This is a genomic window from Alteromonas sp. ALT199 (genome assembly GCF_018619335.1).
Lineage (GTDB): Bacteria > Pseudomonadota > Gammaproteobacteria > Enterobacterales > Alteromonadaceae > Alteromonas.
In genome coordinates, this window is record NZ_JAHHDX010000152.1 from 1 (window position 1) to 57,671 (window position 57,671).

At 43.6% G+C, this 57,671-nt stretch carries 54 protein-coding genes; 22 read left to right on the forward strand and 32 right to left on the reverse strand.

Annotated elements, in window-relative coordinates; genetic code table 11:
* Positions 1–291: 291 nt before the first annotated feature.
* Positions 292–2,556, forward strand: a complete 2,265-nt coding sequence (locus KL866_RS17085) for a TonB-dependent receptor (protein ID WP_214996151.1) — start codon at positions 292–294, stop codon at positions 2,554–2,556.
* 436 nt (positions 2,557–2,992) lie between these two features.
* A complete protein-coding gene (locus KL866_RS17090) occupies positions 2,993–3,325 on the forward strand; it encodes a hypothetical protein (protein WP_025256250.1) in 333 nt (110 codons plus the stop codon).
* A 7-nt stretch (positions 3,326–3,332) separates the two neighbouring features.
* Here the strand turns inward: KL866_RS17090 and KL866_RS17095 are convergent, their stop codons facing one another.
* From KL866_RS17095 to KL866_RS17140, 10 genes are all read right to left on the reverse strand, one after another.
* Positions 3,333–3,953, reverse strand: coding sequence for a DNA-binding response regulator (locus tag KL866_RS17095; RefSeq protein ID WP_025256249.1), 621 nt, complete (start codon positions 3,951–3,953; stop codon positions 3,333–3,335).
* The gene (locus tag KL866_RS17100; protein ID WP_025256248.1) at positions 3,950–5,179 is read right to left on the reverse strand and encodes a sensor histidine kinase; all 1,230 of its coding nucleotides are present in this window, start codon (positions 5,177–5,179) and stop codon (positions 3,950–3,952) included. The genes KL866_RS17095 and KL866_RS17100 overlap by 4 nt, the downstream gene beginning before the upstream one ends.
* A 16-nt stretch (positions 5,180–5,195) precedes the next feature.
* The gene (locus KL866_RS17105; protein ID WP_025256247.1) at positions 5,196–5,525 is read right to left on the reverse strand and encodes a multidrug efflux SMR transporter; all 330 of its coding nucleotides are present in this window, start codon (positions 5,523–5,525) and stop codon (positions 5,196–5,198) included.
* A gap of 27 nt (positions 5,526–5,552) precedes the next feature.
* The gene (locus tag KL866_RS17110) at positions 5,553–6,149 is read right to left on the reverse strand and encodes a DUF7010 family protein (RefSeq protein ID WP_025256246.1); all 597 of its coding nucleotides are present in this window, start codon (positions 6,147–6,149) and stop codon (positions 5,553–5,555) included.
* Positions 6,150–6,277: 128 nt separating this feature from the next.
* Positions 6,278–7,660, reverse strand: a complete 1,383-nt coding sequence (locus KL866_RS17115; protein WP_409173994.1) for an MFS transporter — start codon at positions 7,658–7,660, stop codon at positions 6,278–6,280.
* Between the two features lie 19 nt (positions 7,661–7,679).
* Positions 7,680–8,255, reverse strand: a complete 576-nt coding sequence (locus KL866_RS17120; RefSeq protein ID WP_025256244.1) for a BON domain-containing protein — start codon at positions 8,253–8,255, stop codon at positions 7,680–7,682.
* Positions 8,256–8,277: 22 nt separating this feature from the next.
* Positions 8,278–8,874 carry a phosphoheptose isomerase gene (locus KL866_RS17125; protein ID WP_025256243.1) on the reverse strand — a complete coding sequence of 199 codons (597 nt, stop codon included), beginning with the start codon at positions 8,872–8,874 and terminating at the stop codon, positions 8,278–8,280.
* Between the two features lie 177 nt (positions 8,875–9,051).
* On the reverse strand, positions 9,052–10,140 hold the full coding sequence (locus KL866_RS17130) for a glycosyltransferase family 4 protein (RefSeq protein WP_025256242.1): 1,089 nt from the start codon (positions 10,138–10,140) through the stop codon (positions 9,052–9,054).
* 159 nt (positions 10,141–10,299) lie between these two features.
* Positions 10,300–10,641: a YraN family protein gene (locus KL866_RS17135; protein WP_025256241.1), complete on the reverse strand. Its 342-nt coding sequence runs from the start codon at positions 10,639–10,641 to the stop codon at positions 10,300–10,302.
* 4 nt (positions 10,642–10,645) lie between these two features.
* Complete coding sequence (locus KL866_RS17140) at positions 10,646–12,661, reverse strand: penicillin-binding protein activator (RefSeq protein WP_214996153.1); 2,016 nt, start codon at positions 12,659–12,661, stop codon at positions 10,646–10,648.
* A 141-nt stretch (positions 12,662–12,802) separates the two neighbouring features.
* Here KL866_RS17140 and rsmI point away from each other — a divergent pair, with 141 nt between their 5' ends.
* Positions 12,803–13,639 (forward strand): 16S rRNA (cytidine(1402)-2'-O)-methyltransferase, encoded by an 837-nt coding sequence (rsmI, locus tag KL866_RS17145; RefSeq protein WP_025256239.1) that lies wholly within the window; start codon positions 12,803–12,805, stop codon positions 13,637–13,639.
* Between the two features lie 106 nt (positions 13,640–13,745).
* Positions 13,746–14,009: a hypothetical protein gene (locus tag KL866_RS17150; protein WP_025256238.1), complete on the forward strand. Its 264-nt coding sequence runs from the start codon at positions 13,746–13,748 to the stop codon at positions 14,007–14,009.
* A 76-nt stretch (positions 14,010–14,085) separates the two neighbouring features.
* On the opposite strand, the gene KL866_RS17155 is transcribed toward KL866_RS17150, so the two are convergent.
* The 5 genes from KL866_RS17155 to KL866_RS17175 form a co-directional block, all read right to left on the reverse strand.
* Positions 14,086–15,441: a CsgG/HfaB family protein gene (locus KL866_RS17155; RefSeq protein WP_025256237.1), complete on the reverse strand. Its 1,356-nt coding sequence runs from the start codon at positions 15,439–15,441 to the stop codon at positions 14,086–14,088.
* 252 nt (positions 15,442–15,693) lie between these two features.
* Positions 15,694–16,824: a carboxynorspermidine decarboxylase gene (gene nspC / locus KL866_RS17160; RefSeq protein ID WP_025256236.1), complete on the reverse strand. Its 1,131-nt coding sequence runs from the start codon at positions 16,822–16,824 to the stop codon at positions 15,694–15,696.
* A gap of 190 nt (positions 16,825–17,014) precedes the next feature.
* Positions 17,015–18,217, reverse strand: a complete 1,203-nt coding sequence (locus KL866_RS17165) for a saccharopine dehydrogenase family protein (protein WP_025256235.1) — start codon at positions 18,215–18,217, stop codon at positions 17,015–17,017.
* 229 nt (positions 18,218–18,446) lie between these two features.
* Positions 18,447–18,857 carry a hypothetical protein gene (locus KL866_RS17170; RefSeq protein WP_025256234.1) on the reverse strand — a complete coding sequence of 137 codons (411 nt, stop codon included), beginning with the start codon at positions 18,855–18,857 and terminating at the stop codon, positions 18,447–18,449.
* A gap of 184 nt (positions 18,858–19,041) precedes the next feature.
* Positions 19,042–20,079, reverse strand: coding sequence for an AraC family transcriptional regulator (locus KL866_RS17175; protein WP_251140127.1), 1,038 nt, complete (start codon positions 20,077–20,079; stop codon positions 19,042–19,044).
* A gap of 99 nt (positions 20,080–20,178) precedes the next feature.
* Here KL866_RS17175 and KL866_RS17180 point away from each other — a divergent pair, with 99 nt between their 5' ends.
* The 3 genes from KL866_RS17180 to add all read left to right on the forward strand — a co-directional run bounded on the left by KL866_RS17180 (position 20,179) and on the right by add (position 22,697).
* Positions 20,179–20,607 carry an SRPBCC family protein gene (locus KL866_RS17180; RefSeq protein WP_025256232.1) on the forward strand — a complete coding sequence of 143 codons (429 nt, stop codon included), beginning with the start codon at positions 20,179–20,181 and terminating at the stop codon, positions 20,605–20,607.
* The gene (locus KL866_RS17185; protein ID WP_025256231.1) at positions 20,594–21,406 is read left to right on the forward strand and encodes a sterol desaturase family protein; all 813 of its coding nucleotides are present in this window, start codon (positions 20,594–20,596) and stop codon (positions 21,404–21,406) included. The genes KL866_RS17180 and KL866_RS17185 overlap by 14 nt, the downstream gene beginning before the upstream one ends.
* A 277-nt stretch (positions 21,407–21,683) precedes the next feature.
* Entirely contained in the window at positions 21,684–22,697 is a 1,014-nt protein-coding gene (add, locus tag KL866_RS17190) for an adenosine deaminase (RefSeq protein WP_025256230.1), read from the forward strand.
* A 70-nt stretch (positions 22,698–22,767) separates the two neighbouring features.
* Here add and KL866_RS17195 read toward each other — a convergent pair whose 3' ends face one another.
* Together KL866_RS17195 and KL866_RS17200 are read right to left on the reverse strand one after the other, a co-directional pair.
* A complete protein-coding gene (locus KL866_RS17195) occupies positions 22,768–23,013 on the reverse strand; it encodes a DUF4282 domain-containing protein (RefSeq protein ID WP_214996155.1) in 246 nt (81 codons plus the stop codon).
* 173 nt (positions 23,014–23,186) lie between these two features.
* A complete protein-coding gene (locus KL866_RS17200) occupies positions 23,187–24,110 on the reverse strand; it encodes a 1-aminocyclopropane-1-carboxylate deaminase/D-cysteine desulfhydrase (RefSeq protein ID WP_214996157.1) in 924 nt (307 codons plus the stop codon).
* A gap of 201 nt (positions 24,111–24,311) precedes the next feature.
* Between KL866_RS17200 and KL866_RS17205 the strand changes: the two genes are divergently transcribed.
* The gene (locus tag KL866_RS17205; protein ID WP_251140128.1) at positions 24,312–24,875 is read left to right on the forward strand and encodes a chalcone isomerase family protein; all 564 of its coding nucleotides are present in this window, start codon (positions 24,312–24,314) and stop codon (positions 24,873–24,875) included.
* Positions 24,876–24,932: 57 nt separating this feature from the next.
* The gene (locus tag KL866_RS17210) at positions 24,933–25,493 is read left to right on the forward strand and encodes a DUF3833 domain-containing protein (RefSeq protein WP_214996159.1); all 561 of its coding nucleotides are present in this window, start codon (positions 24,933–24,935) and stop codon (positions 25,491–25,493) included.
* A gap of 160 nt (positions 25,494–25,653) precedes the next feature.
* Here KL866_RS17210 and KL866_RS17215 read toward each other — a convergent pair whose 3' ends face one another.
* From KL866_RS17215 to aceK, 3 genes are all read right to left on the reverse strand, one after another.
* Entirely contained in the window at positions 25,654–27,054 is a 1,401-nt protein-coding gene (locus tag KL866_RS17215) for a HAMP domain-containing sensor histidine kinase (protein WP_214996160.1), read from the reverse strand.
* The gene (locus tag KL866_RS17220; RefSeq protein ID WP_025256224.1) at positions 27,051–27,731 is read right to left on the reverse strand and encodes a response regulator transcription factor; all 681 of its coding nucleotides are present in this window, start codon (positions 27,729–27,731) and stop codon (positions 27,051–27,053) included. Before KL866_RS17220 ends, KL866_RS17215 begins: the two co-directional genes overlap by 4 nt.
* Positions 27,732–27,997: 266 nt before the next feature.
* Positions 27,998–29,737 (reverse strand): bifunctional isocitrate dehydrogenase kinase/phosphatase, encoded by a 1,740-nt coding sequence (gene aceK / locus KL866_RS17225; RefSeq protein ID WP_214996161.1) that lies wholly within the window; start codon positions 29,735–29,737, stop codon positions 27,998–28,000.
* A 179-nt stretch (positions 29,738–29,916) separates the two neighbouring features.
* Here aceK and KL866_RS17230 point away from each other — a divergent pair, with 179 nt between their 5' ends.
* Positions 29,917–30,315 (forward strand): response regulator, encoded by a 399-nt coding sequence (locus tag KL866_RS17230; protein ID WP_025256222.1) that lies wholly within the window; start codon positions 29,917–29,919, stop codon positions 30,313–30,315.
* A gap of 87 nt (positions 30,316–30,402) precedes the next feature.
* Here the strand turns inward: KL866_RS17230 and arsB are convergent, their stop codons facing one another.
* The 6 genes from arsB to KL866_RS17260 all read right to left on the reverse strand — a co-directional run bounded on the left by arsB (position 30,403) and on the right by KL866_RS17260 (position 35,385).
* Positions 30,403–31,443, reverse strand: coding sequence for an ACR3 family arsenite efflux transporter (gene arsB, locus KL866_RS17235; protein WP_025256221.1), 1,041 nt, complete (start codon positions 31,441–31,443; stop codon positions 30,403–30,405).
* Positions 31,444–31,466: 23 nt separating this feature from the next.
* Positions 31,467–32,234, reverse strand: coding sequence for an arsenical resistance protein ArsH (gene arsH, locus KL866_RS17240; RefSeq protein WP_214996162.1), 768 nt, complete (start codon positions 32,232–32,234; stop codon positions 31,467–31,469).
* Positions 32,234–32,701: an arsenate reductase ArsC gene (locus tag KL866_RS17245; RefSeq protein WP_214996163.1), complete on the reverse strand. Its 468-nt coding sequence runs from the start codon at positions 32,699–32,701 to the stop codon at positions 32,234–32,236. Before KL866_RS17245 ends, arsH begins: the two co-directional genes overlap by 1 nt.
* A 133-nt stretch (positions 32,702–32,834) precedes the next feature.
* Positions 32,835–33,179, reverse strand: a complete 345-nt coding sequence (locus tag KL866_RS17250) for a metalloregulator ArsR/SmtB family transcription factor (protein WP_214996165.1) — start codon at positions 33,177–33,179, stop codon at positions 32,835–32,837.
* Positions 33,180–33,316: 137 nt separating this feature from the next.
* The gene (locus KL866_RS17255) at positions 33,317–33,967 is read right to left on the reverse strand and encodes a hypothetical protein (RefSeq protein ID WP_251140129.1); all 651 of its coding nucleotides are present in this window, start codon (positions 33,965–33,967) and stop codon (positions 33,317–33,319) included.
* A gap of 260 nt (positions 33,968–34,227) precedes the next feature.
* Positions 34,228–35,385: an S-(hydroxymethyl)glutathione dehydrogenase/class III alcohol dehydrogenase gene (locus KL866_RS17260; RefSeq protein WP_118492683.1), complete on the reverse strand. Its 1,158-nt coding sequence runs from the start codon at positions 35,383–35,385 to the stop codon at positions 34,228–34,230.
* A gap of 187 nt (positions 35,386–35,572) precedes the next feature.
* Between KL866_RS17260 and KL866_RS17265 the strand changes: the two genes are divergently transcribed.
* The 6 genes from KL866_RS17265 (at position 35,573) to ung (ending at position 45,121) form a co-directional block, all read left to right on the forward strand.
* The gene (locus KL866_RS17265) at positions 35,573–36,451 is read left to right on the forward strand and encodes a LysR substrate-binding domain-containing protein (protein ID WP_214996169.1); all 879 of its coding nucleotides are present in this window, start codon (positions 35,573–35,575) and stop codon (positions 36,449–36,451) included.
* Positions 36,452–36,532: 81 nt separating this feature from the next.
* The gene (locus KL866_RS17270; RefSeq protein ID WP_214996171.1) at positions 36,533–39,076 is read left to right on the forward strand and encodes an excinuclease ABC subunit UvrA; all 2,544 of its coding nucleotides are present in this window, start codon (positions 36,533–36,535) and stop codon (positions 39,074–39,076) included.
* A 377-nt stretch (positions 39,077–39,453) separates the two neighbouring features.
* Complete coding sequence (gene thrA, locus KL866_RS17275; RefSeq protein ID WP_025256210.1) at positions 39,454–41,919, forward strand: bifunctional aspartate kinase/homoserine dehydrogenase I; 2,466 nt, start codon at positions 39,454–39,456, stop codon at positions 41,917–41,919.
* A 147-nt stretch (positions 41,920–42,066) separates the two neighbouring features.
* A complete protein-coding gene (thrB, locus tag KL866_RS17280; RefSeq protein ID WP_214996173.1) occupies positions 42,067–43,011 on the forward strand; it encodes a homoserine kinase in 945 nt (314 codons plus the stop codon).
* A 155-nt stretch (positions 43,012–43,166) separates the two neighbouring features.
* Entirely contained in the window at positions 43,167–44,450 is a 1,284-nt protein-coding gene (gene thrC / locus KL866_RS17285; protein ID WP_214996174.1) for a threonine synthase, read from the forward strand.
* Positions 44,450–45,121, forward strand: coding sequence for a uracil-DNA glycosylase (gene ung, locus KL866_RS17290; protein WP_025256207.1), 672 nt, complete (start codon positions 44,450–44,452; stop codon positions 45,119–45,121). The genes thrC and ung overlap by 1 nt, the downstream gene beginning before the upstream one ends.
* Positions 45,122–45,209: 88 nt before the next feature.
* Here ung and KL866_RS17295 read toward each other — a convergent pair whose 3' ends face one another.
* The 3 genes from KL866_RS17295 to tal form a co-directional block, all read right to left on the reverse strand.
* Positions 45,210–45,386, reverse strand: coding sequence for a DUF3545 family protein (locus tag KL866_RS17295; RefSeq protein WP_081765847.1), 177 nt, complete (start codon positions 45,384–45,386; stop codon positions 45,210–45,212).
* Positions 45,387–45,750: 364 nt separating this feature from the next.
* Positions 45,751–47,400, reverse strand: a complete 1,650-nt coding sequence (pgi, locus tag KL866_RS17300) for a glucose-6-phosphate isomerase (protein ID WP_025256206.1) — start codon at positions 47,398–47,400, stop codon at positions 45,751–45,753.
* A 15-nt stretch (positions 47,401–47,415) separates the two neighbouring features.
* Positions 47,416–48,375: a transaldolase gene (tal, locus tag KL866_RS17305; RefSeq protein WP_025256205.1), complete on the reverse strand. Its 960-nt coding sequence runs from the start codon at positions 48,373–48,375 to the stop codon at positions 47,416–47,418.
* Between the two features lie 386 nt (positions 48,376–48,761).
* Between tal and yaaA the strand changes: the two genes are divergently transcribed.
* The 3 genes from yaaA to KL866_RS17320 all read left to right on the forward strand — a co-directional run bounded on the left by yaaA (position 48,762) and on the right by KL866_RS17320 (position 52,743).
* On the forward strand, positions 48,762–49,538 hold the full coding sequence (gene yaaA / locus KL866_RS17310; protein WP_025256204.1) for a peroxide stress protein YaaA: 777 nt from the start codon (positions 48,762–48,764) through the stop codon (positions 49,536–49,538).
* 295 nt (positions 49,539–49,833) lie between these two features.
* A complete protein-coding gene (locus tag KL866_RS17315; RefSeq protein WP_025256203.1) occupies positions 49,834–52,227 on the forward strand; it encodes a TonB-dependent receptor domain-containing protein in 2,394 nt (797 codons plus the stop codon).
* Between the two features lie 159 nt (positions 52,228–52,386).
* Positions 52,387–52,743 (forward strand): RNA-binding protein, encoded by a 357-nt coding sequence (locus KL866_RS17320; protein ID WP_025256202.1) that lies wholly within the window; start codon positions 52,387–52,389, stop codon positions 52,741–52,743.
* 46 nt (positions 52,744–52,789) lie between these two features.
* Here the strand turns inward: KL866_RS17320 and KL866_RS17325 are convergent, their stop codons facing one another.
* Positions 52,790–54,061, reverse strand: coding sequence for an MFS transporter (locus KL866_RS17325; protein ID WP_025256201.1), 1,272 nt, complete (start codon positions 54,059–54,061; stop codon positions 52,790–52,792).
* Positions 54,062–54,588: 527 nt separating this feature from the next.
* Here KL866_RS17325 and KL866_RS17330 point away from each other — a divergent pair.
* Genes KL866_RS17330 through KL866_RS17340 form a run of 3 tightly spaced genes read left to right on the forward strand, consistent with a single transcriptional unit; the run spans position 54,589 to position 56,184 of the window.
* Positions 54,589–55,128 carry a helix-turn-helix domain-containing protein gene (locus KL866_RS17330; protein WP_311236160.1) on the forward strand — a complete coding sequence of 180 codons (540 nt, stop codon included), beginning with the start codon at positions 54,589–54,591 and terminating at the stop codon, positions 55,126–55,128.
* The gene (locus tag KL866_RS17335) at positions 55,125–55,847 is read left to right on the forward strand and encodes an AzlC family ABC transporter permease (RefSeq protein WP_025256199.1); all 723 of its coding nucleotides are present in this window, start codon (positions 55,125–55,127) and stop codon (positions 55,845–55,847) included. Before KL866_RS17330 ends, KL866_RS17335 begins: the two co-directional genes overlap by 4 nt.
* The gene (locus tag KL866_RS17340; RefSeq protein WP_214996176.1) at positions 55,837–56,184 is read left to right on the forward strand and encodes an AzlD domain-containing protein; all 348 of its coding nucleotides are present in this window, start codon (positions 55,837–55,839) and stop codon (positions 56,182–56,184) included. Before KL866_RS17335 ends, KL866_RS17340 begins: the two co-directional genes overlap by 11 nt.
* Before the next feature lie 35 nt (positions 56,185–56,219).
* Here KL866_RS17340 and KL866_RS17345 read toward each other — a convergent pair whose 3' ends face one another.
* Both KL866_RS17345 and msrA read right to left on the reverse strand, forming a co-directional pair.
* Positions 56,220–56,741 (reverse strand): DUF421 domain-containing protein, encoded by a 522-nt coding sequence (locus KL866_RS17345; protein ID WP_214996178.1) that lies wholly within the window; start codon positions 56,739–56,741, stop codon positions 56,220–56,222.
* A 114-nt stretch (positions 56,742–56,855) separates the two neighbouring features.
* The gene (msrA, locus tag KL866_RS17350; RefSeq protein ID WP_214996180.1) at positions 56,856–57,458 is read right to left on the reverse strand and encodes a peptide-methionine (S)-S-oxide reductase MsrA; all 603 of its coding nucleotides are present in this window, start codon (positions 57,456–57,458) and stop codon (positions 56,856–56,858) included.
* Positions 57,459–57,671: the final 213 nt, after the last annotated feature.

A 57,671-nucleotide genomic window follows, 5' to 3' on the forward strand; every position in this document is an offset into this window, starting at 1 on the left:
AGATCGTAATCTAACGGTAACATATCGTTCCAGTCTTCAAGCCTAAATTCTACTACTGAGTTTTGGAAGATTGGAAAAGTAATTACTACTTTTAAAGCAGAGTTTTATTGAAAGTAAGTTTGTAATGTTTAATTGCGACTTACTTTTTTATTGCCTGTAATCCAGTATTAGCACAAGTTTATGTGTGCCTTCTAAGTCAGTGAGTTTAGCCTTTTAAAGTTCCAAAGAAGAACTTGAAGCAGCCTATAACAACAAATTTATACCTAACACTCACGCAAAAGGGGTTACACCATGAAAACCAATACTGACGTGTCTAAGACACTCGCCAGTAAGCTTTCACCTGTCGCACTAGCAGTAGCGATGGCCGTTCCAGCTCTTTCAAACATTGCCGTTGCTCAGGAAGCTGAAGCAACTGAAGAACAACAGTTTGAAGCCATTACCGTTACCGCGACGAAACGCCCTCAAGTTATTTATGAAGTGCCAATTGCTATCAGCGCCTTCGACGGCGACAAGCTAGCTGCTCAGGGGATAACAGACCTAACTGACGTTGGTAAGTTTGTACCGAACCTAAACGTAACTGGCTTTTCAGCAGGCCACACGTCTTCTGTAAACCCATTCATTCGTGGTATCGGTCTTCAAGATCACCTTATCACTACTGATCCTGGCGTAAGCGTATATGTTGATGGTGTTTACTTAGGCCGTCAGGTTGGACAAAACTGGAGCTTGAACAACATTGAGCGTATAGAGGTGCTTCGTGGTCCTCAAGGTACCCTATACGGTCGTAACTCTATTGGTGGTGCGATTAACATTATCACTAAGGAGCCAGACCAAGGCGATGTAACTAAGATCAATACTGAGTTTGGTACACGTGGTCGCGTTAAAGCAGATCTTTTTGTGAACCATGCTTTATCGGAAACTGTTGCGTTCAACATGAATTTGGCATTCAACAAGCGCGATGGTCTTGGCGAATTCATTAACGTGCCAAACGCTGAATACGATGTTGGTGAGACTGAAGATATTTCAGGTCGTGTTTCACTTAAGTGGGAGCCATCAAATGACTTCCGTATGGTATTGACCGCAGATGCTAACAACGGTGACGGCGGTTTACGTCCGTATACAGTACTTATTGATGAAGTAGGCTCAGATCGCTACTTCGGTGGTCAGAATGGTGTTGGCGTACCGTTACGTAACACAGATGTAACGCCTGAAGGCGCTGATATCTACGATAATGCAACAGGTTCTGAAGCGGTAACTGGCGTATCAAACGAAGCACGAGGTCTTTCACTAACTACTGAGTGGGACATCAATGATGACTACACCGCTAAAGTGGTAGCGAGCCAGCGCACCTCGAAGTACAAAGCGGGTCTTGATGATGACGGTACAATTTATTCGTTAGATCAGTTCCCTGAGCGCGGCGAAGCAGATCAAACATCAATCGAGCTTCAGCTTAACGGCTATATTAATGAGTACACAGATTTTGTTGCGGGCCTTTATTACTTTAACGAAGAAGGTAGCAACCGCCAAGGTGACGACTCTAACTTTGATGGCGGTCCAAACTTACTTGCGCTAGACCAAGAAACCACCTCTAAAGCTGTATATGTAAATGTGCGTCACGACTTAACTGATGAGCTGAGTGTATCTGGTGGTCTTCGCTACACCAAAGACGAAAAAGAAGCGTCTGCGAACGTATTCTCAGCACTCGGAACTATTTATGATTCAAACGATTGGGATGAAGTAACCTGGGAGTTAGCTACAAACTATACGTTTGAAAATGGCATGACAGGTTATGCAACTATTCAGTCTGGATATCAGTCGGGTCAGTTCCCTGCACGCCCTTACTGCCTGATAGGTGAGTTCTTTGGTGCAGGTGGCTTTGATGATATCGAAGGTGCGCAAGCAGCAGTTCGTGCAAATAACTGCTTTACAGCGTCTGACAACATTACCGCTACTAACTATGAAGTGGGTATTAAGGGTCGCGTTAACGATTACTTCGATATCAGTGTTGCCGTATTTAATACTGAGTTTGAAGACCTGCCTTACCAGGTAAGTACTGTGAGTGAAGGCGGTTTTGACACAGCAAACCTTGTTGTAGAGCAAACTTCTCGTGGTATTGAAGCGGATGCAACGTTTAGCTATGGAAACTTTAGCATGATGACCAGCATTGGTTATATGGATGTTGATGTGGAAGAGCAAAATGGGATTAGCCCAGTAGCGCCACTTACACCAGACCTTACGTTTGCAATTGGTCCGCAATATACCTTCGAGCTAGATGGTGGCGATTCTATCCGCGTACGTGCAGATTACTCGTACCGCGCAGAAATGTACGGCGAACCAACTTCTGCTCCTGAGCGTATGACTAAGTTAGACAGCCGTGAGCTAGTAAACTTTGACATTGCCTATACACCAGCAAACGATGCTTATACCGTAGCGCTTTACGGTCGAAATATTTTCGATGAGCGTTATGACAATGCGCGCTTAAATACAGGTGACTATATCCTGCAAATTCTTAGCAACGACGCAAGCGAGTTTGGTGTTAGATTTTCAACTGAATTCTAATATCTACAATTAGTTATAATAAAAAGCCAGTCTTAAGACTGGCTTTTTTTTCTTGTTTTATTTTCATTATTAGCATAGTTTTAAAACTGTGTTGAAACTGGATAGTAATTATAGTGAGATCAAATATACTTTTTTGTATCAGCGTACTTATTACCTCAGGTTTGCTCTTTAGTTGCACTTACACTGTGTATTTACCTGAGGATGAAACAGGTAATGGAGCTAACAACGAAAGGGTAGCGACAGCCAACTCTGAGTATGGTAACCGGTGCCGCTACGGTAGTAACGGCGAGTACGGCATATGTCCAACGGCAAATGGTGAAATGGTTGGAACATCTTGCTCTTGCCCTACACCTTCTGGGCAAATTATGGGAACGGTGTCGAAATATTAGATGTGCTTTACTGTGCGTAGAGCCTTTCAATCATACGGAGTCCAAGCGTGGGGTTGCTTACCAATTTTAAGAAGTCGCGGTTAGAAAAAAAATTTAAGAAAAACGAATGGGTAATCATTCAGCCTATTCCGTTCGCTCAATTTGAACAACTTATTGTTGACCATGTAGACACAGGTTGGGAAATTGAAGACGACTATGAGAGGCTCGCTGAAACTACTCTCAAATGGCAGTGTGAATTACGCAAAGGGACAAGTATCTTAACCTGCATTTGGTCCTCAAAGCAGAAAGGTATTGTATATGGTCCTGAGCGCGTGCTTTCTGGTTTGTCTGAAAAGCTTGGCGTGCCGGCATCCACGACAATTACTTCAACGTGGTTTTAAGTCTCTATTATAGCCAACCTTTTTGTTTGGCGATGCGGGCTGCGTCTACACGGTTAGTCGCATCAAGCTTTGATATCGCTTCTGAAAGGTAGTTTCTTACGGTGCCTTCTGATAAAAATAAAGACTGTGCGATATCTTGGGTCTTAAGCCCTTCTGAGGCCAGCTTAAGTGCTGCCATTTCTTTTTGCGATAGCGGGTTGTTGTCATCAAGTGCCATGATGGCAAGTTCAGTTGAAATTACCTTTTCTCCAGCAGACACTTTGTGAATAGCATCTATCAAGTAGTCGCTGTCAGACTCTTTTAAAATAAACCCCTTAACCCCTAAACTTAATGCGCGCTTTATGTAGCCCGGTTTGGAAAACGTAGTCATCAATACCAGCTTGGTACTAAGGTTTTGTTTTGTAACGTAAGCGGCTAAATCTAGACCTGACACCAGCGGCATTTCAATATCGCTTAAGATGATATTTGGAGCAGGGTGAGCACTTAAATAGTCAATTGCTTCTTGCCCATTACTGCATTTGGCAGCAATGGTTAGTTCGCTCTCTAATGACAGAAGCATGGCGATGGCATCACGAACCAAAGACTGATCTTCAACGATTAAAATAGTAGTCGTAGCTTTTGAATTCATCGTACCGCCTTTATCGACGAAGTTTGGTCAAGGTCAAGCTGAACTATAGCAGTAGGGTGGGGTACTAAGGAAAGGTCCAAATTTGCATGTATAGACATTGCGCGTTCTCTAATTCCCATTAATCCGTTTCCTTCTTTGATTAATGCACTGTTCTCGACAACGCCATGATCTTTGTAAGTCATTTTCACGGTTTCACGGTTAACGTCAAGTCTAAGCGAAACCGTGTTACCTTTTGAATAGCGCAATGTATTTGTGGTTAGTTCTTTGATAATAAGCGCAAGCTGACTTTCTTGTTTTGCATTTAATCGTGCCACAGCGCCACCTTCTATTTCGGTCGTCACATTAAAACCGTTTTCTTCTAATAATGCCTTATCTTTTGCTACCTCATCACCGAGAGAAAGCTGCTTTATACCTGACACCGTTTGACGAATATCACTTAGTAATGCTTGAGACAGTTGCGCCAGTGCTTTCACCTCCAGATGAGCGTCTGCAATTCTATTCTTACTAATAAGCTTATCTGCTAGTTGTGCTTTTAACGAAATAGAACTGAGCGCATGACCCGCAACATCGTGTAAGTCTCGACCTATTCGTTCGCGCTCAGCAATTGCAGATAATACCCTTAACGCTTTAGCCTGCTGGCCTTCTTTTAGGCCATGAAGGGTTTCCTTACGCTCCATAACGCCAAAACCAAACAATACCAAGCTGTTAATTATTGAAGCGCCCAAGAGAAAATGTGCATTTTCAAACATTGTAATGTTTAGAGTAAAAAGCACGATCATCATTATGCCTATACTTATTAACCCTGTTTTAAGCGAGTTGTAATAGCCAACAATAAACGCAATGAAGCCGATAATGGTTGCACCGCCTGGATTTTGAAAACTGCATGCGACAGAAAGCAAAAACATGACCAATAAAAAGGCAGGCAGAACTTTAACAGGCTGATTTATGGCCTTGATGTAAAGAATGACAAAGCTAACGTACCCCAGGGTTTGAAGTAGCCATGTTTCGATAGGAAGTGGGCGGGACATAATAAGAGGAACAAAGAAGAACAACGAAAAAAACAAGCTTCCGAGCGACCAGCGCTTTTTGCGCCCACTTGCCAAAAGCGGCATTTCAGAAGCTGTATTCTCGTTACTCATGCAGGCGCTGGCGTCATCCATATGAGTTGTGTTGTCATCCATACGAGCAACGCTTTTGTTACTGTTTATGCCTTTATCGCTTAGCATTGTGAGTACTTCGTCCTTACTGAAATACAACGGCTGACTTGCTAGTAATTAGCAAAGTGCCTGAGATTATTAACATAATACCCAGCACGGCATAAATGTCGAAAGTTTGTTTCCAAAATATGACTGATGCGGCGGTAATCAGCGCAATCCCCATGCCTGACCAAATTGCATAGGCGACGCCAATTCCCATGTTTTTTAAAACCATGGCAAACAAGATCCCCGACACGGTATAGAAAAATATAGCGCCGTAGCCAAAGGCCCACTTTTCCCATCCGTTCGACATTTTGAGCAGCATGGTAGCGGTAACTTCGGTGATAATAGCAACTGCCAAAAGTAAGTAAGTCATAGTATGTTCCTTCTCAATAAATTGAAATTAGTTAGATTGAGTTTTTTGAAAACGGCGTTCAAGAGTGATTAGCGACACAATGTAAACTGCAACAATGACAGCCGAAATTGCTTCTACCCGTGCTTCAGGAAACAGGTACCAGGCGACAACAATGCCGAAGGTTCTTGCGAGGGTATGAAAGTAGCCAACCCAATGCTCGATAGCCCACGATAAAGGCATCCACATCAGGCCGGCAAGAATACCAATACTTAATGGCAGGGTTGTGTGGTCGATGGTCGATACGGGAAGCGCAATGGCAAACACCATGAGACTCATGAACATTCCCACAAAGAACAGACGGTCGAAACTGTTCTTTGTCATTTTCTTGTCAAAAAAACGTTCACCGGTAAGGTAGGAAAGCCCTGCACCCAAATAGAAAATGGCGCCAGTACCAAGATATAGCATCCACGTTATTGTTACTTCAGATACAAAGGGAGCACTAATACCAAGCAGCGCCCAAACAAGGGTGCCCGCTAGCGGCATGGCAATAAACCTTTTCCTTTTGAAGTCTTCGCGCTGTTGTTCTAGCGAAAGAGGGTTGCTCTGAATACTGGCTGTAGAAGGGTGGTGTAATATATGTTCCATGTGCTTTACCTAGTGTTGTAACTTACGATAGGTAAAGTATGCAAAAGTGTCTTAGATAGCGTTAGTCACAAACGTCACCAATCGCATGTGACATTTGTCATCAGTTTTTATTGGTAAAGATGAAGTATTTAAGTTTGTTGCGTATTTTTATTTTTTCGTTTATTTAAAACAGAATTACCATCTTCTTTTGACAGCTTCAAACTGTCGTAAATGCTGGTCAACGCTAGCCCCGCCATAAATAGTAGAGCGAGCGAAAAGGTTTGTAAGTCGGGTGTCGCAGAACTTTGGCCCAGTACAGCTGCGGCAATGGCAATAGCGAGTGCTGAAAGAGTAATGCCTAATCCTCGGTTCATCTGCATTAAAATAGCGCCCAGCGTATTGGCGTCACGCATTTTATTGGTCGGAACATCAGCAAAAGCGATAGTGTTTATTAATGTAAGGTGCATAGAACGTGTAACACCATTTAAAAATAAGATTAGAGCTATGACCAATGAAGAGGTGTTATGATCAACAAAAGCTAACGCTACAAATCCAAGAGAAATAAACACACCATTAACTATAAACGCGCGCTTAAATCCAAATTTATTCATTATCCACGTGGTGGCGGGTTTAATGGCCAGGTTCCCAGCAAATAGCCACAGTAATAATGACCCAGCTTCAACAGGTGAATAACCTAAACCAAGCTGTAGCATTAGCGGCACAAGAAATGGCGCACTACCTAGCGCCACGCGCACAACAGAACCGCCGTAAACAGAGAGCCTAAAGGTTTTATGCTGCATAGCGTCAAAGGAAAACAGCGGGTTTTTGGCTGTTTTCACATGTTTTACTGCAAATGCCATTAGAACTAAGCCAATAGCGATAATACCTAGCGATTGCAGAAGTTTGTCGCTAGTACTGGCAAGAAACTCAATTCCAGCCATGAAAAGTGCAAAGCCGACACCTGTAAGTAAAAAGCCTTTTATATCGAATTTACCAACATCACCCTTGGTATTTTTTAATAGGTATAGAGATGCGAGAATAGCGATAATACCCAGTGGAATATTCATATAAAAAATCCACTGCCAGCTAAAGTGAGTTGCTATATAGCCGCCAAGCACAGGGCCTAATAGCGGTGCACTTAAGGCGGGCCATGTAATAATAGCTACGGTTTTTACCAGTTTTTCTTTAGGCAAATCACGCAATACGACTAACCTGCCAACCGGCACCATCATAGCACCGCCTAAACCTTGAAGAATACGTGACAAAGTAAATTCAAATAAGCTGGAACTCAGACCACACAGCACTGAGGCCACTGTAAACACCGCGATAGCGGCAATAAAAATAGTGCGAGCACCAAATTTATCAGCAGCGTAACCGCTTAAAGGGATAAACAGCGTGACGGCTACCAAGTAGGCCGACACACCAATAGACAGGTGAGCTGCCGGCACACTAAAATCGGCAGCGATTACGGGAAGTGCCGTGGTAATTACTGTGGCATCTAAAATTTCCATAAAGAGTGCCCCTGCAACCAAAAGGGCAGTGGCAAGCTCTCTATTTAACAATTTCAAAGGCCCTAACAACGCGAGCTACACCCGTAATGTTACGGGCGATATCAACCGCTGCTGTTGCTTCCAGATTGGTTAATCGCCCCATTAAGAATACTTCTGAATCTTGCACAACCACTTTAACTTGAAGCGCTGGGACGCGTTCGTCGGCGACTATTTTGGTACGTACTTTCGACGCAAGCCAGATATCGTTAGCTTGTGTACCGGCGCCTATCGGCTCTCCAATACGAATTTGATTGTGAATTTTTTTAATGTAGCTTACGTCCTGTGTACGCCTAACGGCCTCGTCTATAAGCTCTTGATTAGGCGCTTGCCCAGTAAGCAATGCTACGCCGTTATAAACATCAACTTGTAGGTTAGTTTGTTCTTTAAGCGCATCGCTCTTCGACCATTGATACGACACCGCTGCATCGGCATTTTGATCGTCAAGTTGTGTACCTACTGTACGTCGGTCGTTAGCGACCTTTGCTGCCATTGCACCGGCTGCGCCAACGGCTACTACGCACCCTTGTAATGTAAGAATTAGGGCTAATAAAGAACCCAATAGTCCTAGGTTTTTCACTTGTTTACTCATATTTACTAAATTACTCATCACCGTGGTTGGCAGGGAATAAACTATCGTCAATGCACTCACATAAATTGTGAATTACCAGCAAATGCACTTCTTGTATACGCGCGGTACGGTTAGAAGGAACGCGAATTTCTACGTCATGCTCGCTAAGAAAGCCTGCCATCTCACCGCCGTCTTTACCTGTAAGCGCAACTATCGTCATATCGCGAGACAGCGCAGCTTCCATTGCTGCGATAACATTGCGGGAATTACCGCTAGTAGAAATAGCCAGAAGAATATCGCCAGGCTGACCTAAAGCGCGTACCTGTTTGGCAAATATTTCGTCGTAACTATAGTCATTAGCGATAGATGTAATGGTGGAGGTGTCAGTGCTTAATGCAATAGCAGGCAGGCTAGGACGGTCGCGTTCGTAACGGTTTAACATTTTTGATGAAAAATGCTGTGCGTCGCCAGCAGATCCGCCATTACCGCAGCTCAGTACTTTATTGCCCCTTATTAAGGCTTCAACAATCATGTACGCCGCTTTCTCAATATGCTCTGGTAATATTTCCGACGCTGCTATTTTTGTCTGAATGCTCTCGGTAAAGTTTGCTTTTATCTGTTCAATCATGTGTCGTCTCTTTATTTTCAGCTGACTACGGGCTACGTTTAACGGCTGCTGCACGCTTTTACAAAGTACTGAAAAACACAATGGCCTGTATCTGTGAAATGTTTTCTAAAGCCTTGCTCTTTTAGTTCGTAACTACAATTTGAGCACCAATTTTTAGTGCTATGCAATAAGCGTCGTTTATTGAAGTGTGCGAAAAAACTCAACCAAGTTTCTGGCTTCATCTTCAACTTTAAAATTTTTCACAACGTGTTCGCGACCTGCTTTGCCCATTTCAGCAAGTTTATCCATATCAGAAAGAAGTAAATCCATATGTTCAGTTACAGATTGCTGATTTCTAGTAGGTACTATATACCCATCAATGCCTGGTCTAATGATATCTTCCCACGCGCCTGCCTGTGTTGCTAGTACAGCAGCGCCAGCACTCATGGCTTCTGGTACGGTTAAGCCAAACCCTTCGTTGTAGCTAAGCGCACTAACTAGAGACAATGCACTGAATATTTTAGGAATTTGTTCAAACGGTAATTCACCAGTGAAAACGATTCGTTCGGTCAAACCGGCTTCACGAACTTTTTCTTTGAGCTGGCTTACAAATTCTTGATTACTTGAAGATATGGCGCCTACTACTACCGCATTTACATCAGGGTATTTAGGTAGCACTTTGATGCAAGCTTCCACAAAAAGGTGAACCCCTTTTTGCTCCCTCACTCTCCCTAAAATACCTATACCGTATTTGCCACCGTAACCTAGTGCCTGCCAAGCTTCTTGCTTGTTTTCTGCCGGTGTGTAGTTGTCAATTTGTACACCGTGAAGATTAATTTTGGCAGGGGGTTTGTTTAGGTATTTTGCGGAGCGGTTACTCATCGCAATAACCGCGTCCATCTTATTACTTAACCATACCGTTGAGGATGAGCGCTTACGTTGAGCGGCTGAGCTAAATACAAGCTTTATTTTCGCGCGAAAAACATATTTCAGAAGCACTCCCTGAATCATTTCATCAACACGACGAGCATGAAAAATTCGCCACTTACCGTTACTTAAAGGGTGCCGACACATTTTTGCGACATCCCAGAATGTAATCGTCATCGATGGATCTGGGACAAAGTGTTTACCCATGATCCGCAAATTAATCATCTGCTTTTGAATTGATGTCACTTGCAGCATAGTAGACGTTACACCAGAAAAGTTGGCGCTTGAGTTACCAACTATTAATTCTATTTCTTGGTTATCAACAGTGCTTGGCGAAATCTTGTTGTTGGGGTGACTCATTATTTGTAGGAACCTAAGAAACTCTCATCAATTGGATGAAGGCTTATAAAACTAAAATAAAACAAATGAAACGCTTTTATCATAAAGACGTTGTCATTTATTCTCGAATGTTTTTACATCCAACACACTTAGATAGTGCTTTTAAGGTAAAGTCGGCCTTTAGCCTACGTTCTTCAACCATTGAAGGTTGCTTCCGTCTATGGCGATAACGTCTATTCTTAAAGGTGTAGATGCCGGATTTAAGCCATTATCTAACAAATAGAAATCAAACGCAGCCTGAATTCGTTGCAGCTTTTTAGTTGTCACAAATTCCAACGCACTGCCAAACTGATTTCGCTTTCGATACTTAACTTCAATACACACAATGGTATGTCCGTCTTGCATTACAATATCTAATTCGCCACGTCGCGTATGGTAATTTCGACACAGAATGTTAAGGCCTTGTTCTTCAAGATATTCACAGGCTTTATCTTCTGCAGCACTCCCTTGCAGTTTCGACATGTCTTTACTCCGAAAGCATCTGTACTTTTTCGTTACGGATCATAGCTTGGGGCTGCTGACGTATGACTTCACCTTGTTGGTTAAGTGAAAGGGTGCCAGTTAATCCCTCGTGAGACAGGTATTTAAGTGTGTTTAGCATTCCGAGTTGTGGAAGCAACTGGTAAGCGTCAAAACCAAACGCAAACAGGCGCTTCTGCATAGTATTTTGATTTTTCCATGCAAGCTCTACTTCCTGCTGTAAAGTTTGCCATTTATGTGAAGGCATCAACCAGGGCATATCAATAAAGTGAACATTCTGTAGATCACGCCATTGGTTTTTACCGCTGTCGTAATCCATAGAACGAGACGTGGCATAAACGGGAACTTGCTTGCCATCGTATGGGTTTAAACTTGCTTCAATAATTGGGTTTAGCAACTCGGTGTCTTGGGGTGAAGCAAACGCTATTATGGCGTCAATATCACGCCTACTGCGTGGCATGTTGTACACTTCGTCGTTTGTCATGTACTCAATTTGATTAATGCGGTCATTGCTTTGGGCAACATCTAGCGCTTGAGTGATGCCTTCGCGAAGGGAATTGCTGTCGTTAAAAGTAACTGATGTAATATTCGTGCGAAGTTTATTCTCTCTACTATTAAGCGCCTTCCAGTATTTTTTAAATGTGGCGTCCATCCGCTGATACAAATTACTTTGAGCGGCAATGACTATTGGAGCACGATATCCTTTGTTAAAGATAAACTCAGCAAGTTGCTTCGCTTCATCTTCAGGTGCTAGCCCAAAATAATTAAGCGACGTAGGCAGGTCCATTGCACCCAACTCACCTTGCGTATCGGAATTGCCTAGCTTTCCACCAAACGTATTTGAATCGCCATTTAGTGCTGAGTCAGTAGTTGTAACTAGCGTATCACTGGTTGTGGTATCGTTTGTGGCTACGGGGTCTGCTAGTTCTTCTGGACGATTCAACGCCAGTACGTTAACCCCAACTGGTAAATTAGGAATTAAGCTCTCTACGGTATCTTTTAGCAGTGGACCGACAATGAATTTAGTGTCGCCAATTTCACTAAGTAGATGCTGGGTATCCGCCCCGTTCGTATCAATAAAACGTAGGCGTGGCAGGAGGTGTTCGTCTTGGCGTTTTTCAACATCGGTGTAATAGGCTGACATTATGCCATTTTTTACTACTTGCCCTGAACGCGCTAACCGACCAGAGAGTGGCAGCAATACTGCAATATTATTGGCGCCAGCGTCGGTAAGCTGTGTTGCTTTAAGCACATTATCAGGCAAGGTCGTTTCTAAAATGTGGCCGCGATAAACTTGCTGAAAATTTTGAAGCTCTTTTGCCAATGTAGCAGGCGATGAGGCATTCGCCTCAGTCAACTCGCGAAGCGTGATGAAAGGTGATAGGGCGGGATACGCTTTTCCAACGCTAGGCAGCGTCTTCGTCGGTATGGAGGTCAGCCACTGCCACACCTGCTGTACTTTTTCTTTGTCTGATAAATTAGTTTGTAGCACGCTATTTGCTGCTGCGGCAAAATTTCCTTGCTGCGAGTACAACTGAGTTTGAAGCTCTGCTTTTTGGAAGACGGTTTCGCCGGTACTGTTTACGTCATCCAACATTGCCAGCAATTCTTCTGCCGGGGCGTCAGGCATTCCCGCGTAGGCCTTAGTAAACAAAAGGGTATAGTAAGATTGATTTACTCCTGAAATCCCATCTTCTTTTACTTCATACAGTACTTGTTGCGCCAATACAGGCTGTTGGTTTTGGAGATATAAATCGGCAGCTTGAAGCAGTAGCGTATTACGTCGCTTTTTATCGCGGGTGCGCTCCCACAATTTCTTGGCTTCTATAAGTTTATGCTCTGGTGTAACGTTCTCTTCAACCTGCGTGGTTTCAACTGGAGTGGGTTTTACCACCACAGGCTCTGACTGTGTTTTAGGCGTGCTTCCACAACCCGATAACACCAACACCGAAGCAACGGCTGATAGTGTAAAAAATTTTCCAGCTTGTCCAATATGACGCACAGTTTCATTCCTTTTACATCGTTATAGGCCAAGTTTATCTTAACCAGTATGAAAATCTACGCTTGCCAGCATAAACTGGACTAATGGCGTGATACACTTATCGAATAATCTTCAAAATTAACGTAAGACTAAACCACTGTTATGACAGACACCGCAACCCTATATATTGTTCCTACGCCTATCGGCAACTTAGAAGACATGAGTGCTAGAGCAATTCGCGTATTAAGTGAAGTAAACTGGATCGCTGCAGAGGACACCCGTCATAGTGCGCGACTTTTACAACATTTTAGTATTGGCACCAAAACTCTTTCGTTACACGAGCACAATGAAGACAAGCGCACGGCCATGCTATGCGAACGCTTAAAAAGTGGGGAGTCAGTGGCATTAATAAGCGATGCAGGAACCCCGCTTATTAGCGATCCTGGCTTTGTTTTAGTACGCAAGTGTCGTGAGCAAGGTATTGCGGTTAGCGCATTACCGGGACCATGTGCGGCAATAACCGCATTAAGCGCTTCAGGGCTGCCAACAGACAAATTTATATTTGAAGGTTTTCTACCCGTTAAAACACAGGCAAGAGAAGGCGTGCTCTCAGCGCTTTTAGATAGAACTTTCACCACAGTTTACTATGAAGCGCCTCGTCGAATTTTAGACACGGTTAACGACGTTCAGCGTGTGTTAGGCGAACGCCACATTGTCGTAGCGAAAGAGTTGACTAAAACCTTCGAAACCTATGTGAGTGGCAGCGCACAAGACGTTATTGATTATCTCAATGCCGACGCCGCCCACCAAAAAGGGGAGTTCGTTGTGATGATTGGTCCGGCTAAGGTAAATGAGCAAGCGATTCCCAGTGAAGCAATGTCACTGCTAAATACTCTGTGTGAACATATGCCGCTGAAAAAAGCTGCAGCCGTAGTAGCCAGCCATTATGACTTGAAAAAGAATGCGCTATACCAAGCCGGACTCGATGCAAAGGCGTAAGTCGCTTTAAAAAAAGAGTGATCTTAAGCATTATTGGTGAAATACAAAGTAGTAGGTTCTACGCCAGCCTTTTTGACGAATGGGCTGAATGCTAAAGGAGGCGCAAATGATAAAGACACTTAAGATCACTATGTCCGATGGCAAGTGGCTAGTTGATATATTTTCTCAAGCAAACGACTGTGGTGTTTACGATTTAATTCATCCAAATAATGTTACGGACGTCTCGTTAAACGAAGGCGAAATGTACGGCTTTCGCTACAGTTTGCAGGGTAAGCCAGGAACGACCTTTAAAATAGAATTAGGTGATGACGTGTTAGCGGAAGGAGAAATAGATAAAGCTGAAACCGCTTCGGGCAGTGGAGTGGTCTAGCTATAGTTCTTTACTCCTACCAATATTATTGAGAGCCGAAGCCGCAATTTGCGGCTTCAGTTTCAATGCAAAAAAACTATATACCTTCTGGGAACAGACTTTCTTTTGTTACGACCTGTATGCTTTCAATAACGTTGCGAACGTCGTCATCGAGCTTTTCATTACGAAGGGCCAAGGCTCTGTTGCGCTCAAAAAGTTCTGTGTGGCTTTCTAAGCGTTTTCCCATCTTTCTCCATGCTTGTACCCTAGCCTCATATGGCCACGCTTCAAGTTCAATGCGATGAGAGTCTAGCTGAGTTAAGAGCATAGTAGCAGCTGCCGCCATGGACATGCCGCCAGGCCAATTAGGGTTATTATTCTCTGGGTCGAAAGAAACAAATGCAGTCATTAACGGGCCATAGTTTTTCAGCCAGTCGTAGTACCTATTGAAGGCTTTCTCATCGTACTCATCTACATCAAAGTTATAAGACCTGCGATCTGAGACGGTGACCCTAGAGGGAGTATTGTCAACATAAACGGCAGTGGTTGTTGTTGAGGTCGTTATCGCTGGCGCATCGGTAGCGTCTGGCATGGCATCATCTGCCCCTCCTACGGTTAACCTTCCACCTTTTCCTAGCCCACCTTCGACCTCTTGCGCTTTGTACGAACGAAGCGCGATTACCATCTGGTTAAAAGAATCAGCAAATGCGGTAACCAGCATTTTTCCTTCAGGCGTTTTCGAGAAGCCTCCAGCGCCACCGGCTGCTGCGCCAGCAAACATGCCGCCAAACAAGCTAAAGTCGTGATTCGCAGCACTACCTGTTGCAGCAGAAACTTGAACACCTGAACGGTTATCAATGAGCAGTAAAGAAGTAGCCGCTTCGTTCTTGCTAAAACCTCCGCCAACGATAGAGCCTAATGTGCCAAAAAGTGCACCTGCTATCGCTTTACCACCTTGTGTTTTTTCTGCAAAAAGAACTGAGGGACTGAGCGTGTAATCCGCCGCTACCATTTGACCGCCGCCAATGTTAGAGCCTGAGCGAAGTTGCCCTGACTGCATGAGTTGGCGTTCAGTGTTCATTGCATTCATAGCGCGGCCGCGCTCAACAATAACAAAACAGTTAGATTGTTGGATCATTAGTCTGATAACAGGAATGGTACTACCGAGTTTCGGATAGGTCCTACGATACTCTGACCACCAAGGCAAGCTGGTATCTTCAAAGACGCTTAGTGTACCGAGTGTTTCGTCACAACTTTCCAATTGCGCATTATTGTTTGAAGCATTAGCGCCACCAGCACCACCACTTACTGCGCCTGAGCTCCCTCCTCCCATAGAAGGTGTTGTTGACATACAGGCTGTGGTTAAAAACAGCGCACTAAGCGCAGATACAATAGGTTTGGCAAATGTGTGAACTTGAGTTGCACAGTTTGAGCCTAGATTATTCCTCTTCACAATCAATTCCTCTGATAAAGATAAGATATAACCGAGACAGGCAATTTTTGATGGTTTGATACAACACCTGAATTCGGTGTTGAACAAAAGACGACGGAGATTAAAGACTCACCTTCTACGAAGCTGGTAGGTCGAAATTCCCTTTTGACTACTCAACATCCTCAAAATAGCACTTGAGAAGATAGGGGACAAGCATATTGATCAAATTATGATCAATATGCCTTTCGTATACCTTTTACTGATGGGTTAAATTTAGGACAAACGGCCTTTAAAGTCTTCGTAGCTAAATTCACGAACCAGTTCAAAATCGCCGTTAGCACGCAAAATACCTATGGCAGGGTGCTCTACACCGTTAAAGAACGTGGTTTTTACCATAGTATAGTGCATCATATCTTCAAACTGTAAGCGATCGCCCGCCTTCAATGGCGCGTCGAATGAATAGACATCAATAACGTCGCCGGCGAGGCAGGAATTACCACCAAGTTTAACGTTATACGCTTTTTCTTCTGGCATACCTGCACTTAAAATTGCTGGGCGATAGGGCATTTCTAGTACATCAGGCATGTGTGCAGTGGCTGAAATATCCAAAATAGCGATATCCCCGTCGTTTTCCACCATATCAACGATTTCACAGATTAAAGGTCCTGTTTGCCAAGCAACAGCAGAGCCTGGCTCAAGAATCACGTCTAAATGTGGGTAGCGCGCTTTAAAGTCTTTTAGCGTTTTAATAAGGTGCTCAACATCATAACCCTCGCGGGTCATTAGATGTCCGCCGCCTAGGTTCAACCACTTTAATTGGCCTAACCATTTGCCAAAGCGTTTTTCAATGGCTTCAAGCGTACGTGCAGTAGCAAAAGAATCACACTCACAAAGGTTGTGGCAGTGGAAACCTTCGATACCCGACAAATCTACGCCTTCTAGTTCACTAGCACGTATGCCTAAGCGTGAACCCGGTGCAGCGGGGTCGTAAAGTGGCGTATCAGCTTCTTGGTGCTCAGGGTTTATGCGAAGGCCTAACGAAACGTCAGCTAGCACGTCTTTGTGGGCATGCCACTGGGTCAGACTATTAAAAGACAGGTGGTTGACAAGGCCCGCAAGCTCCTTCGCGTCATTAACTTTGTACGCAGGAGAATAAGCGTGGACTTCTTTGCCCATTTCTGCAGCAAGTTTCGCTTCCCATACCGAGCTTGCTGTTGCACCGTGTAAATACTGTTTAATAATGTCGAAGCATGACCACATTGAAAAGCCTTTCAGCGCCAAAATTATGCGTGCGCCAGATTCGTCCTGAACCCGTTTCATTAGCTCAAGGTTTTTAATTAATTTTGATTCTTCGAGCACGTAGCAAGGAGAGGGGATATCAGTGCGTTGAGTTAAATCGGTCAATGGGATAAAGCTCCAAAAAATAAAACTGCTTACAATGTTAATGAGGCGTCTAATGTATTACATAACGGGTCTTAGCTCAAAAATCGGCTGGCTAGTGCAGCTTAACAACCTAGGATAATTTGAGTTATTTCGAATGCAGTTATAGCGTTAACAAAAAAGGGCGCTTAATTTAAGCGCCCTTGGGTATCGATTATTTAGTGAAAGGGCTGCTTTCACATTCAAGAACGTGCCATGGAAGGCCGTGCTCGTTAAGCATATCCATGAATGGGTCTGGGTCGAATTGTTCCATGTTCCAAACGCCCGACTCTTTCCATGTACCGTTAAGCATAAGTGCCGCGCCAATCATTGCTGGAACACCTGTAGTATAAGATACCGCTTGTGCGCCCACTTCTTCGTTACATTTTGCGTGGTCACAGTTATTGTAGATAAAGATGGTTTTTTCTTTACCATCTTTAATACCTGTGATGTAAGTACCAATGCACGTCATGCCGCTATAGCCTTCAGCAAGTGAACCTGGGTTAGGAAGGACTGCTTTTAAGAACTCTAGCGGTACAATCTTCTGGCCTTGGAATTCAACTGGCTCAATGCTAGTCATACCAATGCCTTCAAGTACGCGAAGGTGGTTAAGGTAAGCATCACCGAAGGTCATCCAAAAACGTGCGCGCTTAAGGCTAGGGAAGTGCTTAACAATAGACTCTAGTTCTTCGTGGAACATTAGATAAGAAGCACGAACACCAATGTTTTGGTAGTCTAAGTCTTCACGTACGCTTAGCGGATCGGTTTCTTTCCACTCACCGTTTTCCCAAAAACGACCGCGCTGGGTAATTTCACGAATGTTGATTTCAGGGTTGAAGTTTGTCGCGAAGGCCTGACCGTGATCGCCGCCATTACAGTCCACAATATCGAGATAGTGAATTTCGTCGAAGTAATGTTTCGCCGCGTATGCGGTATAAACGTTTGTCACACCTGGATCGAAACCACTGCCAAGAAGCGCCATAATGCCCGCGTCTTTGAACTTGTCTTGGTAAGCCCACTGCCATGAATATTCGAATTTTGCTTCGTCTTTTGGCTCGTAGTTGGCTGTGTCTAAGTAATCAGTATTAGTTGCAAGACACGCATCCATGATAGGAAGGTCTTGGTATGGCAATGCAAGGTTGATTACTAGGTCTGGCTTTACTTTATTGATCAGTGCTTCAACTTCTTTTGCATTATCTGCATCAACAGCGAAAACATCTTTTACGCGATCAGCACCTACTTCTTGTTGTAGCGCTTCACACTTAGATACTGTGCGACTTGCTAAGTAAATTTCGTCGAAATGTTGCGGTAAACGTGCACATTTTTTCACGGTTACCGACGCAACACCGCCAGCACCAATAATTAAAACGCGAGACATAATAACTAATCCCTAATTTTGCTAATGAATTTTGGGCTGAATGCTAGCAGACCAATGGGATTTGGCAAGCAAAGACAGCCTTCGATAGGACAAAAATTTTTAATCGTAACAACGAATGTAAAAGGTAGCGCACACGTTACGTGACGCTACCTTTAAAAACTACAGAACTAAATGAATAATGTTTGCACCAGGGTATATGAAAATCAACATTTCCCGAGCAGTTGTTATCCTAACGTGTGACAGTGTCGATAGGTGGTGAAATTACAATTTTACCGTCAACTTTATAGTAAGGGTAAAGTATAAGTCGTTCTTCATGATTTGGTGTTGTAGTTGCAATGGCTATAGCGTCAAGCGTTTTACTGTCTTGAGTGTTAACTGCCGCCGCATACACCAAAACGCTGTAACTATTTGTGTCGGTGGTGGTATCGATTACTCGCCATTGCAGCTGTTCTATAAGCTGCGACTCGCGTTTCTTAATTCCAGTTTCGTCGGCGAAAATACAGCCAATTCGACCGTTTTCGTAAATAGCTGCAAAAGGGTAAAACACATCGCACACCGGTAACATAAGTTCACATAGATTAAGTGATTTAGATACTAGAGCGTTTAACTGCGTTGGCAATGTAACTGGACGTTCGATCATAATGTATCTCCTGTGAGCTAGCGTTGCTGTACACTTGCTAATACCTACGCTTTCACAGTCACATTAGTTTAATAATCGCGATTCCGATAGCACAAATTGCCCATTCAGACTAAAAGTCTACAAGGCACACGCCGCGTAATGTTCCACAAAAGCCCCTGTGACACGGGTTAAAAGCGAAACCTTGTTAGCCGTTTGATTTTAGTTTTTTCTGATATTTAAGTGGCGTAGTGGAAAACCATGTTTTAAATACATGAGTAAATGACGACTGTTCCTTAAAGCCTAATAAACTTGCTGTATCGGCAATAGTATGGCGCATTAGCAAGTCGTCTAGGCGTGCTTTACGTTCAGTATCGAGAATTTGCTTAAAGCTGGTGTTACTTTGCTTCAACTTACGCTGAAGTGTACGCGGGCTTATAAATAGGGCTTCGGCCATCCGCTTTTGATCACAGCCTTTTAGCGTTGTATTGGCCTTTAAAAGCGCAACGACTTTATTGCTGATGTTTTCGTGTGCATTACGGTTAATATTGCTTTTGTTGGCCTCAACAGATTTCTCCTCTGTGCTCTGGCTTAGTTCTTCTTCGGTCAATTTGACAAGTGCGCTGAACATTGCCTTATTCTCGCTGGTAAACGGGACATATAGCAGTTGTTGAGGAAAAGTAATGGTGTTGGCTTGTGCACAATCTACTACCTCACAGCCAAACCACTGCGCTAATGTGTCCTTTTCCGACATACTTAAAGGAAAAGTAAAAGTAACGGCGTTCAGTTGGCTGGCTGCCCCCAGAATTTTATAGACGGTTGCTACCCAGGCTGTGGTGTTGCGCAATACCATTTGCCTGCAATCTTCGCTTTTGGGCACCCATTCAACGCGGGCATCTTCAGACTCAAAAAACACGCTTGTTGTGCCAATGTCAGCGACTAAAGCATCAAACCGGGTAAGCGCGCTAATCGCTTGAGCTAAGTTTTCACAACTCTCAACAAGGTACCCCAGCACCCCGTAATCCCTTGCTTGAATTTGTTTGCCTAACTCAAAACCAAATAATGAACTGTTGGTTAATGCTGCCCCTTGATTTAACAGTTCGACATATACTTCCATAGAAATGCGGGACGAATCGGCAAGTGAACTATGCTTTTGAGTAAGTAGCGAAAGCTTGTCGGTAGCCACCCCTGAGCTAACCAAATAGCTCACTGTACTTTGAATGTAGGCTGAAGAAACAGATGGCATAACTTTGTCGCAAAATAACAAAAAATCTGACGTATTAACGCAAGATAAAATATGAATGTCAATTTAAGCTGATAACCATCAGAAAAGGAAATATCGTAGATGGTCAACGTTTACTATCAGAAAAATATTACTGCTACGCCACAAGTGCTTCACGACGCGCTGCTTGACCATAAGAATTTAAGCGACTTTTTTAATGCATCGTTTAAGGTATTAAAGACAGAAAATCATGGTGAGGTTAGCGGCGGTAAAGGCTGCGTGAGAGAAGTGACTATCCTTGGCGTTCGCTTTAAAGAGGAGATTATTCAAGCCGATGCAAATGGCATTGAGTACCGGGTTGTTGACGACTTTCCAGTGAAAGCGCACAGGGGGGTTATCAGATTTTCCGCACAAGGCTGTCAAACGAAGGTTTCCTATCGTATTACCTGTCGTGCGCCCTGGTATATGCCCAATTGGTTGTTAACGCACCTTCTACAAAACGATATCGAACAGTGTTTAGACAAGTTAGGAGCACGCTTTGATCCCTGTTGAACTTATTTTAGTTGGCTTAAGCCCGGTTTTCTTGCTGTGTGTTTTTTTGGAGTTCAAAAAAGCACGGCAGTTTTATAGCGTAAAAGACAGTGTTAACAATGCCTTACTTGCAATGCTTCATCAGGGCTCTGATGCTTTGGTATTGCTGCTATTAATGCCTTTGTTTATTTGGTTACACCAGTTTTCGTTGTTTAACATAGAGCTTACGCCGGTATCACTCTTTGCAGGGTTTATCCTTCAAGACTTTTTGTATTACTGGTTTCACCGCGCCTCTCACAACATACACTGGTTTTGGCTAGCGCATGTAGTACATCACAGCTCAACGAAAATGAATTTCACCACGGCCTTTAGACAAAGCGTTTTGTATCCGTTTGTGGGCATGTGGCTCTTCTGGGTACCTATGATACTCATTGGTTTTTCGCCCAGCCTAGTTTTTTCCATAGTTGCTATTAACTTGGCCTATCAGTTCTTTGTACATACCCAAACAATTGGAAATTTAGGCTGGGTAGAGCGAATATTCAACACGCCTACTCATCACCGTATTCATCACGCAACGAATAAACCCTATATTGATAAAAACTACGGTGGCGTGCTTATCATCTGGGATAAGTTATTTGGCACTTTCGTTAAAGAAGATAAAACCATAACAACAAAGTACGGCATAGTTGGAAAGGTGCCTGAGGATAACCCTCTTAGCGCCAATTTTAATCAAATAGGAGTGCTGCTTAAACAACTTCAGCATGCTAAAGGCGTAAAAGCAAAGTTTAAGCTGCTATTTGGCTACCCTGTTGCTGATTGATAAGGTGCTTCTCTTATCTAAGAGCAATAATCCCCGAAGCTTTCAATGTGCACAGTATTATCCTTGAAAACGCACCAAAATAACGCAAATAGACCAACCACACGAGACTAAGCCTGAATACTACATCTAAGTAAGTTCCGTAATACAATAGAAAGCACCTTAGTACGATATAAACTTTCTTAGGCGCATTTTTTGCAGCCACAATGTACTTGGTAACAACATCCATCCTTGCCAAATTTAAAAGTAAATAAAAACACGCGAGTAGTAGGGGAGTTAAATGAGAAAGTTTATAGAAAATATGCCAAAAGCTGAGCTTCATGTTCATATTGAAGGAACTCTTGAACCCGAGTTAAGTTTTTCTTTGGCACAGAAAAATAAGGTTGCACTAAAAGCCAAAACACCTGAAGAAATGATAAATGCGTATGATTTTTACGATTTACCTTCTTTCCTCGATATTTACTATGCGGGTATGAGCGTGCTTATAGAAGAGGATGACTTCTACCAACTTACGATGGCATACCTTAAGAAAGCGGCTGAAGAAAACATTGTATATGTAGAACTATTCTTTGACCCGCAGGCTCATACAATTCGGGACGTGCATTTCGATACGGTTATTAATGGGATACATGCAGCGCAAAAAGACGCGCGCACTAAATTGGGCATAGAAAGCCAGCTTATCTTATGTTTTTTGCGAGACATGTCGGCAGAATCAGCAATGGAACATCTGAATCTAGCGAAGCCTCATCTCGATAAACTGGTGGGTGTGGGTCTTGATTCTGATGAGAAAAACAATCCGCCACTAAAGTTTGCTGAAGTATTTTCACAGGCGCGAGACTGGGGACTCAAATTAACCATGCACTGCGATGTTAATCAAGACAATACGCTAGAACACATACGTCAGGTTATAGAGGATATTGAAGTTGACAGAATCGATCATGGTGTGAATATTCTCGAATCTAATGTTTTATGTGAGCTTGCGAAATCGAAAGGGTTAGGACTTACCGTTTGCCCGGTTTCAAACAAGTTTGTAGTTCAATCGCTTACCTCAAGTGAATTGAAACAAATGCTTGATAAAGGATTGCTGCCTAGTATCAACTCGGACGATCCCTCTTATTTCAGAGCCTATTTGAATAAGAACTTAATTGCTTTACAAGAAGAAGGGCAATTCAGTAAAGAGCAGATAGTAACACTCGTTGAAAATAGTTTTAAAACAAGTTGGCTCTCTGAAAAGCGTAAGTTGGAATATTTAGATGCGCTAACGCGTTACACTGAGACTACTGCCGTAGCGTAACTTTTGCTTCAGGCAATTCGTTTTTGACTAAGGGTTCTGCTCTACGCAGTACCCTTAGTAAGAAGTAAAATTACTCTTTATTAGCAATTTTTTGAAGATTGCTGTGAATCTTGAAGAGAACGATAAGTAGTTCACACCAAATTCTTGCGCCAATACATCCAGATACAATGATAAATAGACCGTATACAAAACTAGCGTCGTACCCCACAAACATTGTCGTTACGCCACTTACAACTGACCCTAAAAGCAGCAGCCAATATACAAAAGTAATTATTTTAGGGGTGAGCATTGAGTCGAAAAAGAGAACATCTTTCATAATCATTCCTTGATGAAGTTTGCAGGTCGCAAGCTTTAATTTTAATGCCGCATCCTGCGACAAACTTCTTGTTGTTATCGTTGGTTTATTATTTATAAGTAATGTGAGCAAGCTCACGAACTTAGTTGTATCACTCAAACGAAGCTAAAACAATACTTTGTTATAACAATACGTTACCTTGCGCCTTGCAGGCCACCTGTGTGCAATATAATAATGCGTGAACCGTCCTCAAACTTGCCTTTAGCCAGCATATCTTTAACCGCCCAGAAGGCTTTTCCTGAGTAAACCGGCTCTATGTCAAACCCCATGGAATCATTAAAGTCGTAGCAGAACATTTGAAGTTCATTCGGCGCTTTGGCGTAGCCGCCAAAATGATAGTTATGATCGATATGCCAATTTGTCTGATGATTTGATATCGGAAGAAATTGCTTAACCAGCTCCTCTAAATAGCTTTCACCTTTGAGTACGCCAATGCCAATAGCTCTGTTAAGAGAACGAAAGTCAGTAGCCGTTGTACTATTACGTTTATTTAATGCATTCACTATTCCCGCCAAAGTCGCTCCACTTGCGACAGGCGTAATTATGTAATCGAAATCTATCTCAATTTCCTCAATCATATCTTCTATCCCTTGAAGCGCCTGTGCTTGGCTTCCGCCCTCGGGAATGATGGTTGCGTCAGGAAAACGCAGCTTTAGTTCATCTAAAAAGGCTCTATCGTTACGCTTTTTGTAGGTAATTCTGTCTACATATTCAATGCGAGTTTTCCACTGCATTAAGTCTCTTATCATTGGCGATGGTTTAGCACTGTAGTCGCCGCGAACAATGGCGGTAAAAGGAATTCCAAGTTTATAGCAAGCAAAGCCTAACGCATGGAGGTGGTTTGAAAAGCCACCGCCAAAACTTACAACAGCATTTGGCAAAGGGCTTTTTAGAGCATGGCTCAACTTTCGCCATTTATTTCCCGACATAACGGGGTGAATAGCATCGTCACGCTTAACATAAAGCGATACCTTGCTTGCACCTTCCCAATTCGGTTTGAAAGGGATAAGAGGCGAAGGAAGAGTGAGTGACGTTTTAAATTCATCAAGGGAAAGCACGATGAGAGCCTAGAGACAGTTGATCAATTGCACATTGGCAAGAGTATAACCAGATAGAATTTCAATAAAAGACCTGTAATTTTTATTACGCGTCATAAGAGCATATTTATGGTTATTAGTATTAACGGCATTTTACGAAAAGCTGTGATTTATTCCCCATCATGGTTTTTTCATTACGTAAAAAACGCTAGGGCTTTTTGTATGTCTTACGCTAACAAAATTGCCACGGCATCCACCTTTATTATTTTTGTTTCCATATCATTGAGCGGACTAACCATGTCAATCAATACCCATGCGCAAGAGTATGATTCAGAACACATTAATGAGCATGTTCCCAATGCAAAACTGGTGGGAAAAGGCATGTTTTCTTACTACTTTTGGGACGTATATACCGGTGAGCTCTTTGCTTCAGAAGGTGAGTATGCTGGTCAGCCTCCTTTTGCACTTCGTTTGACCTACCAACGAGACCTTGAAGGCAAAAAGATTGCCGAGCGCTCTATTGATGAAATGAAAAAGCAAGGAGATGTTGCTGCCGATGATGCTGATAATTGGCTGACGCTAATGGAGCGTATCTTTCCTGACGTTAGTGAGGGCGATGTAATTACAGGGATCGCAACGAAAGAAGGTACTAGCGTATTTTACGTAAACGGCGAAAAAGCTGATGAGATAAATGACGTAACGTTTACGCAGCGTTTTTTTGATATCTGGTTAAGTGACGAAACGTCGGAACCAAAGTTTAGAAAAAAGTTACTTGGAAAAGACTAGCTAAGTAGTTTGATTACACAGAGTCGAATTAGGTTTTAGTTGAGCAGGACAAATAAAATGATAAAAAATATGATGAAGTTATGTTTAGGGGTAGGGTTTGCAGCATTGACCATGGCAGGGCTATCTGGATGTTCTGTGTCAGTCGATGGTGAAGACTATCAGTCAATGTCTCCAGTTTTCGATATTGAACAGTTTTTCGATGGAAACGTTAAAGCGTGGGGCATAGTACAAAATCGCTCGGGCGAAGTAGTACAAAGGTTTGTGGTAAACATTGATGGCTCAATAGAGGGCGATACATTAACGCTCGATGAAACCTTTGAATATGGTGTTGGCGAAGGTGCAAAATCTCGTATATGGACTATTGCAAAGCAGAGCGATGGTACATTTGTAGGCAAAGCGAGTGATATTGACGGGCCTGCAAAAGGCACCAGCTACGGCAATGCATTTAATTTTCACTACGAGATGGATTTACCGGTAGACGATACTACTTATTCAGTAACGTTTGATGACTGGTTTTGGGCTTTCGATGACACTACCATGATGAACCGTTCGTACATTCGTAAGTTCGGTATTGTGATGGCCGAAGTTACTATTTTTATGCAGAAGCAAAGTGATTGATAATCTACAGATTACTGATAGTAGAAAATTCGCTGACCTATACCATCTATAGGTCAGCATTCGAAAAAAGTGAGTAAATTTAACTAGTAGGCCGTAACATACTTGTTCTGTAGATAGCGCCTGCTTTTTGCTGACTCTGATTAGTTCGCGTTTACTCAGACTAACGTGGAAAACAAAAAACGACTCCCAGCCCATGTCCTTGTATTAGTGGGTCGTGCACAAACCAAGTTTGCCCATCGTGCAGCTTCACTATTGCCGAGACAAGTGATAAGCCTAACCCGTTCCCTTTGCTTGTTCTGCTTCCATCAGCGCGATAAAAACGACGCTCTAAATTTATAATCTCGTGCTCTCCAACGCCTATTCCTGCGTCATTGACGGCAATAACAATATGCCGAGGTGTAGTCGTTAGCTGCACATTAACCATACTATCTTCATTTGAATACTTGATAGCATTGTCTAGTACGTTGGCCACGGCTTGGAAAAGTAAATTAGGGTCGGCAAGCATAGTGATGTTTTCAAGTTGACTGGACAGCTGAATGTTACGCTCCTCCGCAAGGGGGTGGTAGAGGTCAACAACGTCTTCAACAATAGCTCTGGCGTCGGTACTGCAGAAACCCTCTTTCTTGTTTGTGGTCTCAAGACCGCTTATGCGCAATAAACTATTGAACATATTAAGAAGGTTATCGGCTTCTTGTGTGGTGTCTTCTCGAAGCTGATCGTCTTCAATTCTCTCTAGCGTATTACGAAGCCTTGACAGCGGTGTGCGCAGGTCGTGAGCAATACTGTCTGTGACTGACTTGATGTTATTAACTGAGCTTTCAATGGTGTCCAACATTTGATTGAAAACGAATGAAAGACTGCTGAGGTCGTCCCAATTGCTATCAATCTCTAGCCGTTCTTCAAGGTTACCAGTCTTTATAATTTTGTCAGCAGTTTGCGACATGCGGTTAATTCGTTTAACCACATACACGGCAATGGCGAAGCTAAGAATACTCAAGGCACAAAGCAGCACAACAATGATCCAGCTAAAGGTTTTGCCAAACCACTGTGCGCTATATAAGTCATCGATACCACGCCCGACGTACAGGGTATAGTCCCCTAGTACATCTTCCCTTATCAATGCTTGGCGCAAGGTTTTCCTTGATGAACTGTTAGGCCGGGTAATTACAATTTCTGCTGTGTCAAAGTTAACCCCTTTGTGGCGTTCGAGTACTAGTGGAATAGAAGCAAGGTTACCTGCTACTACTTGATCATCTTTGCTAAGCACCACAAAAGAACGCAAATTTTCGAATGAAGGAGAAGGTGTTTTTGTGCTAGAAGTAGGTTGGTTATTGTCGCTTATAATGGCCAACGTAACGGCGTCAATGCCAAGGTTTTCATAAAGGGTTATAAGCGCGTTCGCTTTGGCATTAACGGCAGCATTAGACTCGGAAATAAACAAGTCGCTGCTCGTTAATCGCCAAAAATAAATAATTAAAACAATAGCAATACAGGCTAGGGTGGTGAGCAATACGCCTACGCGAAAACTAGAGCTACGCGTAAAGTCGCGTATTGCTATCATGCAAGCCCGTCCGCTATGCGGTAGCCAGTACCTCTAACCGTTTCAATAAGCGGAACATTGAACGCTTTATCTACCTTTTGACGCAAGCGGCTAATATGAACATCAATCACATTAGTCTGCGGGTCAAAATGATAATTCCAAACCTGTTCAAGCAACATGCTTCGCGTCACTACTTTACCCTTATGACGAAGTAGACATTCAAGTAGTTGGAATTCCTTCGATTGAAGGTCAATTTCTTCATCGCCACGCAATACTTTGCGGTTAACTAAGTCTAGCGTGAGGTCTCCAACCTTTATCAAGGTTTTATCCTCGCCGTCTTTATTACGACCAGCCAGGCCTTCAACTCGAGCGAGTAACTCTTCAAAAGCGAAGGGTTTAGTTAGGTAGTCGTTGGCGCCAGTGCGAAGACCTTTAACCTTATCTTCGACTTGGCTCTTGGCGCTTAGCAATAAAACAGGGGTTGTGTTACCTTCTTCGCGAAGTTTCTCAAGTACGGTGAAACCGTCGAGTTCAGGTAACATCACATCTAGGATTACCGCGTCTAATTCGCTATTGGCCGCCTGTTGGTAGCCTGATGTTCCATCACCTACAGTAATACACTCATGCCCTTCACCCAATAGTCCATTTGCAATGTGAGAGGCAACCTTTGGATCATCTTCTACAAGTAGCACTTTCATTGATATGATTCTTCTGTTTATCTACATTCACGCACCTATTTTGGCGTTGCTGTTATCTATATGTGGTGTTTCACAGTCAGCAAGCAAAAACAAGCAATTGAAAAGCTTTATCGCTTTGCCTCTTTTACGCATTTTGTAACCTAAAACGATCACTTTTAAGCTTTTTCGCATGTACCGAAAAGGCGATAACTTATTTTTAAAGGCACAGCACAATTCATGGTCTAATTTTGCGTCACGGCGGCAAGAAAGTTTCTTTTTTTGAATACTTAGCTTTGATCGCCTCTGTCAAAACGCATGCTAGCGTTATAGGGAGTGAAATGCTGTACGTCTCCCCGGGCGCATTTCTTCTGTACCTCGTGCCAGTACTCAGGTGTCATCAAGTCGCCGTGCAATGACTTAAGTATATCTTTGAACTTTCGTTTACCGACGATGAAGTGCTCGAATTGTTCGGGGAATACGTCGTTAGGCGCTACTGAAAGTGTATCGATAGCATAGGGGTCATCTGATTTTGGCAACTCCCTGAAGTTACGCTCGTTCATTAAACAAATTTCATCATAGTCATAGAAAATCACGCGACCATGACGGGTAATACCGAAATTTTTGTGCAGCATATCGCCGGGAAAGATATTTGCCATGGCAATTTGCTTAATGCATAGGCCAAGCTCATCAAGCGCACGCGTTATTTTTTCTTCGTCAGTTTCTTCTTGAAGGTATATATTCAGCGGGGTCATTTTCCGCTCAATGTACATGTGCTTGATGATAAGCTCTGTCTCAGTAAATTCTAAACTCGATGCACACGTTTCTTTTAGTTCTTCAATAAGCTCAGGTTCAATCCTATCTAACGGGAACCTAAAATTAACGTATTCATGGGTGTCAGCCATTCGGCCTACACGGTCCGACATTTTTACTAACTTGTAGCATTCTTTTACGTGTTCACGAGTAATCTTCTTACTTTCTGCAAACTCATCTTTAATGATTTTAAAAACAACGCCGTAAGATGGCAGGTGGAAAACCATCATCACCAACCCACGAATGCCCGGCGCAGCTTCGAACTTGTCCTTCGACTCTTCTAAGTGTGCTAAGAAGTTACGATAGAAAACAGTCTTGCCGTGTTTGTAATGCCCCATTGACATGTATAATTCAAAGTGTTTTTTATTCGGCAATAACTCTTGTAGAAAAGCGGCAACCTCGGCAGGGTTTTGTGTGTCGGCCATAAAATAGCTACGAGCAAAGCCGAAAATAACGCTTAGATCTTTGCGGTCGGTCAGAAGGGAATCAACGAACATGTGTGGCTCGTTGTATCTTCGCATGGCAATGACAAACGGCAGAGTTTCGTCGGGCATACAAATACGACCAATCAAATAAGCCGCTTTACCACGAAAAAAAGTAGGCTTAAGAATTTCAACCGCTTGCACACTGGCTAGCTGTTCTTTGTTCAATCGCGCACGTAAGGCAGTCTCAAGGTTTTGTAAGTCCCGTTCAAAGTTTTCAAACGGAATATTGTATCGGTAAATTTTAAATATCGACTCGTACATCTCACGTACGGTAGTGGTGGTGTCAAAGCTGTTGACTACTTTGTCTCTGTCTTGCCCAGGCAAAAAGCAGCGGCTAGGCAGAACAAACATCATGTCGTTGTCTATTTTTCTGTGCTTAAACAAGCGGCCAATCACTGAGTTATAAAAGGTTTCGGCTAACTCAAATTGCGGGTGGCCTTCAAGTTGGAGCGCGAACACTTTTTTAAGCTCTTGCCAAAAAGCATCATCTTTTTGGTGGACCTGAGTAAGCTGATAAATTTCGGCAACAGCGTCTGACAGGCTTTGCTCATAAATGGTAATCCGCTCTTTAGAGGCTAGCTGGGTTTCTTTCCAATTACCCTTTTCAAATCTTTCTTGAGCGCCCCGTGTAATGCGGGTGAACCACCGGTAGCTCTTATCGAAATGAGACAATATCTGATAGGCAACTCTTTTTACCAAGTTTTTGTCTTGGGTCGTAGCTAGCTCTTGCATAGGGATGTTTTCCTTTTTTATTACGCCTTATATCTACCACAAAACATGCTATTAGGAGAGGGGAGTTTGGTGTAGTTATCGAGTAAGTAGCCAATAATTCAATGTTTTTATTATTTTCTTATACTTTCGTTTAATGTATCCTAATGGTGCATTAGTAACCACTTATAAGATTGTATCTGATGGGTTTTAATATTCTAATTTGTGACGATTCTGCGCTTGCACGTAAAATGGCCAGAAGTAACTTGCCAAGTGGGTTCGCTGAAGCTATCTATGAAGTGTCAAATGGTATGGACGCTTTAGAAGTATTAGCACATCATACTATTGACCTTGTATTACTAGATTTAACAATGCCTGTGCTGGGCGGCCTCAGTGTTTTGAGCGAAATTAAACGCCGTAAACTTGAGACTTTTGTCATTGTTATTTCGGGTGACATTCAGCCATTGATGCAAGAAAAAGTGATGTCATTGGGCGCATTAGGTTTTATTGAAAAGCCAATTAAGCGCGATGAACTTACGTCGGTTCTACAACGCTTTGGTTTCATTCTTCCCGATACTTACAAAGCACCGATTGCGGTTTAAGAATTTAAAAAATGAGAAGGGCGAGCCATTGGCTCGCCCTTTTTTGTTTCCGCGATTTCACCGCTGCAGACTTTGTTTAAACATTGCTTAGTCGAACCAGTGGCGCGTTTTATTCGCAAACCACACCAAAGAAAGCATAACGGGCACTTCAACTAATACGCCCACCACAGTGGCGAGTGCTGCGCCGCTGTGTAACCCAAATAGTGAAATGGCTACGGCTACCGCCAACTCGAAAAAGTTCGACGTACCAATCATACATGCTGGCGCAGCTACATTGTGCGGTAGTTTCATGCGTTTTGCGGCAAAGTAGGCAATAGCAAAGATACCGTAAGTTTGTATAAGCAGGGGTATCGCAATAAGCACAATATCCTGGGGCTGCGATAATATAGTTTCTGCTTGAAGGCCAAACAAAATAACAATTGTCAGCAGTAACCCAATGACTGAAAATGGCTTAAATTTACTTATTAGCGCGTCGACCGCGTTATTTCCTGAACCTGTCTTCTGTGTGCTGTTGTTTTTGTTTTCCAAGTGGCGGCGCGTGATATAACCCGCTACCAGCGGCAATACTACATAGAGCGCTACAGACAGTAGCAGCGTGTCCCAAGGGACCGTGATATCTGTTACACCCAACAGCATGGCGGTAAGCGGGGCAAAGGCAACGACCATAATAAGGTCGTTAATTGATACCTGAACTAGGGTGTAGTTAGCATCTCCTTTGGTAAGGTGGCTCCATACAAAAACCATGGCAGTACAAGGAGCGACGCCCAGTAAAATCATACCTGCAATGTATTCAGTGGCAGTTTGCGGGTCTACCCAGTCGGCAAAAATACCTTTAAAGAATAGCCAGCCTAATAGCGCCATAGTGAAAGGCTTGATAAGCCAGTTTACCACAAGCGTTAGCACTAGACCCTTTGGCTTTTTACCCACATCTTTAATAGAGCCGAAGTCTATTTGCACCATCATTGGGTAGATCATTAGCCAAATAAGTACTGCCACTACAAGATTTACGTGTGCATATTCAAGCGCTGCAATAGACTCGAATACGCCAGGCAAAGTATAACCTAGGCCCACCCCCGCAATAATGCAAAGACCAACCCACACTGATAAATAACGTTCAAAGAACCCCATTTCTACTCACCTTTGTCTTAATTTTACAGCGATTTTTGATTAACACGTTTGCTTACTTCTTCCGCGCTTTCAACGCGTTCAGAATAGCGATTAACTAGAAAGTCTTTGTTGTCGCGAGTTAGCAAGGTGAACTTCACAAGCTCTTCTACTACATCTACTATTCGGTTGTAGTAGGGTGACGGTTTCATGCGACCATCCTCTTCAAATTCAAGAAAGGCTTTTGCCACTGAAGACTGGTTAGGGATAGTTAACATGCGCATCCAGCGGCCCAAAATGCGCATTTGGTTTAGGGCATTGAACGATTGTGAACCGCCTGATACCTGCATAATGGCCAGCGTTTTCCCTTGAGTAGGGCGCACACCACCAAGGCTAAGTGGCACCCAGTCAATCATGCTTTTCATGATACCAGTTATGCTGCCGTGACGTTCTGGTGAGCACCAAATTTGACCTTCAGACCACATCATAAGCTCGCGCAATTCTTTAACTTTGGGGTGTGACTCATCTTCAGTATCTGGCTGCGGTAATCCGCGAGGGTCAAAGATTTTGGCTTCTGCACCAAAGTACTCAAGCAATCGGGCTGATTCTTCTATAACTAAACGGCTGTAAGAACGTTCTCTTAGCGAGCCGTAAAGTAATAAAATGCGCGGCTTGTGGTCTGAAAACCTTGATGCAAAGTTAGCCATAATCGGCTTGTGCATTTGCTCCATTACCGCGTTATCAGAGGGGCTTTCAGCTGCTGATATTTCTTGGCTGTTAGATATATCTTGGACCATCGATTTATCTTCAATCATTACTGAGCACCTAATTTTGATAGCGCCTCTTTAAGCGCTGCTTTATCTAAGTTTTTCTCAGCAAGCTCTGCTAATGCCGCTACACGCTTTTCAATAATATCAATGGTGTTGTTAAATGCTGCAGCTTTATCTTGCTCACTACCTTCTAACTTTGACGGGTCTTCTAAGCCCCAGTGCACCTTAAGCGATTTACCGAAATAAACAGGGCATGACTCACCCGCCGCTGAATCACAAACGGTGACGACAAGATCAGCATCATAATCTTCAAATTCATCCCACGACTGACTTTGAAGCCCGTTTGTATCAAATCCGCGCTCTGCAAGGTATTTAAGAGAAAGAGGGTGTACTTCACCGACAGGCTGGCTGCCCGCACTGCGCGCTTCTACATTACCGTTAGAGGCATTAGTGATGGCTTCGCAAAGAATACTGCGGCAACGGTTGTGCGTACAAATGTATAAAACCTTCATATAAAAACCCTATTTAATTGGCTGACGCTATTTTGAATAGCTATCAAAAAGTTGAAAAATATTGAAAAATAGAAGACTGGCGGCTTACCAAGATGCAATCATCACTATTGATTTGCACCACACTACGTAGGAGTTAGCAATTCTCGCAGAGCAAGTTCGCTAATGGCTCTTCGATGTATGTACTATTATTCGACGCCGTGTTTTTGATAACGTCTAGTGCCCAAGCAGGTAAGTCAGGATGAAGTTGGTAATACACCCATTTGCCCTTACGGGTATCGAGCACTAAACCGCATTTACGTAAATCTGCAAGATGTCGCGAAATTTTCGGCTGGCTTAGTTGAAGCGCATCGGTGAGGTCGCACACGCATAGCTCGCCTTTTACGCTAAGCATGAGTAGCGTCTTCAAGCGAGTGTCTTCCGACAGGCATTTAAAAAATGCTAGGGGCGCTAATTGCGCGGGTTCACAACAATTCGACATAAAAATCTTCACATATGAAATTTCGTATGTGATGTATCGTATATGAAATTCCGTATGTGTCAATAACGCATCTGAAATTTCATATATGTGTAATAGGAATGAAGTGGTTTAAAAGCTAACTAAGGAAGCGCCTAAATTTATTGGCTTTCAGGAACGGCGGCCTTAAACGACATCGCTACTTGTTTGCCGTTTACCCCATTGTAGTGGGTGATAACTTCGTTCATAAAGATGTACCATGTAGGGTTGGGGTGCCAAATGGCCATTAGGTCTGTTTTTGCGGTTTGTTCACTTTCACCCAGAACGTTAATTCTATAAAGGTAGGTAAAAGCAGCACCCCGCCAATTCAGTTTACAGTGAGTGAGTACCTTGTCCTTCTTAACATCTACGCTTTGCATAAATGCCGCGTAATTTAAAAAGTTAGCCAACGTAGGAGCTTCCCAATCAACGGGCACATTAAAGTAGTCGAGGCCTAATTCTGAGGTAGTTAAAATCTCACTCGATCGATTTCCTGGGATCAAATCTATAACGTGAGTCACCCCTTTTTCTTTTAGTAAAGAAAGATGGGAGGCATCAGGCAAGCCAGAAGAATACATGAAGGGCGCGTTTTCTTGGTAGTTGGTGAGCGTCGATAGGGTAGGAGTGGTTTCCTTAACTTGCGTGTCGGTACTCGTTTTTAATGCTGTAGCGTGAGCGTTCACAGATGCACTTAAGGCTAGCCCTAGACTGATACAAGCAGTGGCAACAATAAAACTAAATGTAGGCTTTTTAAACGATAGTGAATTTTTCATTCTTGTATCTATTGCTGGCTGGGGCTTTTTCATAATTTAACGCTCAAGTTTGACACTGTTTAAAAGGGGCGTTGCTGTCACTTCTTACGTTACACATTTGATTGCGTGTTGTCCAAATTGCAGTACCACCACTATAAAATGGCCAAGCTTGGCGTGAGAGATAGAACAAGGGCCGTGCTCAAAGCGTTAGAGCAGGGGGTATTATAAGAAAAGGAGAAGCAGAGCTTCTCCTGAAATGTATAGCGCTAGTACAACTTAGCTTATTTATCCATATGCACAACAGAGCGGATGCTTTCGCCTTTATGCATTAAATCAAACGCTTCGTTTATTGCATCAAGGCCCATGGTATGAGTGATAAACTCTTGAAGGCCAAAATCACCGTTTAGGTATTGTTCAACAATTCCTGGTAGCTCTGAGCGACCTTTAACACCACCAAAAGCAGAACCGCGCCATACACGACCTGTTACCAACTGGAATGGACGCGTTGAAATCTCTTGCCCTGCGCCCGCAACACCAATGATCACAGATTCGCCCCAGCCCTTGTGACAGCACTCAAGTGCAGAGCGCATAACGTTTACGTTGCCGATACATTCAAACGAGTAGTCAACGCCGCCATCGGTCATTTCAACAATCACTTCCTGAATAGGCTTATCGAAATTCTGTGGGTTTACCACGTCAGTTGCGCCAAGCTGTTTTGCTAGGTCAAACTTGCTTTCATTAATATCGATACCAATGATGCGACCTGCGCCTGCCATACGTGCACCAATGATGGCTGATAGACCGATTCCGCCTAGGCCAAAAATAGCAACCGTGTCGCCTTCCTGTACTTTTGCAGTTTTAAGTACAGCACCCATACCCGTAGTTACACCACAACCAAGCAAGCAAACTTCGTCTAGCGGCGCATTTTTGTTTACTTTCGCTAGCGATATTTCAGGTAGAACTGTGTACTCAGAAAACGTTGAGCAGCCCATATAGTGATAAATTGGCTCGCCATCTTTAGAAAAACGACTTGTACCATCTGGCATTAGGCCTTTACCTTGCGTCTCACGCACTGCTTGGCAAAGGTTAGTTTTACCTGATTTACAGAACTTACATTCGCCGCACTCTGCTGTATAAAGAGGGATCACGTGATCACCCACTTCTACACTAGTAACGCCTTCGCCCACCATTTCAACAATACCACCACCTTCGTGGCCTAGAATTGAAGGGAATACGCCTTCAGGATCATCACCGGACAGCGTAAATGCATCAGTGTGGCATACGCCAGTTGCAACGATGCGTACAAGTACCTCACCTTTCTTAGGAAGCTCTACGTCAACTTCTTCCATTTTTAACGGCTCACCCGGGCCCCAAGCCACTGCAGCTTTTGACTTGATGTGCGTTTGACCTTCTTGCAACGAATCTTTGAACGATGTCATGTGATGACTCCTTAATCATAAATATACGATGATGTTTTATAGGCCAAAGTATAGGAGACGGATTACTAATGATAAATACGTTTTTAGTAAATCACTATTTCATATTTGTAATAATGAATTTTGCCAAATAGAATGTAATAAGAAATAAGTACTGCGTTGAAGAACGTATCGATAGCGAGTGGCAATAATGAAATATCTTGAGGGAATAGCAGAATTTTGTGCTGTTGCGGACGTTGGAAATTTTACTGGAGCAGCGAATAAGCTTGATACGTCAGTGGCCCAAATAAGTCGTAAAGTCGCATCGCTTGAAAAGCAGCTTGGCGTTAAATTATTGCAGCGCACTACGCGAAGTGTTTCACTTACTGAAGCAGGTACACAGTATTTTCAGCAAGTTTTACCCGCGTTAAAAGCGCTTGAAGATGCCCAGCTATCCGTAAGCGCACTTCAAGCGTCTCCCCAAGGGTTAATTAAGCTCACCGCTCCGGTCGCTTTCGGCGAAGCATTCATCGCGCCTCTGCTCAATACCTTTATGCAAAAGTATTCCGGCATTAGCGTGCAATGCACCTTTTCAAACGAAAAGCTCGATATTGTAGAGCAGGGGCTCGACCTGGCCATCCGCATTGGCAAATTAGAAGACTCGACCTTAGTTGCTAAAAAGCTGGCTACCCGACATTTATTTGTATGCGGAAGTAGGGATTATTTTAGAGAGCAAGGTCAGCCTAAAAGTATTGAAGAGTTAAAAGAGCACTCGCTGCTGGTGGGGTCACAGCCATATTGGCGTTTACTTATCGATAATAAAATTCAATCAATTTCTGTACAGGGGAGAGTACGGTATAACAGCGGGAATGCCCTATGCAGCGCCGCGGTTGCTGGTTTAGGTATTGCACAACTACCTGGGTTTTACGTGCGTAAAGCGCTAGCCTCAGGTCAGCTAATAGAGCTGTTCCCCGAGTACAAAGACAAGCAAGAGGCTATTTGGGCTGTATTTCCTTCAAACCGAAATGTTGCACCAAAAATTAGGTTGCTGGTGGATTTTTTAGCTCAACATCTCATTTCAGACAGCTGACGCGCTTGTTTAAAAATAGTGATCGAAATACAGCGCCTTTGTCTAAATATTCTTTAATAAAGGTGATATGCAGGTGATGAAGTGCACAATGATGAGGGAAAAATTCACGTACGCGGTGCCCGTGTACACAACTTAAAAAATATCAGTATCGATATACCGCGAAATGAAGTGGTAGTGTTTACCGGTGTATCTGGCTCAGGAAAATCTTCTTTGGCTTTCGGTACGCTTTACGCAGAAGCTCAGCACCGCTATTTAGATTCAATATCACCTTATGCCAGACGGTTAATTGAGCAGGTGGAGAAGCCTGACGTAGACGCAATTGAAGGTTTACCGCCCGCTGTGGGGCTACACCAGCGCCGAGGCGCACCCTCAGTTCGTTCTTCTGTTGGCAGTATCACCACGCTATCTAATAGTCTGCGAATGCTTTATTCCCGGGCAGGCGACTATCCCGAAGGACAAAACATTGTTTACGCTGACGGTTTCTCTCCTAATACGCCTGAAGGTGCATGTGAACACTGTGACGGTATTGGAAAAGTTTTTGACACACTAGCTCATCGCCTTGTACCCGACGACAGCCTCACTATACGTGAGGGCGCTGTGGCAGCTTGGCCTGGCGCGTGGCAGGGTAAAAACCTTGTTAGGGTGCTATTATCCCTTGATATTGATGTTGATATTCCATGGCGTGAGTTGCCTCAAAAAACGCGTGACTGGATTTTATACACTGACGAAATGCCACAGGTACCCGTATATCGAAATTATAACCTCGCGCAAACCCGTAAAGCACAACAAGAGGGTGAACCTGCCAGCTACAATGGTAAGTTTATCAGTGCGCGGCGTCATGTGCTCGATACCTTCAAAACGTCTCAAAAAGAGAAAATGAAGCAGCGAATAGCTCCCTTTATATCTGTTGAAGCATGTCGGGTTTGCAGTGGAAAAAAGCTTAAGCAAAAAGCGCTAGCAGTGAAAGTTGATGGCTTAGATATTATTGATTTTTCAAGGCTGCCACTACAGCAAGTTCACGAGAAGCTTCAGGCGTTAAGAAATTCAGTCGACGGCGATACTTCAGAGCGTGGTCAGGTAATACGCAATATTACGGGCGACGTTATTGAAAGAGTGAAACCGATAATAGCGCTTGGGCTTCATTACCTTTCGTTAGATAGAAGTACAACAAGTATCTCAGTCGGAGAACTGCAGCGATTGCGCCTAGCGACTCAGCTTAAATCAAACCTATTTGGCGTTGTCTTTGTAATGGATGAACCTTCATCAGGTCTTCACCCTCGCGATGTCGAAGGGCTTATTCGCGCACTTCACAATATTACCGAAACGGGAAATTCACTGCTTGTTGTCGAGCACAATCCTTACGTTATTAAAGGCGCTAACTGGGTTGTAGACGTGGGGCCGCGAGCGGGGGTAAACGGAGGTGAGCTTGTTTATAGTGGGCCGGTTAAGGAACTGGCAAGCATAAAAAACTCCCCAACGGCAGACTATATTTTTAATAATAAAGCACTTAGTCAGCGTATCAAACGCAAGTCATCGGGGGTATTACGTTTAAAAGACGTGTCTAGAAACAACGTCAGCCATGTTGATATTGATATTCCACTTGGTGTGATGACCTGTGTCACTGGCGTTTCCGGCTCTGGAAAGTCGAGTCTGATTAGCCAAGCATTAGTTGAGTTAGTCAAAGACGGTTTAAGTACAGCCGAGAAAGAAGGGAAGCGAGCGCAAGAAACAAGAGAAACGAAAGAACTGCTTACTGACGCCAATTCGCTTCTTGCTCAAGATGCTTTGCCACATAAAAGTGAGCCGCAGCAAGGCTGCATTGAAAGCGGGCTTGATGAGTTAAGTCGTATAGTTGTAGTAGATCAGTCTCCCATTGGCAGGACACCCCGTTCAACATTGGCAACCTATACTGGCATATTTGACCAAATCAGAAGTTTATTTGCTTCAACCGAAGAAGCAAAATACCGTGGGTACGATGCGGGCCACTTTTCGTTTAACGTGGCTAAAGGGCGGTGCCCACATTGTGAAGGCTTGGGTGTGGTATCGGTAGAACTACTGTTTATGCCGAGCGTTTATTCCCCCTGTACCGTTTGTAACGGTCAGCGTTTTAACGACAACGTACTGGAAGTTAATTACAACGAACATTCTATCGCTGATGTATTATCGCTAACGGTTGAAGAAGCATTATCTGTATTTGATAGTAATCAAGTTATTTCGCGGGGCCTTCAAACGCTAATAAACGTAGGGCTTGGTTATCTTACCCTGGGGCAAAGTGCTACCGAATTATCAGGCGGCGAGGCGCAGCGCATTAAATTAGCGTCAGAACTGAAACGCGCTCAAAATGCTAATACCCTTTACGTGCTCGATGAACCTACAACAGGTTTACACCTTTCAGACACTTCGCTACTAATGCAGCATTTAACTACGTTAGTTGAAACGGGGAATACGGTGGTGATGGTTGAACACAATATGCAGGTGGCGGCTGTGAGTGATCACATTATAGATATGGGGCCAGGTGCTGGTGATGAGGGAGGTGGAATTGTTGCTGAGGGTAGCCCAGAGGACGTTGCTAAGGTTAAACAAAGTGCAACAGCCCCATTTTTGAAGGCGAGTTTGGCCTACTGAATAGCTTTTAGTTGGTGAATTCTATTTGACTGAGCGTAGGAATACGTACCCTTTCGAGGGGACTGAAGTAGTAGTTAATTATATAAGAAACCACGTAAACTCATATTTGTACCTTAAAAAGAAATATTAATTAAAGAGTATTTCACTTTTTGCAATACAGTGTGGTGAAAACTGCTGTTGACTTATAGACGTCTATACGGCAAATTGCTTGTATGAAAAAGATTCTACTTACTCGCACCACCATTATGTTAATTACCACCTTAAAAAGGGCGGTCGCTGACTAGTGCAAGTAAGCAAAAGACAACGAAAGCCCGCCTAACACAGAGCGGGCTTTTTTTTACACACGTTTTAGCATGCGTAACCTTAAGGAGCAGCATATGAAAGTCTTAAAGTTTGGGGGTTCTTCTCTAGCCGATGCACCGCGATACATGCGCGTTATGGAAATTAGCACGGCAACCCACCAAACCGACGGTGCTGCGGTTGTACTTTCTGCCCCAAAGGGGGTAACGAACGCGCTTTCACTACTTTGTGAACAAGCAGCCGCGGGTGAAGATTTCCAGCCATTATTCGATAAGTTGAACGACACGGTTACCGGCATTGCCAACGACCTGAACGATGAGTTCGACGGGTTTGAGCACACAAGTGTGGTGGAATTTATCAATAGTCACTTGTCAGTATTAAAGCAGCACCTTGAAGGCATTAAATTGCTAGGCGTTGCGCCAGATAATGTTGCTGCTGGTATTCTTAGCATTGGCGAATACATCTCAGTGACGCTTTTTAGCGCTATGCTATCGGCTAAAGGGATCGCAAATCGCGTTATCGACCCGGTTAAATATGTACTTGCCGAGGGTGATTACCTAGACAGCATTGCCGACGTTTCACTAAGTAAAGCGCGTTTTTCAGATGTGCCTACCGATGGCAGTGAGTTTTTGGTTATGCCCGGGTTCGTTGCCGTTAACGAAGCTGGCGAAAAAGTAACCCTAGGACGCAATGGCTCTGACTATTCAGCGGCTATTTTGGCGGCCTGCATTGACGCAAGCTGTTGTGAAATTTGGACAGACGTAGACGGTGTTTACAACGCTGATCCAAATCAAGTTGAAGGTGCGGTACTGCTTGATAAGTTGACTTATCAAGAAGCCATGGAATTGTCTTATTTCGGCGCGAAAGTACTTCACCCTAAAACTATAGGACCTATCGCCCAGCACCACATTCCTTGTTTGATAAGAAATACGTTAAATCCGGCAGCGCCTGGTACGCTAATCAGCAATGAAAAAAGCGAAGTGTGGACGTCGGTTAAAGGTATTTCACAGCTTGATAATGTCACCATGTTCAACGTGGCAGGCCCTGGTCTTAAAGGCATGGTGGGCATGGCAAGTCGGGTGTTTGAAGTGATGTCTAACGCCAATATTTCAATTAGCCTTATTACACAATCATCTTCGGAATACTCAATTAGTTTCTGTATTCAAAGCAAAGACGCCAGCCGTGCATTAACGCTACTTGAAGATGCCTTCGCACTAGAGCTTCAAAACCAATTGTTAGACCCTATCGAAGTGCGTCATGACCTAGCCATTGTTACCTTAGTGGGCGATGGCATGCGTCAGACTAAAGGGTTGGCAGCGCGTTTCTTTAACTCGCTTGCCCAAGCACGAGTAAACAATGTTGCTATTGCTCAGGGCTCTTCAGAGCGCTCTATTTCGACAGTAATTGAATGTAAGCGTGCTAAGAAAGCAGTAAAGGTTATTCACCAGAATTTTTTCTCTGATCGCCATACCATAGACGTATTCCTAGTAGGGTGTGGCAATGTGGGAACTGAACTGCTAGGCCAAATTCAAAAACAACAGCCAGCACTTTTAAAACGCAATATTCAATTGCGCGTTTACGGTATTGCAAATAGTCGTAAATTGCTGCTTAACAGCCATGGTGTTGATTTAAATAGCGATTGGAATGCGGCACTTGACTCAGCAAGTGAAGGCTTGAGCGTAGAACGCCTGCATCAATTTGCGAACGATAACAGCCTGGTCAACCCTGTCATTGTTGATTGTACTAGTCATGAAGCAATCGCACAGAAATACGTAGACATGATGGAAAGCGGCTTCCACGTAGTGACGCCAAACAAAAAGGCGAATACCAGCGCAATGTCTTACTATCGAAAGCTGCGTAAAACGGCACTTACTACGAACCGTCAATATCTCTATGAGACAACAGTGGGTGCGGGTCTTCCTGTCATTGATAACCTACAAAAGTTATTTAGCGCAGGTGACGTACTGCATCGGTTTGAAGGTATTCTTTCCGGTAGTTTATCTTACGTGTTCGGTAAACTTGAAGAAGGAATGAGCTTGTCTCGAGCTACGCAAACCGCGAAGGATAACGGCTTTACTGAGCCAGACCCTCGTGATGATTTAAGCGGTATGGATGTAGCGCGTAAGCTACTTATCATGGCCCGTGAAGCCGATTTAGAGCTTGAACTTTCTGATATCGAAATTGAGTCGGTTCTGCCAGCGGGGTTTGCAGAAGACTGTTCGATTGACGAATTTATGGAGCAGCTACCTGAGTTAGATGCAGCGATGAATGAAAAAGTTGAGGCGGCCAGAGCAGAAGGTAAAGTGCTTCGTTATATCGGCAGCATTGAAGATGGAAAATGCAAAGTAAGTATTCAGGCAGTACCCGCTAGCAACCCACTTTCACAAGTGAAAGACGGCGAGAATGCGCTGGCTATTAACAGTGACTACTACAGCCCAATTCCTTACGTAATCAGAGGATATGGTGCAGGTGGTACGGTAACCGCCGCAGGGGTGTTTGCTGACATTTTACGTACCATGCCGTGGAAACAAATGGCCCACTAACGGCTAATGTACACTTAATCTGCTTAATGTGAGCAATAAGCGTTTGAAAAAAGAGACTCGAAGATGCGACTTAGGTCAGTGCCTTTTAGGCGTTAATTTTAGGCGCTAATGTAATGTCTATGTCGCAAGCGAAGTAAGAGAAATAATATGAAAGCATTAAAGGCCTTTGCGCCGGCATCAATTGGAAACGTAAGCTTAGGCTTTGACGTACTTGGCGCAGCGCTTGCACCGGTTGACGGCACCAAGCTAGGTGACGAGGTAGAAATAAAAGCGGCTGCTTCATTTTCGTTAGAAACAGTAGGGCGCTTTGCTCACAAACTTCCGGGCGATGCCGATAGCAATATTGTCACTAAGTGCTACCACTATTTTTGTGAGCAGATGGAAAAAGCTGGAAGGCCGACATCTCCTGTTGCGCTTACGCTACACAAAAACCTACCCATTGGTAGTGGTTTAGGTTCAAGCGCAAGCTCTATTGTGGCAGCGTTTGCGGCACTTAATGCTTACTTCGATACCCCATTTAATGAAGATACACTACTTATTATGATGGGTGAGCTAGAAGGTCAAATAAGCGGTAGTATTCACTACGACAATGTCGCGCCATGTTACTTAGGTGGTATGACGTTGATGACAGGTAGCGACGCGCCGGTCACACTGTCTTTACCTCTTAACGACAATTGGTACTATGCGGTGTGCTATTCAGGCATTAGCGTATCAACAGCGGCTGCTCGCGATATCCTACCTAAGCAAGTGGATATGGCGACAGCACTAACATTCGGACGTCAGTTAGGAGTGTTTGTACACGCACTGCATGCAAGTAACTTTGACTTGGCAGCGTCTGTAATGAAAGATGTCATTGCCGAGCCTTACAGAAAATCGCTGCTGCCAGGCTTTGATGAAGCACGCGCGTTTAGCGAACAAGCGGGCGCGCTCGCGTTTGGTATTTCGGGCTCAGGGCCAACAGTGTTTGCCGTATGCCCAAGCAAAGAGCAGGCGGAAAAAGTCACAGGATATTTAACCGCGAACTACATTCAAAACGAAGATGGCTTTAGCCATGTGTGCCAAATACCAAGCCAAGGTACTATTATTTCTTAAAGGACATGATTTCTTAAAGGCATATGGTTTCTTAAAGGTACATGACTTCTTAAAAGCACATGATTTCTTAAAGACATAGTAACCTATAAAAGCGCAGTGGTTTTTTAAAAGATTAAAAGGGCAGCATATCTGCCCAACTATAAAGGTAACAGCAAGTGGAATTGGTAAATTTAAAAGATTCATCGGACACAGCAAATTTTGCCGAAGCCGTTAAGCGTGGCTTAGGTAGAAACCAAGGGCTTTATTTTCCAGAGCATATTCCTACTCTAGATAATATTGACGAATTGTTGGAAAAGCCGTTTGTCGAGCGCAGTATTGACGTGCTTCGCGCGCTTATTGGCGACGAGCTGAATAATGGCGAATTAGACGAAGTTGTTCAAACCGCGTTTGCGTTTGGTGCGCCAGTTGAGCAAGTTAATGATAACGTGTATTGCCTAGAGCTTTTCCACGGCCCAACACTGGCGTTTAAAGATTTTGGCGGCCGTTTCATGGCGCAAACTCTTTCGCGCATTAGTGAAGGTAAGCCAGTAACTATCTTAACCGCGACGTCGGGCGATACAGGCGCAGCGGTTGCCCATGCATTCCATGGTATCGACAACATTAACGTTGTTATCTTGTTCCCTAAAGGCAAAATTAGTGCGCTGCAAGAAAAGTTATTTACGACGCTAGGCGGTAACATTCACACCGTGGCGATAGAGTCAGACTTTGATGCATGTCAGTCGTTAGTAAAAACCGCATTTGATGATCCTGATGTGCGTGAAGGTCTTCACCTAAACTCAGCAAACTCAATTAATATCAGCCGTTTATTAGCCCAAGTGTGCTACTACTTTGAAGCGGTAAGTCAGCTGCCAAAAGAAAAGCGCGATCAGCTCGTTATTTCAGTACCTAGTGGTAACTTTGGTAACCTAACTGCAGGAATGATTGCTAAATCCTTAGGTCTACCTATTAAGCGCTTTATCGCGGCAACTAACTTAAATGATACTGTACCGCGCTATCTTAAAACAGGTGAGTGGGACCCTAAATCAACTGTTGCAACTATGTCTAATGCCATGGATGTTAGCCAGCCAAATAACTGGCCGCGTATCGAGGCGCTTATAGAGCGTGGTTACATTGACAAAGCGTGTCTTAAAGGTGAGATGGTAGATGAAGAGTATACTCAGCTAGCAATGCGTCAATTAGCCCAACAAGGCTACACCAGTGAGCCGCATGCCGCTATTGCATATCGCGCGGTAAGTCACGACTTAGAAGACGGCGAAATTGGATTGTTCTTAGGAACGGCACACCCAGCTAAGTTCAGAGAAACAGTAGAAAACGTGTTAGGCAACCCGATTAGCTTACCTAAGCCATTGGCTGACGTAGCAGGCGAAGACAGCTTAGCAGTAGACTTACCTGCGTCTTACGATGCACTTAAACAACATATGATGGACTTGCTTAAGTAATGACATCATCGGCTTTAACATGGCAAAGCGCGCTTAGTGATGAAAAGCAAAAAGACTATTTTGTTGAGTTACTTGAGCGCGTGAAACACGCTCGTGAGGCGGGTGGCGTTATTTACCCTCCTCAGTCTGACGTATTTAATGCACTTAAATACACATCGCTTGATGAGGTTAAAGTCGTGATCTTGGGGCAAGACCCGTATCACGGGCCTAATCAAGCGCATGGGCTTTGTTTCTCGGTAAAAGCGGGCGTTAAAACGCCTCCATCACTTAGGAATGTGTACAAAGAGCTGTTAACTGATATCGACGGTTTCACCGAACCTAGTCACGGCACGCTTACACCTTGGGCGGAACAGGGCGTACTCTTACTTAATACTGTGTTAACGGTTGAGCAGGGGAAAGCACATAGCCACGCTAAATGGGGTTGGGAAACATTCACCGATAAGGTTATCGATGTGGTTAACGCGAACTGTGAAAATGTGGTGTTTCTTTTGTGGGGAAGCCACGCACAGAAGAAAGGTAAGCATATTGACCGTGACAAACATAAAGTTCTACACGCGCCGCACCCGTCACCGCTTTCAGCGCACAGAGGCTTTTTAGGTTGTAAACACTTCAGCCAAACCAATCAATACCTGATTGAAAAGGGCAAAGCACCTATCAATTGGCAGGTATAGTATTTGTTCACACGCTAAGCTTACGTATGAAGCATTTACAGCACGCTAGAAAGTAAAAAGGCCGCCTGTAACAGGCGGCCTTTTAGTTTTATCTTTCCAGTGTCTCTAGCTCGTACTCGAAACCACAATCGAGTTCGGCGAGTTCTTTTTCTAAAGCGTACCTATCGCGTAGTGCTTCGATTTCTCTCCACTTCCTTTTTTTACTTTTGGTTTTAGCTGGGCTTGCTTCGATGTCTAACATGGCAAATAGATCTGATTTATCCACTGGGATCTCCTTTTTATACCACTACAACTAATACAGAGTTTTTTGTTTTTAATTCCCTCTGTACGATTTTGTATCACAGCCGCCATTAAAATAAAATAGTTTGGTTTACTTTTTATTAACAAATTGTGACGTTATGATGACAAGGGTAAGGAAATGTTCAGTGTGTTTAAAGCGTGAACAATAGCTGTATGTAATTGATACTATTTGTTTTATCAGTAATCAACTGTACAGTGTTGCGGGCATCAAAAATGTCTGTCGTCTACTCGATGAATACCGCAACAAAAAACGGCCAGCTTTATTTAAAAAGCTGACCGTTCAGTTTGTTTTTGCACCAGGCGGGTGATTTTATATCACCTCGAATTCCTTATTTTGGTGCATTCGCTGCTCTGAATTTTGCAATCAATTGTTGTGTCGAAGCGTCGAAATTATCTTTGTCTGCTTCGCCTTGAATGCCAGCAAGTACTTGGTTTCCTAGTACTTTACCTAACTCTACGCCCCATTGGTCGAATGAGTTAAGGTTCCAGATAACACCCTGAACGAATACCTTATGCTCATACATTGCAACCAGCGCGCCAAGTGTTTTAGGTGTAAGGCTATCGAATAAGAAAGTGTTGCTAGGCTTATTACCAGGCATAGTCTTATGGGCAGCCAAACGTTTGCGTTCTGCGTCGTCTAGGCCTTTACCATCAAGATCTGCATAACATTCTTCAAAGGTTTTACCTTGCATCAGCGCCTGGGTTTGACCAAAACAGTTAGACGCGAGCATAGCGTGATGGGTGTCGTCTTGGTTAGGAACGTTAAGCGGCAGCATGAAGTCTGCTGGTATCACGCCAGAGCCTTGGTGAATAAGCTGGTGGAAGCTGTGCTGACCATTTGTTCCTTCGCTACCCCAGATAATAGGGCCAGTAGGATAGTCTACATTTTCACCTTCTTGAGTGACTTCCTTACCATTACTTTCCATATCTAACTGCTGTACATAAGCAGGTAAACCACGAAGATAGTGGTAATAAGGCAGTAGTACATGAGATTGTGCATCGAAAAAGTTTCTGTACCATACGCCTAACAATGCAAGCAATACAGGCATGTTTTCTTCAAGCGGTGCCGTCGTGAAATGGGTATCCATTTCAAATGCACCTTCAAGCAAGCCTTTAAAGTTTGCAAAGCCAAGAGCAAGTGAAATAGGCAGGCCGATAGCTGACCATAGTGAGTAACGACCGCCTACCCAATCCCACATAGGGAAAATGTTATCGGCGCTAATACCAAATTCGGTTGCTGCCTTAACGTTTGAAGATACTGCTACAAAGTGCTTAGCGATATCTTCTTGTGTACCGCCAGACTTCAAGAACCAGTCTTTAGCCGTTAGCGTGTTCTGCAGCGTCTCTTGAGTAGAGAATGACTTCGATGACATAACCACAAGGGTTTCTTCAAAATCAACGCTAGATAACACATCGTGAATGTGACAGCCGTCAACGTTTGCAACAAAGTGAACCTTAACCGCTTCAACCGTGTGAGGTTTTAACGCCTCGGTCATGATTTTAGGGCCAAGGAACGAACCACCAATACCAATCGCTACAATGTGCTTAATAGGTTTGTCAGTATAGCCTTTGTGTTCACCACTGTGGATTGAGGCAGTGAAGGCTTCAATTTTTTCAAGGGTGGCGTGTACTTCAGGCATGACGTCTTCGCCGTCTACCATTACTTTGCGGTCAGAGAAGTTACGAAGTGCGGTGTGAAGCACAGCGCGGCCTTCTGTTGAGTTAATCTGCTCACCAGAAAACATAGCGTCACGAAGGGTTTCTAATTTGCACGCTCGAGCAAGATCGAAAAGCCCTTTAAGCGCATCGTCATTTACGCGATTTTTTGAGTAATCAAGAAAAATACCGCAGGCTTCAAGCTGCATGTTATCCGCACGGCTTGGATCTTGCGCAAACCAGTCGCGCATGTGGGCATCTTTTACCGCTGAAGCGAGTTCAGACAGCTTTTTCCATTCTAAAAGAGAAGTTAAAACACTCATTGTCTAATCAGTTCCTTATGCACTTAGTTTTTCGCGAAGCATGGTCTCAAGCTTTTCTTGGTCAGCTGCGAAGTTACGGATACCTTCAGAAAGCTTTTCTGTTGCCATCGCATCTTCGTTCATTGCCCAGCGGAACTCACTTTCTGTTAGACGGTCGCCTGGCGTTTTTGTCGCGCCATTGTCTTTTAGCTTAACTTCTAGTTCACCTGGCTCGTTGGCTAGTTCTTCAAGTAGTGCAGGGCTGATAGTTAGACGATCACAGCCAGCTAGTGCTTGAATTTCACCAATGTTGCGGAAGCTTGCGCCCATTACAACCGTTTTGTAGCCGTACTCTTTGTAGTAGTTGTAAATTTTGGTCACTGATACTACGCCGGGGTCTTCATCTGGTGCGTAAGACTCAGTGCCGGTCGCCTTTTTGTACCAGTCTAAAATACGGCCTACGAATGGAGAGATAAGGTAAACGCCTGCTTCTGCACATGCTTGCGCTTGGGCGAAACTGAATAGCAGTGTTAGGTTGCACTGAATACCTTTTTTCTCTAGTGCTTCAGCAGCTTGAATACCTTCCCACGTAGAAGCAATTTTAATAAGAATGCGTGACTTATCGATACCTGCATCTTTATATAGCTGTACCAAGCGCTCTGCTTTTTCAATTGTTGCAGCAGTATCAAACGATAGGCGCGCGTCTACTTCTGTTGAAATACGGCCAGGGATGGTCGCAGAAATTTCTTTACCAATGGCGACTGCTAACTTGTCTGAAGCATCAGTTAACTGCTGCTCAGCATCGTTTGACTGAAGTTTTGCCCATGCTACAGCGTCATCAATTAGGCTTGCATACTGAGGAAGACCTGCTGCTTTTAGCAGTAGCGACGGGTTGGTAGTAGCGTCAACCGGCTGATATTTCTTGATGGCATCGATGTCGCCGGTATCGGCAACTACGGTAGTGATATCACGTAATGAAGCTAACTGATTGCTCATAATTCTCTCTGTACTTTATCAATAATAAATTTGGACAACTCGCTAGAAAAGCCAGTTGAATAAAACGATACGCTTGCGCGTTTTTGTAGGATATTGCGCTTGCGTTTTCTCTCTGTTTACTTAGCTTGTAAAAAACAAACTAAGCTAAGTCGAAAATAGCGCTTTGGTTTTCAAGAAGCACTCATAAGCCGCGCATCAAGGTTATTGTTTGAATATTTTTTTGTAACCCTATTTATATCAAACCCGTGTGACAATTCATACATTGAATAATGACAAATTCACTAATCGGATTTCTCTGTTAAGCCAATTTGTGTCTTTCTTATGCTATTTTGCTTTTTAATGCGTATCAGGTGGTACAATAGATGCGTGAAAGTAAAGGAGTCGAAATGTTAGTTGTAGTATCCCCAGCAAAAAACCTAGATTTTGAAAGTCAAATTCCAGTAAGTCAGTTTACTCAACCTGAAATGCTTGAGGACACTGAACGTTTGATGGAAGTTTGCCGCACTTTATCTCCGGCAGACTTGTCATCGCTAATGAAAATAAGTGATAAACTGGCAACCTTAAATGCAAACCGTTTTGCTGAATTTTCTACACCGTTCACACCAGAGAATGCGCGTCAGGCGATGTATGCGTTTAATGGCGATGTTTATACCGGGCTTGATGCTTACTCGCTAGACAGCGACACCGTAGAATACGCACAAAAACACCTTCGTATTTTGTCCGGTCTATATGGACTGCTTAGACCCCTAGATTTAATGCAGGCTTATCGTCTAGAAATGGGGACTAAACTGGCGAACCCTGAGGGTAAAGACTTGTACGCGTTTTGGGATGATCGTATTACCTATGTACTAAACAAGGCGTTGGAAGCGCAGGGTGATAATGTGTTAATCAACCTTGCTTCAAATGAATATTTTAAAGCAGTAAAGAAGAAGTCTTTAGACGGCATGATCATTACGCCAACCTTTAAAGACTACAAAAACGGTCAGTATAAAATTATCAGCTTTTTCGCAAAGAAAGCCCGTGGCTTGATGGCGCGCTACATTCTTGAAAATCGTGTTGAAGATGTAGAAGGCTTGAAAAACTTCGATGTAGACGGCTATCAATTTAGTGAAGAACAGAGTTCATCAACAGAGTTAGTGTTCCTTCGTAATCAGGAAGCTTAATTCTTTATATCGCTGGCGTCGGCACTGTTGGGACAGGCAGGCGCTTTTGCAAACATATCATTCTCACTTCGCAAGATAACGTGACATCGCTTTTCTCGCTTTCTCCACATATATAACCACCTCACAGTAATGTTCTTTAAGAGCAGTGTCTTTCTGACAGCAATGCTCGCTCTCTTTGTGTGTTAAGTTTGTTTATGAAGGTGCTAATGTAATTGATTCGCATTTAGTATTAAAGGCTGGTAATATCCCGACGGAAAATACTTGGGATACTAAAAACTAATACGGAATTAACTGAATGACACTCCCTTCTTTAAATACGCGAATCACCTTACTAGCCGCAGCAGTTGCCGGTTCTATATTACCTTCTGTCGTAAATGCAGAGTCAGTTATGACACCAGACGGGAATGAAATGGAGCGCATTGTTGTCTCTGCAACCGGGTTTGAGCAAAAATTGACGGAAGCGCCAGCAAGTATTTCCGTAATAACTCAGGAAGACCTACAGTCTCGTTCATTTATCACATTACTCGATGCTGTGCAGTTTCAAGAAGGCATAGATATTGGTACGACAAGAGATAAAACGGGTCAGGGTACAGTAAGTATGCGAGGGCTTACTGGTGAGTACACGCTATTGTTGATTGATGGTGTGCGTATGAATAATCATGGCGATATCTACCCGAACAACTTCGGCGGTAACGCGTTTGGTCACGTACCTCCAATGGAAGCCATTGAGCGAATTGAAGTAATTCGTGGACCTGCATCAACCTTATATGGCGCCGATGCTTTGGGTGGCGTAATTAATGTTATCACTAAAAAGCGCTCTGAAAATTGGGGCGGCTCAATTAACTTTGGCCGCAGTATTCAGACGGACGATCAATTCGGCGACGATATAACCACAGACTTTTTTGCTCAAGGTCCACTGATTAAGGATCTTTTAACCTTGGGTGTGAGGGGAAGTATTTATGAGCGTCAAGCGTCTAATCCCGAATTTGAGCCTGCTGTTGACCCTAATGGTGACATTCACGTTCGTGAGCTCGGGTTTGGTAGTGGCGGAAAAACGGTAGATAGCGATAGTGAACAGTATGGTTTTACACTGTTCTATACCCCGTTTGAAAATCAAAGTTTCAAGTTTGATTACGATAATTCGGGTCAAACCTATGACAATACACCAACCTATAATATAGAAACTGACTCTATTACCTACCCTTTAGGTACTAAAGACAATATAGACTCTATATGGGCAGCTCGAGGCGGAGTGGTAAACCCTCGCGCAGGATATGCAGCAGACCAAGAGTTCAATCGTGAATGGTGGTCCATAACGCATCAGGGGCAGTTCGATGGTTTTTCCAGTATGATCGCTCTATCACATGTTGATACATCAAACGATGGAAGAACCCTACCGCTCAGCGTAACCGAACGCTTGTTATTGCAAGAAATGTATGACGGTGTAGGCGTTTACGAGGGGCTAGATGAAGAAACACGTAGAAGCATAGCTGAGGAAACTTTTTTACCTCGTCCAAAAAGACCATTAGAAAGTAGCCAGTACACGTTAGATGTGCGTGTTGATATTCCTGTCTCCAACGCTATGGGCGAGCATAATATTGTTCTTGGGGGACAGGTTATTGATGGTGAATTACTGGACGGTGTATTTGGTCTGGAAGACAGTAATGCTGGTGGCAAGCAAGAACAAAAAATGTGGTCATTGTTTGTCGAAGACAACTGGAGCCCGAACGACTACCTGACTTTAACGGGCGGGGTGCGTTACGATGAGCACGATGTTTTCGGAAGCCAAGTATCTCCTCGTCTTTATGCAGTTTACACAATGAATGACAACTGGACGGTTAAAGGTGGCGTTAGCACTGGATACAAAACGCCGAATACGACGGATCTCTACGATGGTGTCACAGGCTTTGGAGGGCAGGGTACTTCGCCATTTGCGGGGAATCCAGAATTAGAACCTGAAACCAGTGTAAATAGTGAAATTGCAGTATATTGGAACAGTGACGCAGGCCATAATGCAAACATCACCTACTTTAATACTAAGTTCAAAGATAAAATTGCAAGTGGCGATACAGTATACAGCTGCGAAGTAACAGGCGGTGCACGTCCGTGTGTCAATTTAGGCGATTATGATCAGTTAGGCTATGACACCTATAGTCAAAAAATAAATATTGATGACGTAGATTTGCAAGGTATAGAACTCGCAGGCCGCTGGCAAATAGGGACAAAGTGGTTTATGACGGCTAACTATACTTGGACTGACAGTGAGCAAAAGAGCGGTCCAGAGGAAGGTCAGCCATTGACTAACACCGCTGAACATATGGCGAATATCACGCTAAACTGGGATGTCACGGAAGATTTTAGTTTATATGCCCAGTCACAAATACGCTCGGACCGCTATCGCGGATGGGACAGTAACCTTGATAAGCCCCTTTATTACAAAAATTATCAATTGTTGACACTTGGAGCGAGATACCGCATTAACGACTACGTTAGTGTGAATGCGCGTATTAATAATTTGTTGGACGAAGACTTTACTTCATATACAACCGAATATAACGATCTAAATAACGATGGTACGTTTGATTACGTAACGGGTAGTGGCGCGGTAAGTGAAGTCGTGTTTTTAGATGACTATAATATTAAAGATCGCGCGCGAAACCTTTGGGTGGGCGTGAATGCAACATTTTAGAATGCGTTAAAACTAGTGTGAAAAGCCGGTAACCTAGTTACCGGTTTTTTTCTTTTGAAATAGCAGTCTATGTACCTCAGACTGTTAAACCTTTAACCATGTCGGTTTTGAGCATGCTATAATTGGGCAAGCATGTTATTTAATAAGTTGAGCTAAACCTTGAGCATACTAGTCCGTAATCTACCTAAAGCTTTCACCCAAGACAATCTCGAAGCCTTGTTTTCTGAGTTTGGCACCATAGCGTCATGCGACCTAGTGATGGATGAGGCGTCGGGTTTATCTAAAGGCTTCGGCTTTGTTGAAATGAGCACGCAAGAAGAAACCGATAAAGCCATTGAAACGCTTAACGCCAAAGTTATCGACGGTAAGAAAATTCGTGTTAAGTGGTCAAATCAAGAGAAGAAGCAAGCTGAAGCGATAGACAGCGCACCCGCGCCTAAAAGAGACATCCCCGAAGATGTATGGGGAAGTGCTTCTCTTAATAATTCCGAAATCGAAAACGATACCAAGCAATAGCCAGAGAAATCTAATTGACTAGCGCCGACCACGAAGGTTGTTAGCGCTAGACATTCATTTGACCAGATACGGTTGCTGTCTTTACTTGAGTATTGCGAGCAGTCATAACAATGGCTAGCCAAACCAACACGCCACCACCGGCTAACGCTAAACCTACCCAGCCTGTGGATGTATACCCAAATCCTGCTGAAAGAGCCATACCTGCCAACCACGGGCCTAGCGCATTGGCGGTATTAAATGCTGCATGGTTCATTGCACCCGCTAAGGTTTGTGCTTCGCCAGCTACATCCATTAAACGTGTTTGAAGTGGTACTACCATACCGCCGCCTATACCAATGAAAAACAGTGAGGCCGCCATCAAATATGGATGGCCCATAGACGCGGCGTAAGCGGCTGCAGATAAACCCAGTAGAACCTGAAATACGATAGCTGAAGTTAGAAGTCTGCCTTCAGAATAGCGCCCAGCGATAATGTTGCCCAGGGTCACACCAATGCCATAGATAAGCAAAGTTGCTGAGATTCCCCATTCAGGTGCCGAGGTCGTGTTTAAGTACGAGGCGCTGAAATAAGAGTACACCGAGAACATACCACCAAAGCCTATAGCGCCCATAAGTAGAACCAGCAGCACATCTTTGTTTTTCAGCGCTTTAAGCTCAGTTAACGGTTTGGCATCTGGGTTTGGTCCGCGGTAGGGTGCCGTTTTCCACACCATTAATGCGGTAACCAAGGCAAAGGCTGAAATAATAAAGAAGCCGGTTCTCCACCCGAACATTTGGCCTATACCGCTAATAGACGGCACACCAATAATATTGGCGATAGCTAAGCCTAAAATGATATTACTGACAGCTTGCGCCCGTTTATTTTTACCGGCAATGTCAGCTGCAAAAAGCATGGCAATACCGAAGTAAGCACCATGAGGAAGGCCGGCAATAAAGCGAGCTATGTTCATTGTCCATTCTGACCATGCTAATGCTGTTAACAGGTTTCCGCCAGCATAAAATACCATCATTGAGATAAGCATGGTGCGTCGGGCAAGACGAGAAAAGAAAATAGTAATAAGCGGAGCGCCTACTACAACACCAATGGCATAGGCACTAATGGCATGGCCAGCGACGTTTTCTGTAATACCGAAATCTTCAGCGAAGTAAGGGAGTAAGCCCATAGCAGCAAATTCGCTGCAACCTATTACAAAAGTACCGAAAGCTAGCCAAAATGTAATAGTCGCCAGTGAATATCCTTCCGTCGCTGATTTTTCTTTTGAACGGGCTCGATTAGACACTGCCTGAGTAGAAGTCATATCGTCAGTTTGATTCGCCATAAACTACCTTTGTTCCTTCATTTCTTACCATTCAATCGCTTGCTAGCTGCTTGAGCACGGCGCACTTGCACAAGATAAAATACAAAAACCGGCAAATGGTATGTTTGCCGGTTTTCTATATTTGGAAGCTATTGCTTTGGCTGTTCACAAAGGCCAAAAGCCCCAAGCTTGTGCTTTATTCATTCATTAATTGGATAAGATCTTAGCAGCGAATGATTATTTAGTAACGGTAGCTGATAAGATTTCTTAATCATTTCAGCGCTTTAAATGTAGTGTGTTTGTTAATGATTTAAGTCACGTAATTTTTTCAGTAATACGTAGGTGTACTAACTCAATACTAAAGTGATTGTTTTGCTTGCGTAAAAGCCCTCAACGCCTATCGTTTTTGCTCAGCCAGCTGTTAACATTTTATGCAGGGCTAGCCGATATAGCCGCATCTATTTTCGAACAATTATTCGAGTCAAAGAACAAATTTCTTGACTTCAATTCGTTCTATATATAGAACGTTCTTTAAATGGAACAAATTGGTGTGGCAACGTGTGAATCAATCTACCCTGAATATTCTAGGTAGGCACCTACAGAAACTTAGGCAAGATAAAGGTGTCTCGTTATCTCAATTAGCTGCAGGTGCGGGTATTGCCAAATCTAACCTCTCTAGACTAGAGCAGGGCAACGGCAATCCTACGTTAGATACTATTTGGCGGTTAGCCAAACAACTTGATGTGCCCTTTGGTCAGCTCGTCCAACCTCTTAGCACAAGCGTAGGAGAGAATGGGGTGGAAGTGTGTCTTATTGAGCAGGGACAAGGAGAGCCTAATGTAGATGCTTACTGGATGTCAGTCGCACCTAATACGCTGCGAGAAGCCGAGGCTCACGCGACTGGAACAAAGGAAACCATTACGGTAATAAGCGGTACATTAGAAGCTGGGAACATTGGCAGTACTCAACTATTGCACCCCGGCCAGAGTACTAATTTTAGGGCTGATTTACCTCACGTCTACAAAACGCAAGACGACTGGGCAACCTGCCTTATCACCATCGTTTATCACAAAGAGGCAATGGAATGAACCAAGTTTCTTCAAAAAGTGGGCTAAAGCAGGGGATCATAGATGGATTACCCCTGCTAGGCGGGTATATCCCGGTTGCTATTTCATTTGGCGTTATCGCTATTCAAGCTGGCTTTTCAACATTAGAAGCAACATTAATTTCTGTGTTCATTTACGCCGGCGCGTCGCAATTTCTTTTAGTTGCCATGGTGGCGTCAGGGGCCCCTCTTTGGCTAGCGGTGTGTATGACGCTTCTAGTCAACATACGTCATGTGGTTTACGCGCCCAACTTAGTGCCTTATTTACCACAAAGTAGGGCGTGGCCCTATTTAATGCATGGCCTTACCGACCAAATCTTTGCGCTAGCCCATACACGTTTACCTTGCATGGAAGACGCCAAGAAAGTTGATTGGTTTAAAGGTGTTTCAATTGTGGCGTGGTTTAGTTGGATTTTGGGGACAGCACTGGGCGGGTTAGCTGGAGATTCGCTTACACAAAAATGGCCAGTTCTGGATAGTGTAATGCCGTTTGCTTTACCAGCCTTGTTTCTTGTTCTGTTAGCGCCAAAGTTTACCAATAAACAATGGGTCGTTACCTTGTTGGTCACTATCTCCACTGCTCTTTTCATTGCCCTTAGTAGTTTCAAAAATGCGGCTATTCCTTTAGCTGCACTGTTTGGTGCGCTCACATTTTATGTTCTTACCTCTCATGCCGGAAGGAAACCATCTCATGCAAACTGATATTTGGGTGGCAATTATCGTGGCGGCTATAGGCACTTATGCATTGCGTGTTGCACCATTACTATGGACACAGCGTCACTTCAATAAACACAAAGCCAACAATTCCGAAGCGCACTTGCCTACCTGGTTAAGTGTACTGGGACCATTAATGATAGCCGCTATGTTGGGGGCTTCCCTTGTTCCTAAAGCTCCGTCAGCGTCAAGTTGGATAGCCACATGTGTTGCAACAGCCATAACAATACTCGTTTGGCGTAAAACCAAGACATTGGGCTTACCCGTCTTTTTGGGCGTCGCCGTTTTTGGCGTAATATACTGGTGCGCTTTGCACTTTTTATAGATATCACGCAGGCTAAATGGAGTGGGGATAGATAGTTAGCTTTTTACGCTTTTCGTTCCCTTTAGCAAGGCTTCTGAGCAGTGTTCACCATGTAGAACCGAGATGTCGCCCGTGGTTTCAAGGACTACTGCCCTAACTTCATTTAGATTTAAAACGTTCGCCTCCCTAAGCTTGGCTAGCAAATCACTGCGCGCCACTCGAGTTTCTTCGAGTGCGCTATCGATAACTTCGCCGTTTCTCATTAAGATAATCGGCGTGTTTTGCATTATCGCTTCAATTTTATCGGATTTTCTGCGTAGTTTGGCGGTAACGGACTGCACGATAAACAAGGCGGCCATTGCAATCATGGCTTGAATGAAAGCCGTCCAATTCGTTGTTTGAGAAGCACTAGCGAGTAATGAGCCCACCGCTACCGTCATCACGAAGTCGAAGTTTGTCATCTTCGAAAAAGAACGTAAGCCATTAATACGAACTAGTAATACTACCCACACCATTGCCATAACGGTAAGCAAAATGCCTCTAAATAAAAGGTCAATCGTTGGGCTAGCGCTAAACATACACATCTCCTCATATTGCTATAGCATCAATATCCATTCACCTGCATAGAGTATTAGCAATACGTTGAGTTGAAGCGTTAAGATTTAGGCTTAGCTAAACTTGCTTGGCATTTTTTATTTTCCCATGGCTTTGTCGCCCCAGATTTCTTTTAAGCGCTGGTCGCGACCACAGTTCCAACGGTAGAACTTGTAGCGGACGGGACTTTTCTTATAGAAATCTTGGTGGCCTATTTCATCACCTTTAATTGGATAAAAGGTAGAAGCATCAAGTATTGGTGTTATCACTTCTTTTTTCGGAAACTGGGTTATAACGTCAGCTTTTGTTTTTTCGGCGATAGCACGTTCTTTATCGTTTGCAACAAAAATAGCGCTTAGGTAGCTGGGACCTTTGTCGCAAAACTGCCCTCTGTCGTCAAAAGGGTCAATATTCACCCAAAAATGATCGAGAATATCTTTATAAGAAAGCACTTCGCCGTCATAAGTAATCTTTACGGCTTCATAATGCCCTTTATGATTGCCGTTGTAGGTAGGGTTTGGTGCACTTCCACCAGTAAACCCAGAGACTACGTCGATTACGCCTTCTAATTTCTCAAAATCAGATTCCATACACCAAAAGCAGCCTCCAGCTAAAACAGCTTCATCGGCATTTGTAGATGGTGTAAATACCGCGGCACTCAAAGTTGCGCCGAACAATACTGCGGTGATTGTAGATTTCATTGTGTACCTTTTATATTTTGACTAAGCGATATCGCAATGGGCTGTATCTAAGTTTTCTTGCCGAGCGTTACGACTCATAAAGTGGGGCTATGTTAATGAACATATACGAGTATTAGATAAAGAACGGTTTAGGCTGTAATTAATTTCATCTTAGAATGAATCATCACTTTTTACTCGCTTAGAAAAAGGGGGCCTAGCTAGCGATTGTCTGTA

Bases quoted from the DNA above. Each gene is read 5' to 3' on its own strand.
- KL866_RS17340 (WP_214996176.1), top strand. From the start codon at position 55,837: ATGCAAACTGATATTTGGGTGGCAATTATCGTGGCGGCTATAGGCACT.
- ung (WP_025256207.1), top strand. From the start codon at position 44,450: ATGACATCATCGGCTTTAACATGGCAAAGCGCGCTTAGTGATGAAAAG.
- tal (WP_025256205.1), bottom strand. From the start codon at position 48,375: ATGAGCAATCAGTTAGCTTCATTACGTGATATCACTACCGTAGTTGCC.
- KL866_RS17085 (WP_214996151.1), top strand. From the start codon at position 292: ATGAAAACCAATACTGACGTGTCTAAGACACTCGCCAGTAAGCTTTCA.
- KL866_RS17105 (WP_025256247.1), bottom strand. From the start codon at position 5,525: ATGACTTACTTACTTTTGGCAGTTGCTATTATCACCGAAGTTACCGCT.
- KL866_RS17315 (WP_025256203.1), top strand. From the start codon at position 49,834: ATGACACTCCCTTCTTTAAATACGCGAATCACCTTACTAGCCGCAGCA.
- KL866_RS17175 (WP_251140127.1), bottom strand. From the start codon at position 20,079: ATGCCATCTGTTTCTTCAGCCTACATTCAAAGTACAGTGAGCTATTTG.
- arsB (WP_025256221.1), bottom strand. From the start codon at position 31,443: ATGGGGTTCTTTGAACGTTATTTATCAGTGTGGGTTGGTCTTTGCATT.
- KL866_RS17130 (WP_025256242.1), bottom strand. From the start codon at position 10,140: ATGAGTCACCCCAACAACAAGATTTCGCCAAGCACTGTTGATAACCAA.
- yaaA (WP_025256204.1), top strand. From the start codon at position 48,762: ATGTTAGTTGTAGTATCCCCAGCAAAAAACCTAGATTTTGAAAGTCAA.
- KL866_RS17260 (WP_118492683.1), bottom strand. From the start codon at position 35,385: ATGACATCGTTCAAAGATTCGTTGCAAGAAGGTCAAACGCACATCAAG.
- KL866_RS17110 (WP_025256246.1), bottom strand. From the start codon at position 6,149: ATGGAACATATATTACACCACCCTTCTACAGCCAGTATTCAGAGCAAC.
- KL866_RS17220 (WP_025256224.1), bottom strand. From the start codon at position 27,731: ATGAAAGTGCTACTTGTAGAAGATGATCCAAAGGTTGCCTCTCACATT.
- KL866_RS17100 (WP_025256248.1), bottom strand. From the start codon at position 5,179: ATGCTAAGCGATAAAGGCATAAACAGTAACAAAAGCGTTGCTCGTATG.
- KL866_RS17215 (WP_214996160.1), bottom strand. From the start codon at position 27,054: ATGATAGCAATACGCGACTTTACGCGTAGCTCTAGTTTTCGCGTAGGC.
- KL866_RS17255 (WP_251140129.1), bottom strand. From the start codon at position 33,967: ATGAAAAATTCACTATCGTTTAAAAAGCCTACATTTAGTTTTATTGTT.
- KL866_RS17195 (WP_214996155.1), bottom strand. From the start codon at position 23,013: ATGAAAGATGTTCTCTTTTTCGACTCAATGCTCACCCCTAAAATAATT.
- KL866_RS17325 (WP_025256201.1), bottom strand. From the start codon at position 54,061: ATGGCGAATCAAACTGACGATATGACTTCTACTCAGGCAGTGTCTAAT.
- KL866_RS17180 (WP_025256232.1), top strand. From the start codon at position 20,179: ATGGTCAACGTTTACTATCAGAAAAATATTACTGCTACGCCACAAGTG.
- KL866_RS17150 (WP_025256238.1), top strand. From the start codon at position 13,746: ATGATAAAGACACTTAAGATCACTATGTCCGATGGCAAGTGGCTAGTT.
- aceK (WP_214996161.1), bottom strand. From the start codon at position 29,737: ATGCAAGAGCTAGCTACGACCCAAGACAAAAACTTGGTAAAAAGAGTT.
- KL866_RS17210 (WP_214996159.1), top strand. From the start codon at position 24,933: ATGATAAAAAATATGATGAAGTTATGTTTAGGGGTAGGGTTTGCAGCA.
- KL866_RS17250 (WP_214996165.1), bottom strand. From the start codon at position 33,179: ATGTCGAATTGTTGTGAACCCGCGCAATTAGCGCCCCTAGCATTTTTT.
- KL866_RS17265 (WP_214996169.1), top strand. From the start codon at position 35,573: ATGAAATATCTTGAGGGAATAGCAGAATTTTGTGCTGTTGCGGACGTT.
- thrB (WP_214996173.1), top strand. From the start codon at position 42,067: ATGAAAGCATTAAAGGCCTTTGCGCCGGCATCAATTGGAAACGTAAGC.
- msrA (WP_214996180.1), bottom strand. From the start codon at position 57,458: ATGAAATCTACAATCACCGCAGTATTGTTCGGCGCAACTTTGAGTGCC.
- thrA (WP_025256210.1), top strand. From the start codon at position 39,454: ATGAAAGTCTTAAAGTTTGGGGGTTCTTCTCTAGCCGATGCACCGCGA.
- KL866_RS17095 (WP_025256249.1), bottom strand. From the start codon at position 3,953: ATGAATTCAAAAGCTACGACTACTATTTTAATCGTTGAAGATCAGTCT.
- KL866_RS17170 (WP_025256234.1), bottom strand. From the start codon at position 18,857: ATGATCGAACGTCCAGTTACATTGCCAACGCAGTTAAACGCTCTAGTA.
- add (WP_025256230.1), top strand. From the start codon at position 21,684: ATGAGAAAGTTTATAGAAAATATGCCAAAAGCTGAGCTTCATGTTCAT.
- KL866_RS17230 (WP_025256222.1), top strand. From the start codon at position 29,917: ATGGGTTTTAATATTCTAATTTGTGACGATTCTGCGCTTGCACGTAAA.
- KL866_RS17125 (WP_025256243.1), bottom strand. From the start codon at position 8,874: ATGATTGAACAGATAAAAGCAAACTTTACCGAGAGCATTCAGACAAAA.
- KL866_RS17245 (WP_214996163.1), bottom strand. From the start codon at position 32,701: ATGAAGGTTTTATACATTTGTACGCACAACCGTTGCCGCAGTATTCTT.
- pgi (WP_025256206.1), bottom strand. From the start codon at position 47,400: ATGAGTGTTTTAACTTCTCTTTTAGAATGGAAAAAGCTGTCTGAACTC.
- KL866_RS17205 (WP_251140128.1), top strand. From the start codon at position 24,312: ATGTCTTACGCTAACAAAATTGCCACGGCATCCACCTTTATTATTTTT.
- arsH (WP_214996162.1), bottom strand. From the start codon at position 32,234: ATGATTGAAGATAAATCGATGGTCCAAGATATATCTAACAGCCAAGAA.
- KL866_RS17345 (WP_214996178.1), bottom strand. From the start codon at position 56,741: ATGTTTAGCGCTAGCCCAACGATTGACCTTTTATTTAGAGGCATTTTG.
- rsmI (WP_025256239.1), top strand. From the start codon at position 12,803: ATGACAGACACCGCAACCCTATATATTGTTCCTACGCCTATCGGCAAC.
- KL866_RS17135 (WP_025256241.1), bottom strand. From the start codon at position 10,641: ATGTCGAAACTGCAAGGGAGTGCTGCAGAAGATAAAGCCTGTGAATAT.
- KL866_RS17165 (WP_025256235.1), bottom strand. From the start codon at position 18,217: ATGTCTCGCGTTTTAATTATTGGTGCTGGCGGTGTTGCGTCGGTAACC.
- KL866_RS17335 (WP_025256199.1), top strand. From the start codon at position 55,125: ATGAACCAAGTTTCTTCAAAAAGTGGGCTAAAGCAGGGGATCATAGAT.